We start from the raw sequence: 57,671 nt of genomic DNA on the forward strand, positions 1-57,671 counted from the left end.
GAGCGCGGCGCCAGCTTCGGCTACAACAACCTGGTCTCGGACATGCGATCGCTGAGCGTCATGCGCGATACCAATTGCCCGGTGGTGTTCGACGCGACCCACTCGGTGCAGCTGCCCGGCGGCATGGATGGCAAGAGCGGCGGCCAGCGCGAGTTCGTGCCGGTGCTGGCGCGCGCGGCGATGGCGGTCGGTATTGCCGGCATCTTCATGGAGACCCATCCGGTGCCGGACGAGGCGCTGTCCGACGGCCCCAACGCCTGGCCGCTGCCGAAGATGCGCGCGCTGCTGGAGACGCTCAAGCAGCTCGACGAGATCACCAAGCGCAACGGATTCCTGGAATCCGACGCCTGATCATGCCGGGCGCCGCCGCCTCCTGCGACCCCGGTCTGGCGCCGCCACCGCGCGGCGCCGCCCCAACTCGGCTATCGTCCCCGGCTGGCGCCCGACCGGCCGGCATCGTTCTGGCCACGGCCCCCCTTTGACCATTCCCACGACGACCATTCCCTCGACGACATGACCACGACCATCGCCAAAGTCCACGCCCGCGAGATCCTCGACAGCCGCGGCAATCCCACGCTCGAAGCCGAGGTCACCCTGGCCGACGGCAGCTTCGGCCGCGCGATGGTGCCGTCCGGCGCCTCCACCGGCACCAAGGAAGCGGTCGAGCTGCGCGACGGCGACAAGACCCGTTACCTGGGCAAGGGCGTGCGCAAGGCGGTCGAGAACGTCAACGGCGCGATCGCCACGGCGCTGGCAGGTTTCGACGGCGCCGACCAGGCCGGCCTCGACCGCCGCCTGATCGACCTCGACGGCACCGAGAACAAGGGCCGCCTGGGCGCCAACGCACTGCTGGGCGTGTCGCTCGCCAATGCCCACGCGATGGCTGCCTCGAAGAAGCTGCCGCTGTGGAAGTACCTGGCTGGTGGCCGCGAGGCCGTGCTGCCGGTGCCGATGATGAACATCATCAACGGCGGTGCGCACGCCGACAACAACGTCGACCTGCAGGAATTCATGATCCTGCCGGTGGGCGTGGACAACTTCGCCGAGGCGCTGCGCGCCGGCACCGAGGTGTTCCACGCGCTCAAGTCGGTGCTCAAGGGCCGCGGCCTGAGCACGGCGGTGGGCGACGAGGGCGGTTTCGCCCCCGACCTTCGCAGCAACGAGGAAGCCCTCGAGACCATCCTCGAGGCGATCGGCAAGGCCGGCTACAAGGCCGGCGAAGACATCCTGCTCGGCCTCGACGTCGCCTCCAGCGAGTTCTTCGAGAACGGCAAGTACAACCTCACCGGTGAAGGCAAGCGCCTGACCAGCGAGCAGTTCGTCGACTTCCTCGCCAACTGGGCCGCGCAGTACCCGATCATCACCATCGAAGACGGCATGGCCGAGAACGACTGGGCCGGCTGGAAGCTGCTGACCGAGCGCGTCGGCAACAAGGTGCAGCTGGTCGGCGACGACCTGTTCGTGACCAACCCGAAGATCTTCCAGGAAGGCATCGACAAGGGCGTGGCCAACGCCATCCTGATCAAGGTCAACCAGATCGGCACCCTCACCGAGACCCTGGAAGCGATCGCGATGGCCGACGCCAACCGCTACGCCTCGATCGTCTCGCACCGCTCGGGCGAAACCGAGGACACCACCATCGCCGACATCTCGGTCGCCACCACCGCGACCCAGATCAAGACCGGCTCGCTGTGCCGCAGCGACCGCGTCGCCAAGTACAACCAGCTGCTGCGCATCGAAGAGCAGCTGGGCGCGGCGGCGAAGTACGCCGGCCGCGACGCCTTCATCTCGATCAAGCGCTGAGCCAGGAGACCCGGGCGCATGCGCGGCTTGCGACTGCTGCTGCTGGCACTGGCCGGACTGCTGGTGTTCCTCCAGTACCGGCTGTGGGTGGGCGAGGGCGGCAGCCGCTCGGTCGCCCGCCTGCAGCAGCAGGTGCAGCAGCAGGCGCACGAGAACCAGGGCATGCAGCAGCGCAACGACGCGCTCGCCGCCGAAGTCGAGGACCTCAAGTCCGGCGAGGCGGCGGTGGAGGAGCGCGCGCGCAGCGAGCTGGGCATGATCAAGCCGGGCGAGACGTTCTATCGCGTGGTCGAGCCGGAAGGCACGGCGCCGGCGCCGGAAGCGGGCACCGAGCCGAAAAGCGAGTAGCCCGTGATCTGGGCCGTCATTCCCGCTGCCGGTCGTGGCTCGCGCTTCGGCGGCGAGACGCCGAAGCAGTACCTCGAGATCGCCGGTCGCCCGCTGATCGCACACGCACTCGATGCGCTGCTCTCGCACCCGCGCATTGCAGGCGCCGTGGTCGCGCTGTCGAACAATGACGCGCTCTGGCCCGGCTGGGCCAATCTGCACGGAAAGCCGGTGCTGCGTTGCGTCGGCGGCGGCGAGCGCGCCGATTCGGTGCTGGCGGCATTGCAGGCGCTTCCCGCCGATGTCGGCAGCGACGCGCTGGTGCTGGTGCACGACGCGGCGCGGCCGAACCTGCGCCGCGAGGACCTCGATCGCCTGATCGCCTCGGCCAGTGCCCATGCCGACGGCGCCATTCTCGGCGCGCCGGTGCGCGACACCCTCAAGCGCGCGGACGGCGCGGCTAACATCGCCGCCACCGAGCCACGCGAGCGCTTGTGGCGAGCGTTCACGCCGCAGGCATTCCGCCGCGGCGCGTTGACGGCCGCGCTGGAGCAGGCGAAAGCGGCCGGGATCGTGGTCACCGACGAGGCGATGGCGATGGAACGCGTTGGCGCCCATCCGGCGCTGGTCGAAGGCCGCGAGGACAACCTCAAGGTGACGACGCCGGCGGATCTGGCGTTGGCGCGGTATCTGATTTCCAACCGGGTTGAGGCAGAACAGATGAATATGCGCATCGGCCAGGGATTCGACGTACACGCCTTCGGCGACGGCGATCACGTCATGCTCGGCGGCGTGCGCGTTCCGCACGACCGCGGCATCGTGGCCCACTCCGACGGCGACGTCGTCATCCACGCGCTGTGCGACGCGATGCTCGGCGCGCTGGCGCTGGGCGACATCGGCCAGCACTTTCCGCCGAGCGACCCGCGGTGGAAGGGCGCCGACAGCCGCGCCTTCCTGCGCCACTGCCAATCGCTCATCGCCGAACGCGGCTGGCTGCTCGGCAACGCCGACATCACCGTGATCTGCGAACGCCCCAAGGTCGGCCCGCATGCTGCGGCGATGCGGCACCTCCTGGCGGGCGATCTCGGCCTGGCCGAGGACGCGGTCAGCATCAAGGCCACCACCACCGAGAAGCTCGGCTTCACCGGTCGTGGCGAGGGCATCGCGGCGATGGCCGTGTGCCTGCTGGTGCGCGCTTGAACGCGCAGGAGCCGAGGCTGCCGCGCGCGCACGGCGAGCCGGTGCTGAGCGCCAACATGCGCACCACGGCCGAGGATTTCCTGGTCGAGGAGCTGTCCGGCTTCGAACCCAGCGGCAGCGGCGAGCACCTGCTGCTGACCATCGAGAAGCGCGGCATGAACACCGCCTTCGCCGCACGGCGCATCGCCGAATGGGCTGGCGTGGGTGAGGTCGCGATCGGCTATGCCGGCCTCAAGGACCGCAATGCCGTGACCCGGCAGCGTTTCAGCGTGCACCTGCCCAAGCGCGTGGCGCCCGACCTGGCGACGCTGGCGACCGGTGAGGACGGCGGCGAGCGCCTGCGTGTGCTCGATCACGCCTGGCATTCGCGCAAGCTGCCGCGCGGCGCGCTGGCCGGCAACCGCTTCGTGCTGGTGCTGCGCGAAGTCGCCGGCGAGCGCGGCGCGATCGAATCGCGGCTGCAGGCCATCGCGGCGCACGGCGTGCCCAACTACTTTGGCGAGCAGCGCTTCGGCCGCGAAGGCGACAACGTCGCCAACGCGCTGGCGATGTTCGCCGGCCGGCGCGTGCGCCGCGAGCAGCGCACGCTGCTGATCTCGGCCGCGCGTTCGGAGTTGTTCAACCGCGCACTGGCGGCGCGCGTGGAGTCCGGCAGCTGGAACCAGGCCATGGACGGTGAGGTCTGGTTGCTCGACGGCAGCCGCAGCGTGTTCGGGCCGGAACCTTTCAGCGACGAACTTGCGCAACGTCTGGGCGCGTTCGACATCCATCCCAGCGGCGCGCTGTGGGGGAAGGGCGACCTGCGCAGCCAGGGTGCGGCGGCGGCCGTTGAACTTGCGGCGATGTCCGACGAAGACGCTGTCGCGTTGCGCGCAGGCCTGGAGGCCGAAGGCCTGAAACAGGAGCGGCGCGCGCTGCGCCTGAAGCCGGCCGACCTGACCTGGCAGTGGCTCGACGGCGATGTACTCCAGTTGGCTTTCAGCCTTCCACCCGGTACTTATGCCACTGTCGTTCTGGCCGAACTGGGTGACGTTCTCGCGCTCGGTCGTGGCGGCTGAACGGGTAACTTCGACCGTTCGTCGGAAAGCATCTGCTGGCACTGGTGCGCCTAAAGCGCCGGCGTATAAGCCGAAATCGTACAAGGTGTTTTTAGCCTTGTGCCGTCGTACCCGTCGGGTACGGCGATCACGTCATGGAGATGTCGTCATGAACGCATCGTTACGCATGGCTGTGTTGGTGTCGGTCCTCGGCCTGGCGGCCTGTGCCGGCATGCAGAGCAAGACTGCCTATGTGCCCGAGCCGAAAGCACCGTCGATCATGGACAACGACGAGGCTTACATTGCCTATGTCGAACGCGTCGCCCGCCGCCGCGGTATCGACGTGGTGTGGGTGAACTCGCCGCGCAAGACGGCCGAGCAGGTCGCGCAGGAAACCGGTCACCAGTAACACCACTGCCTGGCGTCCCGGTTGCCGGGCTCAGGACGAGCGAAGGCGACGGGGCGCGAGCAGTACCAGCACCGCTCCGGTGCCGCCCTGCAGGGGCGGTGCGGAGTGGAAAGCCAGGACGTCCGCGCGCTGGCGCAGCATGCGGTCGACCAGGTTCTTCAGCACGGGCGCGCCGCTGCTCGCTATCGAGGCGGCGCCGTGCAATGCCTTGCCGTGCAACCCCTTGCCGTGAATCACGCGCACGCAGCCCACGCCGTGCAGGCGGGCGTCGTGCAGGAATGCGCGCAGCAACTGCTCGGCCTCGCGCGCGTCGGCGCCGTGCAGGTCGAGTTCCTCCTGTGCCGAGATCTCGCCCCGCTTGAGCTTCTGCAGCAACCGCGGCGAGATTTCATCGCGGCGGTAGGAGAGGGCGTCGCCGGCATCGAGCGGGTGTTCATCCAGGGCATGGCGGAACTGTTCGCGGGCGTGGGCCTCGTCGCGCTCGGCCATACGGGCGCGCGGACGGGGCTTGGGCGCGGCCGGTGGCGGCGTGGTGTCGCGCAGCCGCCGCACCGGGCCAATCGCGGCGCGGAACAGTTCGGCGTCGTCGTCTTCGTCGCGCTTGTCGGACATGCCGCAAGTCTAGGCGAAGTGGATCGCGCGCCGGCGCCGGGCATGCCGGCCGATCCCCATCGGCTATCATGGGTACCGCACGGTCCGGCAGGCGCATTCACATCGCCCCGGGCCGCCTGCATCCGGCGGTCAATCCACCATCAAGGGAGTTCATGCGAGTTCTGGTCAGCAACGACGACGGCGTCGACGCCCCCGGTATCCGCGTCCTCGCCGAAGGCCTGCGTGCCGCCGGCCATGAGGTGCTGGTGGTCGCCCCCGACCGGGACCGCTCCGGCGCCAGCAATTCGCTCACCCTGGATGCGCCCGTGCGCGTCCAGCGGCTCGACGAATCGACCTGGCGCGTCTACGGCACCCCCACCGACTGCGTGCACGTGGCGATCACCGGCATGCTCGAGGTCGAGCCGGACATCGTCGTGTCGGGCATCAACAACACCGCCAACCTTGGCGACGACGTGATCTATTCGGGCACCGTCGCCGCGGCGATGGAAGGGCGCTTCCTCGGCCTGCCGGCCGTGGCGATGTCGCTGCAGACCGTCGACCACACCGGCCGCCATTACGAAACCGCCGCGCGCGCCGCGGTCGAGATCATTGCCCGCCTGCGTGTGGACCCGCTGCCGGCCGACACCATCCTCAATGTCAACGTGCCCGACCTGCCCTGGGACGAGGTCCGTGGCTTCGAAGTCACCCGCCTGGGCAATCGCCATCGTGCCGAGGCCTGCATCCCGCAGCACGATCCGCGCGGCCGCGAGTGGTGGTGGATCGGCGCTGCAGGCCAGGAACAGGACGCCGGCCCGGGCACCGATTTCCATGCGCTGCGCACCGGCAACATCTCGATCACCCCGATCCATGTCGACCTGACCCGCTACCAGGCGCTCGACCAGGTGGCCAGCTGGGTCGACGGGCTGGCGGTGTCGCTCGACCGCGGCACGGTCCGGCAGGGGCAGGGCGCATGACGTTGCGCATGCGCCTGCAGCCCGAAGCCATCGGCTCGGGAATGACCTCGCAGCGGGTCCGCGACCGGCTGGTCGAACGCCTGCGCGAGAACGACATCCGCGACGAGCGCGTGCTCAACGCCATTCGCACCGTGCCGCGCCATCTGTTCGTCGACGAGGCGCTGGCGACCCGCGCCTACGAGGACACCGCGCTGCCGATCGGCCACGGCCAGACCATCTCGCAACCCTGGGTGGTGGCGAAGATGACCGAGGCGGTGCTCGAGGCCGAACCGAAGAAGGTGCTGGAGATCGGCACCGGCTCGGGCTACCAGGCCGCCGTCCTGGCCGCGCTGGGCCTGGAGGTGCACACCGTGGAGCGCATCGGCGAGCTGCTGCGCACCGCGCGCAAGCGCTTCCGCCAGCTCGGCATGAACATCCGCAGCAAGCACGACGACGGCCGCATCGGCTGGGCCGAGAATGGCCCGTTCGACGCCATCATCGTCACCGCGGCCGCGCCTGCACTGGTCGAGTCGCTGACCGCGCAGCTGGCCGCGGGCGGGACGCTGATCGCACCGGTCGGCGGTGCATCGTCGCAATCGCTGCTCAAGCTGCACAAGGACGCCGAGGGCGTCATCACCCAGCACACGCTGGCTCCGGTCGTATTCGTGCCGCTGCTGTCAGGGATGATCGATTGAACACCGCACCGGCAACCACCCAGGTAACGCACCGGAAGGACTGGCGTTGAAGATCTTTGGACCGCTGTACGAGCGCACCATCACCTGGGCGCGCCATCGCCATGCGCCTGCCTACCTCTTCGGCCTGAGTTTCGTCGAAGCCATCATTTTCCCGGTGATGCCGGAAGTGATGCTCGCGCCGATGTGCGTGGCCAAGCCCCAGCGTGCGTTCTGGTTCGCCACGCTCAGCCTCGCCGGCTCGATGCTGGGCGCGCTGGTCGGTTACGCGCTGGGCCACTACGCCTTCGAGGCGATCAAGCCGCTGTTTGCCTCGCTGGGCATGCTCGATTCCATCGAGGCTGGCATCCGCATCGTCCAGGCGAAGATGGCGGAGTCGCCGTGGGCGGTCTTCACCTTCCTCGTCCTCGGCGGCTTCATGCCGATTCCGATGAAGATCTTCACCTGGGCGTCGGGCATCGTCGGCGTGCCCATGCTGCAATACATCCTGAGCATGGCGATCGGCCGCGGAAAGCGCGTGTTCCTGCTCGCCGCCGCGATCCGCATCGGCGGGCCGCGTGCGGAAACGGCGCTGCGCCGCTATATCGAACCGATCGGCTGGGCGGCGCTGCTGTTGCTGGCCGCGCTGGTGGCGTGGCTGGTATGGAAGGCCAAGTTCGCAGCATGAGCGCAAGCAGGACACCAGCACGCATGAGCGCAGTTGCACGCCCATTCCTCATCGCCGCATTGCTGGCCACTGCCGTGGGCGGTTGCGCGAGCACGAAGGTCACCCGCGCTCCGGGCGGCGGTTCCACCGCCACGACCGTGAAGCCCTCGGTTCCGAAATACGGCAAGACGGTGGTCGTGCAGCGCGGTGACACGATGTACCGCGTGGCCTCCAGCAACGGCATCCGCGCCGTCGACCTGGCGGCCTGGAACGGCATTCCCGCGCCCTACACGATCTATCCGGGGCAGCGCCTGCGCCTGTATCCGCAGGGTTCGGGCAGCAACAACCCGGTTGCCAGCTCCGGTGGCGCCGCCGCGCCGCGGCCGGCATCCACGGGCAAGCCGCCAGTCGCCACTCCTCGTCCGCCGGCCACCACGCCGCCTCCGCCGCAGGCGGCTCCGGTCGCCAGCGGATTCAACTGGCGCTGGCCTGCCGACGGTGAGCTGATCGGCCGCTACGTCGCCGGCGAACCCACCAAGCAGGGCATCGACATCGCCGGCAGCAGCGGTGCACCGGTGCGCGCGGCCGCCGATGGCGTGGTGGTGTATTCCGGTTCGGGCCTGGTCGGCTACGGCGAGCTGATCATCATCAAGCACAACGAACAGTGGCTGTCGGCCTATGGCCACAACCGCAATCGCCTGGTCAACGAAGGCCAGCTGGTCAAGGCCGGGCAGCAGATTGCCGAGATGGGCCGCAGCGGCGCACCGCGCGAGATGCTGCACTTCGAAGTCCGCTACAACGGCAAGCCGGTCGACCCGCTGCTGTACCTGCCGAAGAAGTAACCGCCGCCGTCAGGGATTGAGCACGAAGGCCGCAACCACGCGCCGGCCTTCACCGGCCAGCACGTTGAACGTGCGCGCGGCGGCGGCATTGGTCATGGTTTCCAGGCCGACGCCGCGGCCCAGGCAGGCGGCCATGACGGCAGGCGTCGGGAACACCTGGGTGGCGCCGCTGCCGAGCAGGATCACTTCCGGTTCCAGCGCCAGCGCCGGCTCCAGGTCCTGCGCGGTGATCGCCTTGACCGAAAGCACGGGCCAGTCCTCGACCAGGCGGTCGGGCGAAAGAATGAAACTCGAATACAGCCGGCGATCGTTGACCAGCGCCGAGGCGCCGTCGGCGGCACGCAGGTAGAACGCCTGGTCGGGATGTTCGAGGTTGAGCTGCATCGGCGAAGGACGCTCGCTTCGAGCCGGGGTCAGGCGCGCGGAAGCACGATCTGGCGACGGTCCTGGCTGGGCTTGTACAGGATCGCGGTGTGGCCGATGCGCTGCACCAGGGCGGCGCCGGTGCGCGCGGCGATGTCGTCGATCATGGCGTCGCGGGCGTCGCGATCTTCGGCGGCGACCTTGATCTTGATCAGCTCGTGATGCTCCAGGGCCAGGGCGACCTCGGCGATCAGCGACTCGGTCACGCCCTTGCCGCCAACCTGCAGCATGGCCTTCAGATCATGGGCCTGGCCGCGCAGGAAACGGGTCTGGGCGGCGGTCAGGACGGTCTGCATTGGGGCACGGGGAGCATGGGGGTAGGCTGCGCAGGGTATCATGACCGCCCCCACGGCCCCCACGGCCCCTCCACGCCGGCACCCCACGCCCGATGGCGACTCGCAGCAAATCCAGCCAGCGCTGGCTCAAGGAACATTTCTCCGACCCCTTCGTGAAGAAGGCCAAGGCGGAAGGACTGCGCTCGCGCGCGGCCTACAAGCTCGAGGAGCTGGTCGAGCGTGACCGCCTGCTGAAGCCCGGAATGGTCGTGGTCGACCTCGGCGCCGCCCCTGGCGGCTGGTCGCAGTGGCTGCGCGGGGAGCTCGACCGCCTGGATCCGGCCCGGCCGGGCCGGGTGATCGCCCTGGACATCCTCGAGATGCCCTCGCTGGCCGGGGTCGAGTTCCTTCATGGCGATTTCAGGGAGGATGAGGTCCTATCGCAGCTGGTCGCCTCCCTGGAGGGCCAGCGCGTGGACCTTGTCCTGTCGGATATGGCCCCCAATAAGAGCGGTGTGGATGCGGTCGACATGCCGCGGGCGATGTACCTGTCCGAACTGGCGATGGACTTCGCCGACCAGCACCTGCGTACCGGCGGCAACTTCCTGATCAAGCTGTTCCAGGGGGTGGGCTTCGACGAGTACGTGAAGGAGCTGCGGCGACGCTACGACAAGGTCGTCATCCGCAAGCCGGAGGCATCGCGCAAGCGCTCGCCCGAGGTGTACGCGCTGGCACAGGGCAAGCGCGCGGTTATGAAGTAATGTGCGACAACCCCGAGATGTACAGGCGCCCCGGCGCCGCCCCCGCTGTAACCACGCCATGAGGGCGACAGGTAGGAATTGATGAACGACTTGGCCAAGAATCTGCTGCTCTGGGTAATCGTCGCTGTCGTATTGATGGTGGTGTTCCAGGCGTTCGGACCGCGCGCGGCAGGCAGCGAGACGCTCGCCTACGACCAGTTCGTGCAGCAGGTTCAGCAGGACCGCGTGAAGGAGGTCAAGATCGGCGACGATCGGACCACCATCAATGGTGAGCGCAAGGATGGCAGCAAGTTCGTCACCTATAGCCCCGGCGACGAATACCTCATCAACGACCTGATCTCGCACAAGGTCGTCATCGACCAGGCGCCGCCGCAGAGCGGGCCGTCGCTGCTCTACATCATCATCAACGTGCTCCCATGGCTGCTGTTCATCGGCATCTGGGTGTATTTCATGCGGCAGATGCAGCAGGGCGGCAGCAAGGGCGCGATGAGCTTCGGCCGTTCGCGCGCCAAGTTGCAGGGCGAGGACCAGGTCAAGGTCACCCTGGCCGACGTCGCCGGTTGCGACGAGGCCAAGGAAGAAGTCGGCGAGCTGGTCGAGTTCCTGCGCGACCCGTCCAAGTTCCAGAAGCTCGGCGGCAAGATTCCGCGCGGCGTGCTGATGGTCGGCCCGCCCGGTACCGGCAAGACCCTGCTCGCCCGCGCCATCGCCGGCGAGGCCAAGGTGCCGTTCTTCAGCATTTCCGGTTCCGACTTCGTCGAGATGTTCGTCGGCGTCGGTGCCAGCCGCGTTCGCGACATGTTCGAGCAGGCCAAGAAGCACGCGCCGTGCATCATCTTCATCGACGAAATCGACGCGGTCGGTCGCCATCGCGGCGCCGGCCTCGGCGGCGGTCATGACGAGCGCGAGCAGACCCTCAACCAGTTGCTGGTCGAGATGGACGGCTTCGAAGGTGGCGAGGGCGTGATCGTGATCGCCGCGACCAACCGTCCCGACGTGCTCGACCCGGCGCTGCTGCGTCCGGGCCGTTTCGACCGCCAGGTCGTGGTCGGCCTGCCGGACGTGAAGGGCCGCGAGCAGATCCTGCGCGTGCACATGCGCAAGCTGCCGCTGCACGACGACGTCGAGCCGATGACGATCGCCCGTGGCACCCCGGGTTTCTCCGGCGCCGACCTTGCCAACCTCTGCAACGAGGCCGCCCTGTTCGCCGCGCGCGAGAACGCCAAGGACGTGCGCATGGAGCACTTCGACAAGGCGCGCGACAAGATCCTGATGGGCGCCGAGCGCCGCTCGATGGCGATGAGCGAGGACGAGAAGAAGCTGACCGCCTACCACGAGGCCGGCCACGCGATCGTCGGCCGCATGGTTCCCGAGCACGACCCGGTCTACAAGGTCACGATCATTCCGCGCGGTCGCGCGCTGGGCGTGACCATGTACCTGCCCGAGGGCGACAAGTACAGCTACAACCGCACCGCGATCGAATCGCAGTTGTGCTCGCTGTACGGCGGCCGCGTTGCCGAGGAGCTGATCTTCGGCGTCGACAAGGTCACCACCGGTGCCTCCAACGACATCGAGCGCGCGACCAAGATGGCGCGCAACATGGTCACCAAGTGGGGCCTGTCCGAACTGGGTCCGATCACCTTCGGCGAGGAAGAGGACGAGGTGTTCCTGGGCCGCTCGGTGACGCAGCACAAGAACGTCTCCAACGAGACCGCGCGCAAGATCGACGAGGTCGTGCGCGATATCCTCGACAGGGCCTACGGCCGCACCACCGAGATCCTCAAGGGCAATCTCGACAGGCTGCACGCGATGGCCGATGCGCTGCTGCTGTACGAGACCATCGACGCGCACCAGATCGACGACATCATGGCCGGCCGCGTGCCGGGCCCGCCGGCGGACTGGTCGAAGTCGGGCAAGACGTCGAAGGACGACGGCGAGCGCCCGGGCGCGATTGGCGGGCCTGCGGCGCAGACCTGATCGGATTGGGTAGCGAATGGAAGGGCCGGGGTGATTCCCGGCCCTTTTTGTTTGTGGGCGCTACGCTTCCTTCGACTTCGCGCCTGCGGCGCTACGCTTCCTTCGACTTCGCGCCTGCGGCGCTACGCTTCCTTCGACTTCGCGCCTGCGGCGCTACGCTCAGGACGAACGGTGAGGGGGGGCTCCGTTCGTCCTGAGCGTAGCGCAGCGAAGTCGAAGGAAGCGTAGCGCAGCGAAGTCGAAGGAAGCGTAGCCCCCTCCAACCCAGCAGGTTCCCCCCCGAGCCGCACCGGGCTACCCTGCGCACGCACACGCCCAGGACCCCCGCATGTTCGACACCACCCTCACCCTCGACTGCAACGGCCGCCCGCTGGTGCTCGATCGTCCGCGCGTGATGGGCATCGTCAACGTCACGCCCGACTCGTTCTCCGATGGCGGCTCGCATGACACCCTCGAAGCCGCGGTAGCGCACGGATTGAAGCTGGCGGGGGAGGGCGCCGACATCCTCGACATCGGTGGCGAATCCACGCGCCCCGGTGCCGATGAAGTCAGCCTCGAGGAAGAACTGCGCCGCACCATCCCGGTGATCGAGCGCCTGGCGCGCGAGACCACGCTGCCGATCAGCATCGACACCTCCAAACCCGAAGTCATGCGCGCTGCGGTGCAGGCCGGCGCGGGCATGATCAACGATGTCTACGCATTGCGTCGCGAAGGCGCGCTCGATGCCGCGGCGGAGCTGCGCGTACCGGTGGTGCTCATGCACATGCGGGGAGAGCCGCGCTCGATGCAACAGTCGCCGCAGTACGACGACGTCGTTGCCGAAGTTCATCGCTTCCTCGCCGAGCGCATCTTTGCCGCCGAGATGGCCGGCATCGCCAAGAAGAACATCGTCGTCGATCCGGGTTTCGGTTTCGGCAAGGACACGCAGCACAACCTGCTGCTGCTCGCGCAACTCGAACGCTTCGCCGAACTCGGTGTGCCGGTGCTGGCCGGGCTTTCGCGCAAGAAGACCATCGGCGAGATCACCGGCCGCAGCGAGCCGCGTGATCGCGTCCATGGCTCGGTGGCGGCCCACCTGATCGCCGCGCAGCGCGGCGCGAAGCTGGTGCGCGTGCACGACGTCGCAGCAACCGTGGATGCACTGAAGGTGTGGAGCGCGCTGGCTGCGCAGACGCTGCCGCGGGCGAAGTCGACGCCGTCCATGCCCAGGTGGCCCGACGACGAATAGTGCGCACACCGCACAAGTCAATCTTTTTCGCTGGTCAATTCTTCGCCACCCCTCTTGCATTCCTTATGCCGCAAGGCGTGCAGCGTGCTCTCCACACAACTGTCCGCAGGCTTGTCCACAGGCTTTGTGGATAGAAGCCCATGGTGGCCGTGAAGTGCCCGCAAGGTGACCATTCCGGGCACCAGGGCGTCGATGCGATCACGGCGACGGCGGTCGCCGCGGACATGCCGAATCCGTGCGCCAAGTCAACAAATTTCGCTGGTGATTTATTGGCCAGGATGGTGCAGGCCCCGTCACAGCAGCCTGTCCGTCATCTGCCCACATCGCTGTCCGCAGGTTTGTCCACAGGCATTGTGGACAGCGCGAACACGCTGGCCAAAAAATGGACAAACACCCGGGAAGCATTGCTGGCAAAGGCGTGGAACAGGTTATCAACAGCCTTGCCCCAGTGGTTCTCCACAAGAACTGTGGAGAGGCCAGCGCGTCGCGCCGCGATGGTGCGTCGCGACACGGTTGCACCGGCAACGGTTCCGCCCGACCGGTGCCTGTGCGAGGCTACGCGTCCGCATCGCCAACCGCCCGCCGTCCCATGCCCGCCGACTCGCGTCCCATCGCGATTGCCCTGATGGGCCCGACCGCTTCGGGCAAGACCGCGCTTGCGCTGGAGTGGGCCGAGCGGTTCGGTGGCGAGATCGTCAGCGTCGATTCGGCCCTGGTCTACCGCCGGCTCGACATCGGCGCGGCCAAGCCGACCGCCGGCGAACTGGCGCGCGTGCCGCATCACCTCATCGACCTGCGCGAACCCTGGCAGCCGTACTCGGCCGCCGAGTTCGCGGTGGATGCCCGGCGCGCGCTCGACGACATCGTCGCCCGTGGGCGCCTGCCGATCCTCGCCGGCGGCACCGGCCTGTACTTCCATGCGCTGCTGCAGGGTCTGTCGCCGATGCCAGAGGCCGACCCGGCCGTGCGTGCGCAGATCGAAGCCGAGGCCGGCGAGTTGGGCTGGGCCGCGATGCATGCGCAGCTCGCCCGCATCGACCCCGAGGCCGCGGCCCGGATTCACGGCACCGATGCCCAGCGCATCCAGCGGGCGCTCGAGGTCCACCGCCTGTCCGGCCGCAGCATCAGCGACTGGCGGCGCGATCGCGCGCAGGTGCCGCGCCTGTCGCTGCGGGTGCTCAAGCTGGTGCTGGCGCCGGACGACCGCGCGCTGCTGCACGCGCGGATCGAACGCCGCTTCGACCAGATGTTGGCAGACGGCTTCCTCGACGAAGTCCGGGCGCTGCGCGCACAACCCGAACTGCACGACCATCCCCGGCCGCTGGAGCTGCCAGCGCTGCGCGCCGTCGGCTACCGCCAGGCCTGGGAGCATCTGGACGGGGCCAGCACGGCGGCGCAGATGCGCGACCTGGGGGTCTACGCCACCCGCCAGCTGGCCAAGCGCCAGCTCACCTGGCTGCGTGGCGAGCTCGATGCGCAGTGGTTCGACCCGCAACTGCAACGGCCGCGACTGGAGCAGGCCCGGGCGATGTTCATGGACATCCCGGCGAGGCGTTGACCCAGTCGCAAAGGGCGGCATCCAGACGGGTGCGTCAGGGGGGTTTGCGCTACCATCGGTCCCGGTCGCCGCTGTGGGGACAGGTTCTGGCGACCTTGTCGGCCATGCCACCCTGTACCACGCCGCCCTTATAACTAGAACGAGTTGGGGAGCTACACCATGTCCAAGGGACAGTCTTTGCAGGATCCTTTCCTGAATGCGTTGCGCCGCGAACGCGTGCCGGTTTCGGTGTACCTGGTCAACGGCATCAAGCTGCAGGGCACGATCGAGTCGTTCGACCAGTTTGTGGTGCTGTTGCGCAATACCGTGAGCCAGATGGTCTACAAGCACGCGATCTCCACCGTCGTGCCGGCGCGCAATGTCCGCGTCGGGCCGGGCGGCGGTTACGTGCAGTCTCCCGAAGGCGATGGCGAAGGCCCGGTCGACGAGGCCGAATAAGCCGTCCAGCGCGCCAGCGGCCATGCTCAAGCCCCTCCCGCGACCGGGCAGGGGCTGCCGCCCTTGTTTGCGGGGCTGTTCATGCCCATCTTGTGATCCTGTCCCCCCGCTCAGGCATGACCCGGCTTGTTTGAAAGATCCCGAAAAGGCGAACACGCGCTATTGATCCAGCCCCATGCCGGCGGTCCGCCGGACGAGGGCCTGCTGGAAGAGTTCGCCGATCTGGCACGCTCGGCCGGAGCCACCGTGGCAGCGGTCCTGACCGCGCGCATCGACCGCCCGAACGCGGCCATGCTGATCGGCAGCGGCAAGCTCGAAGAGGTCAAGGCCGCGGCCGAGGCCACCGGTGCCGACCTGATCCTGATCAACCATCCGCTGTCGCCGGGCCAGGAGCGCAACCTCGAGCGCGAGCTCAAGCGTCGCGTCGTCGACCGCACCGGCCTGATCCTCGACATCTTCGCCCAGCGTGCGCACAGCCACGACGGCAAGCTGCAGGTCGAACTGGCGCAGCTCAAGCACATGGCCACGCGCCTGGTGCGCGGCTGGACCCACCTCGAGCGCCAGCGCGGCGGTTCGATCGGCCTGCGCGGCCCCGGTGAAACCCAGCTGGAAACCGACCGGCGCCTGCTGCAGAAGCGCCTGGAGCAACTGCAGAAGCGTCTGGAAAAAGTCGAGGTGCAGCGCACCCAGATGCGCCGCGCCCGCATGCGCAGCGAGATGCCGCGCGTCGCCCTGGTCGGCTACACCAACGCCGGCAAGTCCACGCTGTTCAATGCAATGACCGGCGCGGAGGCCTATGCCGCCGATCAGTTGTTCGCCACGCTCGACCCGACCGTGCGCCGCATCGAGCTGTCGGGCGGCAACGTGGTGCTGGCCGATACCGTCGGTTTCGTTCGCGACCTGCCGCACGAACTGGTGGCCGCGTTCCGCTCGACCCTGTCGGAAGCGCGCGAGGCCGATCTGCTGATCCACGTGGTCGATGCCGCCGATCCGCTGCGCGACGAGCGCATTGCCCAGGTCGACGCCGTGCTCAAGGACATCGGGGCCGGCGACCTGCCGCAGCTGCTGGTGTTCAACAAGATCGACAAGCTCGGTACCGGCGAAGAAGGCGCTGAAGCCGTTGAACCGCGACTGGACCGTCCGGCCGAAGGGCGCATGCGCGTATGGCTGTCTGCCCGCGACGGCCGTGGCCTCGACCTGCTGCGCCAGGGCCTGGCCGAAGCGCTGGAGTTGCGCCACGTCACCGGCGAACTGCGCCTGCCGCCACAAGCGGCGCGCCTGCGCGCGCGACTGCACGAACTGGGCGCGGTGCGCAGCGAGGACCACGACGAACACGGCTGGGTCATCAATGTCGACCTGGCCCTGGCCGACGCCCAGAGGCTGTTCGTGCAGGCCCACGGCGAGGTCCTGCGGCCGCTGTTGCCGCCCGAAGAAGACGAATATGCCGCCTGAGCGGGTAATCGCCTTGCTTGAGCCCCGTCGCACCCCCACCTAGAATCGACCGACGCCCGCATGTCTGAACGCGGCAGCGGATGCATCCCCTTCTTGGAGCAGGCATGGCCTGGAATACACCCGGTAGTGACAATTCCGGCGGTTCGAACGGTCGAACCCCGCGGCGCAGACCCAATGGCCGCGGCCTGGATGCCTTGCTCGACCCCCTGCGTGGCCTCTTCGGCGGTGGCGCCGGCGGCGGCGGCAACGTCCTGCGCTGGGCGGCGATCGTCATCGGCCTGTGGCTGGTGTTCAACTGCTTCGTGCTGGTGACCGAGCAGGAGCGCGGCGTGGTGCTGCGTTTCGGCCAGTTCTCGCGCGTGCTGCAGCCGGGCCCGCACTTCAAGGCGCCGTGGCCGATCGAGCGCGTGACCAAGGTCAACGCGACCCAGTCCAACGCGTACAGCGACACCGTGCCGGTGTTCACCCGCGACGCCAACATGGTCAACGTCGAGATCAACGTGCAGTACCGCATCGGCGATCCGCAGCTGTACCTGTTCGGTTCGCGCGATGCCGACCGCGTGCTCAAGGAAGCCGCGCAGAGTGCGGTGCGCGAGCAGGTCGGCCGCTCCGATCTCGATACCGTGCTCAATGCGCGCTCCGAGTTGACGGTGACCGTGCGCCATCGCCTGCAGGCCTCCCTGCAGGATTACCGCACCGGCCTGGTCGTCACCGAGTTGAACCTGCCCAACGCCCGTCCGCCGGACGAAGTGAAGGACGCGTTCGACGAAGTGCAGCGCGCCGCCGCCGACAAGACCACCGCGATCAACCAGGCCCAGGCCTACGCCAAGCAGGTCGTGCCGGAAGCGCGCGGTGAAGCTTCGCGCGTGCGCACTGCGGCCGAGGGCTACAAGACCTCGTCGGTCGCCCGCGCCGAAGGCGACGCCAACCGCTTCTCGCTGCTGGTCGACCAGTACAAGGCCGCGCCGGATGTGACCCGCAAGCGCCTGTGGCTGGACACGCTGCAGGAAGTGCTCAGTGACAACCGCAAGATCATCGGCGGCGATTCGCGCCAGCTGATCTATGTGCCGATGCCGGACAAGCGCGGTGGTGGTTCAACTGCGGCCGGTGCGCCGCTGCTGACGCCGGAACTGTTGCCGCCGACGATTACCAACGAGCCCGCCGACAGTGGTCGCAGCACGCGACCGAGCCGGCCGACCGGTCGTGATGAGGTGACCCGATGAGATTCTCCCTTTGGATCGCAGCCGTGGTGGCCGCGCTGTTCGCGCTGCTCGGCTCGGTGTTCGTGGTGACCGAAGGCCGTACCGCGATCGTGCTCAACCTCGGTCGCGTGGTGCGCACCGACATTGGTCCGGGCCTGCATTTCAAGTGGCCGCTGGTTGAAACCGCGCGCGTGTTCGACCGTCGCCTGCAAGTGCTCGACGCCGAGCCGGAGCGTTACCTGACGGCCGACAAGCAGAACGTCAGCGTCGATTTCTTCGCCCTGGGCCGCATCGAGAATTCGCGTGCGTTCTACCGCGCCACCGGCGGCGACGAGGTCACCGCGGTCGAGCGCCTGGCGCCGATCATCAAGGACTCGCTGCGCAACGAAATCAATGCGCGCACGCTGCAGCAGGTGGTTTCCGGTGACCGCACCTCGGTGATCGGCAAGCAGCTGGTCGCGATCAATACCGGCGCGGCGACGCTGGGCGTGAAGATCGTCGACATCCGCATCAAGCGCATCGAGCTGCCGCAGGACAGCAACGTGGTCGGTTCGGTCTACAACCAGATGCGCAGCCAGCGTCTGCAGGTGGCCAGCCAGCTGCGCGCCGAGGGCGTCGAGCAGGCGCAGGCGATCCGTGCCCAGGCCGATCGCGAGAAGCTGGTGATCGTGGCCGAGGCCGAGCGCGATGCGCAGAAGCTGCGCGGCGAGGGCGATGCCGAGGCCACGCGCCTGTATGCGCAGGCGGCCAACAAGGATCCGTCGTTCTATGCGTTCCAGCGCAGCCTGGAGGCGTACCGCAAGGCGTTCGCCGACGGCGAGGGCGTGATCGTGCTCGATCGCGACGATCCGTTCCTGCAATACCTCAAGTCGGACCACTGACCGGGCGCGCCTGAGCCATGGTGCTGGAGCTGTTGTCGGCGCTGTGCCTGGTGGCGGTGCTGGAGGGGTTGTTCCTCTTCATAGCACCGCGCGGCTGGAAGCGTGCCGCCGAGCAGCTGCACGCGCTGCCGGACCGGCACCTGCGGGTGGTCGGGGCGGTGGTGGTGGGGCTGGGGCTGCTGTCTTTGTGGCTGGTGCGGCTCTAAATCAAAAGCCAGGTCGTCGGATTGGCGCCATGCGCTCGGGCCGGGGTGGGGATTGGGGTGAAGGCGAGGTGACGGTCCACCCGTCTGAATCTGTCCAATCCCGCTTTCGGGGTGGCCCCGGTACCCCAAAACCCGGATAATGCACAAAAGCCGGACGGGGCCCTGCGCCCCTCCGGCTTTCTTGCTGTTTGCGGGTCCTCGCGGCAGCCCGGCATTGCGCCGGTCCTCAATGCAACGGAGTCAGGAGCTTGGCAATGGGTCAGTCAGTCGTCGTTCTCGGTGCCCAATGGGGCGATGAAGGCAAGGGCAAGATCGTCGATCTGCTCACCAAGGAGATCGGCGCCGTCGTGCGCTTCCAGGGCGGCCACAATGCCGGCCACACCCTCGTCATCGGCGGCAAGAAGACCGTCCTGCACCTGATTCCGTCCGGCATCCTGCGCCCCGACGCGCTGTGCCTGATCGGCAACGGCGTGGTGCTGTCCCCGGCCGCGCTGCAGAAGGAAATCGGCGAGCTCGAGGGCAACGGTGTCGAAGTGCGTTCGCGCCTGAAGATCAGCCCGGCCACGCCGCTGATCATGCCGTACCACATCGCCCTGGATCAGGCCCGCGAGAAGGCCGCCGGCGGCAAGGCCATCGGCACCACCGGTCGCGGCATCGGTCCGGCCTATGAGGACAAGGTGGCGCGTCGCGGCATCCGCATCGCCGACCTGCATTACCCGCAGCAGCTCGCCGAGAAGCTGCGCAGCACGATGGACTACCACAACTTCGTCCTGACCAAGTACCTGGGCGTGGACGCGGTCGACTTCCAGCAGACGCTCGACGAGGCACTGGCCTTCGGTGAGTACGTCGAGCCGATGAAGTCCGACGTCGCCGGCATCCTTCACGAGCTGCGCAAGCAGGGCAAGCGCGTGCTGTTCGAAGGCGCTCAGGGTTCGCTGCTCGACATCGACCACGGCACCTATCCGTACGTGACCTCGTCCAACACCACCGTCGGCGGCGCGTATGCCGGCACCGGTGTGGGCGCGGACGCGATCGACTACGTGCTCGGCATCGCCAAGGCCTACGCCACGCGCGTCGGTGGCGGTCCGTTCCCGACCGAACTCGACGACGACGTCGGCCAGGGCCTGCGTGATCGCGGCGCGGAATACGGCGCCACCACCGGCCGTCCGCGTCGCTCCGGCTGGATGGACATCGTCGCGCTGCGTCGCGCGGTGGCCGTCAACGGCATCACCGGCCTGTGCATCACCAAGCTCGACGTGCTCGACGGCATGGAGAAGCTGAAGATCTGCATCGCGTACGAGTACCGCGGCAAGCGCACCGAGTACGCACCGCTCGACGCGGCCGGCTGGGAAGAGTGCACGCCGGTGTACCTGGAGTTCCCGGGCTGGGAAGAGAACACCCACAACGTCACCGAGTGGGACAAGCTGCCGGCTGCCGCACGCGCCTACCTGCGCGCGCTGGAAGAGCTGGCCGGCTGCCCGCTGGCGATCGTCTCGACCGGTCCGGACCGCGACGCGAACATCGTGCTGCAGGATCCGTTTGCCTGATCGAGTTGCGTGATCAGAATTGCCCGAGCACAGGAAGAAGCCCCGCGCATGCGGGGCTTTTTTTGTTTCAAGGAACACGTCAGGCCAGCGTACGCAGCAGCGGCTCCCGATCCCATTGCCGGGTCCTGGCGGCGGCAATGAACGCTTCGCGATCGTTTGCCATCACCACTCCGGCATCCTCGTCGATGCCGCCCGCCTGCAAAAGGGCGGTTGCGCCCACGTCGAAGGCTATGGCCTTGAGATGGCCATAAGCATCGCGGACGAAGTCGACCGCGGCGGCTTCCTGCGCCAACAGTTCGCCACCTTCGTCCGACAACACGATCGCCACTGCGTCGAACACCAGCGACGGCGTGCCTGCCAACTGGCCATCGGCGGCGAGCGGCTTGCCATTGTCCAGGGTGACGCCGCCGACCCTGGGCGCGACGATCTTCACCCGGGCTCCGGCGTCTTCTGCGGCCTTGCGCAGGTTGCGCACCGTGTTGGCACTGGAGCCTTCGTTGACCAGGATGCCGATGACGCGGCCGACCAGCGTGTCCTTCATCTTGCCGATGATCTGCAGGGCAGGGGAAGGCTTCATGTCGATCGGCGCCACGGCGGCCACCGGCGCCGGAGGAAGTTGCGCCATGCCCAGCCCGGTGGCAACGCGCCTGGCCAGTTCCGGATCGACGTGACGCAGGTGACCCACCATCGCGGCACGCACGTGGACTGTCTCCACCTTCGACAGTTCGAATACCAGAGCCGAGGCGATGTGCGCCTGCTCCGGTGGCGTCTGGCTGCGGAAGAACAGGCGCGCCTGGCTGTAATGGTCTGCAAAGGTGTCGGCTCGGATCCTTCCCTTGTCCTCCGCCTCGGCGGGAGTTGCGTGGCTGCTGAAGCCTGCGGTCGTCTCCCTTGGCGTGTCGGGCTGCAGCGAGCTGGGCTCGTAACTTACGCGGCCATGCGGCACCGCCATCTGCATGTGTCCGTCGCGCTGCAGATTGGCGAAGGGGCATTTGGGCACGTTGATCGGGATCTGGTGGAAGTTTGGCCCGCCCAGGCGCAGCAACTGCGTGTCCAGATAGGAGAACAGGCGTCCCTGCAGCAGCGGATCGTTGCTGAAGTCGATACCCGGCACGATGTTGGCCGGGCAGTAGGCGACCTGTTCGGTCTCGGCAAAGAAATTGTCTGGCCAGCGATCCAGCACCATGCGTCCGATGATCTGCAGTGGCACAAGTTCTTCGGGGATCAGCTTGGTGGCATCGAGATGATCGAATGGGAAGCGGTCGGCCTGCTCCTGGGTGAACAATTGCACGCCGAAATCCCACTCCGGGAAATTTCCCGACTGGATCGATTCGAACAGGTCGCGGCGGTGGAAATCCGGGTCGGCGCCGGCCAGCTTCACCGCTTCGTCCCATACAGTGGATTGCAGTCCCAGCCGGGGGCGCCAATGGAACTTCACGAAGGTGCTCTCGCCCTTGCGATTGATCAGACGGAAGCTGTGGATGCCAAAGCCTTCGATCATCCGCAAGGAGCGCGGGATGGTCCGGTCCGACATGGCCCACATGATCATGTGCATCGCTTCGGGTGTGAGCGATATGAAATCCCAGAATGTGTCGTGCGCCGACGCCGCCTGGGGAAAACCGCGATCAGGCTCCATCTTCACCGAGTGGATCAGGTCCGGAAACTTGATCGCGTCCTGGATGAAGAACACCGGAATGTTGTTGCCGACCAGATCCCAGTTTCCCTCCTGGGTATAGAACTTGACGGCGAAGCCACGGACATCGCGTGGCGTGTCCACCGAACCGGCGCCGCCGGCCACCGTGGAAAACCGGGTGAACACAGGCGTGCGCACGCCCACCTCGGTCAGCAGCCGGGCCGTGGTGTAGCGCTGCAGGGACCTGCTCAGTTCGAAGTAACCGTGGGCACCGGAACCGCGCGCATGCACGATGCGCTCGGGGATGCGCTCGTGATCGAAGTGGGTGATCTTCTCCCGCAGGACGAAGTCCTCCAGCAGGCTCGGGCCACGATGCCCGGCGCGCAGGGAGTTCTGGTTGTCGGAGACGGGGATGCCCTGGTTGGTGGTCAGCGCCGGATGCGTGCCGCCGCTGCGCTGGTGCAGCTCGTCGCCATTGCCGCGTCTGTCGGCAGCGGATCTGGCGTCGCTCCTGACTGCACCGGGACGTTTGCGAGGGGTGGTCTTCTTCTTCGTCGCCATTGCTCCACTCCAGTCGACTCCGGGCTTGTCGTGATGTTGGCGACGGCGGAGTGAATGGTGTGTCTATCGCCTTAACGCGCGCGCCTTAACGCGCGCATCGCCTGGTGCGAACCTGACTGAAGTCAGGCTGCCCAGGTGCGATCTTGCCCCTGCAGGCGGCCCAGGAGCAGTTCTCCATGTCCACCCGTCTTGTCCGGAAGGTTCCGCACGCTCGCGTTGGTTGCGCCGGCTGGTCCATTCCTGTCGCGAAGCGCGACGCGTTCGGCCAAGGCGACAGCGTTCTCTCGCGCTATGCGACGGTGTTCGACGCCGTCGAAATAAACTCCTCTTTCTACCGGCCCCATCAACGCAGGACGTACGAGCGTTGGGCAGCGAGCGTCCCGGCGTCGTTCCGGTTCTCGGCCAAAGTGCCAAAGAACATTTCCCACGTTGCACGGCTGCGTGGCACCGCGGGATTGCTGGATCGCTTCATCGCGGAAGTGACCGGACTCGGAGATCGTCTGTCGGTCTTGCTGCTGCAATTGCCGCCAAGCCTCGACTTTCATGCGCGCGATGCGGGTGCCTTCTTGCGCACGCTCAGGGAGCGGTGGACGGGTGGGTGCGTCTGCGAGCCGCGCCATTCCAGCTGGTTCACGGCGCAGGCGCGCGATAGCCTGGCCGAGTTCGACGTGGGCATGGTTGCGGCCGACCCGCCACCGTGCGATGAGGCGCGCGTACCGGCAGAGGGACCGTTCCGATACTGGCGTTTGCACGGGTCGCCGAAGATGTACTACAGCGCCTATTCCCAGGACGAGCTTTCGCGTCTCGCTGGACAGGTGTCGCGCGTGTCGATGGCAGAGTCGCCGTGGGTGATTTTCGACAATACCGCCGCCGGGCACGCCATTCCGGATGCGCTGGCGCTGCTGGAACTGCTGGCAGCACAGACGGAGTGAGTGATGGTGTTCGCGGAACTGCCGCCTGGGCGCGTCACGCACCCGCAGGTGCCATCGACTCCCTGAGATCAAGCATCGGGCCTTGCGGAACGTTGGTGACGCCCGTGGAGGGTCGGTCGAGATCGATGACCAGCGTAACGGCGAGCGTCAGCAGCACGAACATCAGCGTCGTGGCCCTGCGCTGGGAGCCGCGTTCGTAGCCGACCATTCCCGCGGCCAGCAGGGCGAAGAGCGCCAGGAAGCGCAGGATCCTGGGAGGGATGTGCGCCTGCCGCGTCGCGAAGCGTTCGGCTGCCAGGTCGATCGATTCGTTGGTCGTGCTGATCAGCAGGGCCGCGCGCGGGGTGTCACGGAACGGCGCAACCACTGCCATGAGCGAGTTCCACAACTGCGTCTGCTGCGTCTCGGTCGCCTTGTACAGCCGCACCTCCTCGTCGGCCGTGCGGGCGTGTCCGAACGCGATGCGGGTGTCCACGTAGCGCCGCAGCAGGGATTCCATCTGTTTCCGTTCGCCCCCGTCCAGCAGCTGCATGCGCAGCCACGTGGTTCCCAGGGCATTGGCTTCGCTGACCACCAGCTCGCGCCGGCTCTCGTAGCGCGCCAGCGCGATGGAGAAGGTGAAACCGATCAGCAGCGCCAGCAGGCCCAGGACCGAGGTCATGGCGAAGGCATCGCCGTCGCTGCCGCCTTCGCGCGCTGCGCGTCGGTCACGCAGATACTTTCCGACCTCTCGCGCGAGCACCATCCCCGCAAAGAACGCCAGCGAGATGACCCACAACGGAAGGCGGGTAAATGTCAGAAATTCCATGAGCCTGCCTTGGTCACTTCGGAAAGAGCAGAGTGAAGGCGAACCGCAGGCCCCATTCGGCACCACTGTCGGGGGCCTCGATGTAATAGCGCACGCCGCCCTGATAACTGACCAGTTGCTCGCCGATCTTGCTGACCTTGCTGTAACCGATGTTGATCGGCACGGTCCACTGCTCGCCTTTCCAGTCGTACGTCGATTCCAGGTTGACGGTGACGGTGCGGCCCTGGCCCAGGCCCCTGGACACGAACGGCTGCAGGAACGTGCTGCTGATGTCGGCGCGATCTTCATCGCCGGCGAACGACCAGACATGGTTCACCAGTGCGCCGAAGGTCCAGCCGGCATGGGTCTGCTTGAGCACGACGGCGGTCGGCCCTGCGCCCCACTTTTCCGTGCCGAGCAGGTCGTCGCTTGCGGTGGGCAGGTTCAGTACCGGTCCGACGCCCCAGATCCAGCCCGAACGGGTCGGTGCCTTGGGCGAGAAGAAGAAGGACTGCAGTACGTCGCCCGTGCCGAACTGGCTGCCGGAGCCAGGGAAGATGTCGTCCTGGTAGACGATCGGAATGATCGTGCGCGAGATCAGGTTCCAGTCCTCGCTGATCGAGACCGGAATCACCGGCTGTACGTTCAGGAAGGTCTTGCTGCCGTCATCGGAAGGCCCGATGCCGTCGTCGTAGTTGAGTTGCAGTGGCACGCTGATCAGGCTGGCTACCGGATTGGAAAGCTGTTTCGCCAGTTCGTCTGCGTCCTGCGCGTGGGCGGGGCAGACGATCGATGATGCGCAGAGTGTGAAAGCAACTGCCGCTCGGAGCGCCATCATCACGGAGTCCTTGGCCATCCGGTCGTGCCGGTGCACGGATCGTACTAGCGGCGACGCGCGATGACTCTCACAGAAGAATCACGTCGCCAGAACCGTGCCCTGTATTCAACGTGCGCCTTCACATTTCTGATCAGGGATGAGAGCGGATGTTCGAGGCGAATGCGTGATCGCATTCACGCTGTTTGCACGCAGCGCGATCAACCTTAAGGAACTGTTCATCGCTGTTGCGGATGCGCGAACGCTCCGCGACAGAGGCAATGTCAGTGAGTTGTCGCGCGTTTGTGTGGGGGCTGCATGCAGTTCGGGCATCGCCGCGGACGTCGGCGGTGTCACGCAAGTCGAACATTCAGGACGAACGATCGGCGACAGAGGGCTCGCATGGTGGGATTGCGGCGAAGCGCATCGCAACACAATCGCGAGCCAGTCTGGCGCGTTGCGATCCATGGCTTGCGCTCGCTGCTGATGAGCATGGTGTTGTGTGCGGCGAGCCTGCCGGCGTTCGCAGTGGACCTGCAGGTCTCCGACCTGTCCGACACCGGATCTGATCCCACACCCGCCGGCGGTGTGGTGACCTACAGCATCACCGTCGAGAATGCCGATGTGGATGTCGCGGACGGCGCCTACGTCCTGCTCGATCTGCCGCCGGGCACCACCGCGACCAGCCTGCCGCCGTTCTGCACGGTCAACGCCGTCGTGCCCACGCGTATCGAGTGCAACCTGGGAAGCCTGGAAGGCGTGTTGGCCGGTGGCGATCCTGTCACCTTCCAGATCCAGGTGGACACAGGCGCGCTGCCGCCTGGACTGATCACCATCAATGCCGCCGTCGGGCAGCAACCCCTGCCAGATCCGAACATTCCCCTGGCTGACCTGCCGGACACCGATCCGTTCTTCGCAGGCGATGACAACCTCGACAACAACCGCGCCTCGCAAAGCACCACCCTGATCGATTCGGCCGATCTGTCTATGGCCAAGTCGGCCTCGCCCAATCCGGCCGTGGCCGGCGGCTTCGTCACCTTCACCATCGCCGTCACCAACAACGGCCCAAGCGCGGCGACCAACTTCAGCGTTACCGACTCGCTGCCAACCGGCCTGAACTATGTCAACGGGAGCGCGAGCGGCACGGGCTGGGTGTTCACCAGTGCACCCAACGGAACCTTCCCCGGCACGCTGCCGGCCGGCCAGACCGCCACCTACACGTTCCAGGCGCAGGTCACCTCGACCAGCGGCAGCGTGGTCAACAGCGCCAACGTCACGGCGGTCGGCACGCCCGATCCGGATCCGACGAACAACGTCGATGACGTTTCCGTCGGCATCGGCGAAGGCGCCGACATGCGCATCAACAAGAGCGTCAGCCCGGCGCCGGCGACCGCGGGCCAGACCGTCACGTTCACCATAGTCGTGGAGAACGAAGGCCCGGGCGCCGCCGAGAACGTCAGCTTCACCGATCCGATGCCGCCGGGCTTCAACATCACCGGCGGCAACGAACCCGCCGGATGGACGTGTACCACCGGACCCCTCGGCGGCCAGCGGACCTGCAATCACAACGGCCCCTATCCCGCCGGCTCGAGCGACACGTTCACCATCACCGCAACGGTGCCGTCGAGCGGCCCGGGCAGCAGTGGCGACCAGACCAACGTCGCCACGGTCACTTCGAGCACGGCCGACCCGGCCCCGAACGACAACAGCAGCAGTGTCACCTTCACGGTGCTGACTCCGGGCGCCGACCTGGCGCTGACCAAGAACAAGCAGCCTGAACTGGTGAATGTCTGGGACGGCACCGAGCCCGATCTAGACAGCCAGATGACGACCACCATCAACGTCACCAACCAGGGGCCGGACACGGTTACCGGGCAGCTGGTGGTGGTTGACACGCTCGCGCCGGGCGAACAGTTCCTGGGTGGCGGGCCCACGCCGCCATGGACCTGCACGGCGGCGCCGGCCATATATGTAGGCCCGGGTGTGCCTCAGGTCGTGACCTGCACGCTGGATTCGTCGGCATTGCCATTGCCGGCCGGGCAGGGTGCGCCGCCGCTGACCATCACCACGCGCGCCCGCGAAGCCGGCACGCTGACCAACAACGCCTGCACCGGCGGTTCGGGCGGATCGCTGGAGCCGATCACCTCCGGCGGCGCCAACGTGGATGGCAACCCGGGCAACGACTGCTCCGGCGACGGCAGCGGCAGCACCGTGCAGGCGGCCGACCTGAGCATCACCAAGCAGACCAATGGACCGGGCACCGGAGACAACACGCTGCCGGTCACCTACACGAGCTTCACGTACACGATCGTCGTCAGCAATGCCGGCCCGAACGGTACGCCGGCCATCGTCGTCAACGATCCGATCCCCGGATTCATCGCCGGTCGCAGCAGCGCCTCGGTGGTCGGCCCGCCGGCCTGGACCTGCAGCGTTGATGGCGGCGGCAGCGTGGTGTGCCGCTCGGGCTCGACGATCCTGGCCGCGGGTGCCAGCGCGACAATCACCGTCACCGTGAACGGGCCGCTCGACGACAGCGCATTGCGGCCGGCCGGAACGTGCGGCTCGGTCGCGATGCCGGCCGGATCGTGGTGCAACACCGCCGGCGTCGCCGTCGATCCGGCGATTCCCGGCGCGATCGGCGAAGTTGACGACAGCAACAACAGCGCGTCGGACTTTGTCCGCATCCCGCGCGTGGCAAATGTGCAGACCACGGCCAAGACGATCACCACCGGCGCGACGGGCCAGGTGGGCGTGCCCAGCGATTCGCGCATCGACTACCGCAACGAGGGCCCTTCGACCGCGCCGGCGGTGGTGTTCCGCGATGTCATCGGTCTGCCGCCGAACGATTCGGGCTTCGTGGTCGTCTCGGCGACGCGTGATGGTGCCGGTACGACCGCGTGCACCGCCGTCGGCGGCCCCAACGTGACAACCGTGCCCTCGCCGGAGGGGCCACGCTTCCACACCCAGGGCGGGCCGGCGGGCGAGGTCACCATCACCTGCACGCCGCTCGACATGGCCAGCGGCCAGACCAACAGCCTGAGCGTGCAGATCATTCCGATCTTCAACCTGACCGGCAACCCGGCGCGCGCATTCCCCGACACGGCCACGTTCTTCTTCGACCGCAACGCAGACGGCGCCGCGGACCCGAGCGGCGGCACCGATGCCTCCGGTGACTTCGAGTTCAACACCGTTGCCACCAATGCGGACGATGTGAAGGCGGCGGCGTTGACGTTCGCGGCAGGTGAAGTCGACCTGATCACCAACAAGGTGGATATCGGTTTCACCGGCGGCGTCGACCCGATGGGCTACGACCCGACCGACACCAGCCAGAACTTCGTCACCTACCGCATCACCGTCGTCAACAACGGTGGCCCCTCGGTGGCGACCGGGGTGAACATCACCGACGTGATCTCGCCGCAGGCGGGGGCTACGGTGCGTTACGACGGCGCATCGGCGACCGCAGGTGGCCCCTACGACGCATCGGCGTGCACGATTGTTTCCGGAACCAATCCGGTAACGGGACCGGCGACGCTGACCCTGAACTGCGTGATGCCGGGCGCCGGCTTCCCGACCAACCAGGCCGGCGTCATAGGCGTGAACGCCGAGAGCGCCCTGTACATCCACGTTCAGTATCTGTCTCCGCCCGCGGCGACCGGCGACACGCTGGTCGACAGCGCCACCTCCGCAGCCAACGAAGGCGACACGCAGCCAGGCAACAACAGCGAGAACGAGAACACCAGCATCCGCACCCGCACCGACCTGGCGGTGTCGAAGACCACCGTCACGCAGACGCCGGCCGCCAGCCCGGCCGTGGCGCTGCCGCCGACGGTCGATCCGGTCACGGTGCGCGAACCGTTCTTCTATGTGATCGAAGCGGTAAACAACGGTCCGGGTTCCAGCCTCACCCTCGATCGCAGTGGCACCAATCCGCTGAACGGGCCGGGCACGCGCATTGTCGACACGTTGCCGGCGGGCGTGATCGTCACCGGCCCGATCACGTGGCAGAAGGTCGGCCCCGATCCGCCGGGCGGCGACGAGGTTCCCAACGGCACCGGCACCTGCACGCTCAACGGCAGCGCGATCGATTGCTCGGTGGGCGACCTGACGTTCGTCCCCGGAACCGGCGGCCGCGTCCGCATCCTGGTGCCGGCACGCTGGGATGCGGTGCCTCCAGGCGGTACCAGCAGCAACACCGCTACGGTTTCGACCCAGCAGGTCGACAACATCAACGGCAACGACACCGTGACGGTGCCGCTGGGCGTGATCGCCTCGTCAATCACCGGCACCGTGTTCGAGGACCGCGACCGCACCGGAACCAACGGCGGCGTGCCGCAGGACGCGGGCACCGAGCCGCGCATTCCAGGCGTGGCCCTGGCGCTGGCCGGCACCGACGTCTATGGCAATGCGATCAGCCTGACCGCGACGACCGATGGCAGCGGCAACTTCACGTTCGGCGAACTTTCGCCTTCCGATGCCAGCGGTTACGCAATCACGCAGACGCAGCCTGCCGGATTCGTGAACGGGCCAGTCGATCCGCCGGCCACGGGCGCCAACGCGCCTTCGCTGGGCGGCACCTATGCACGCGGCACGCCCAACTCGAGTTTCGCGACCATTCCCGTGGGTCGCCAGGATGCGGGCGTCCGCTACAACTTCCCGGAACTGATCAACGCCAGCCTGTCGGGCTTCGTCTATTCGGATGTCAACTTCAACAACACCCGCGACGCGGGAACCGACCTGCCGATCGTCGGCGCGACGGTCGAACTGCTCAATGCCGCCACCAGCGCGGTGCTGCAGACCGCCACCACCGATGGCAACGGCGCATACAGCTTCGTCAATCTCGACCCGCTGATCGTCTACACGCTGCGCGAGCCGCTGCCGGCAGGCAACTTCAACAACGCGCCGTTGTCGGTGAACCCGGGCCTGGTCAGCGGCGCGCCGTGTGCAACCGGTTGCGTACGCGGCACTGCGGTTGGCGGCGACCCGCTCACCACGGACCGCATCTCTACCATCGACCTGGCAGTCGGGAACGGGCAGGGCACCGTTTTCAACTTTGGCGAGAACCCGCAGGACGTCGCGCTCAGCGGCCGTGTCTGGCTCGACCTCGACAACGATGGCGTCATCGATACCGGCGAGAGCGGCATCACCAACATCGGCATCCGCCTGGCCGGCATCAACTCCAGCGGCCTGCCTGTGCTGCGCGAGACCACGACCGATGCCGACGGCAACTACGCCTTCGCCGGGTTCGAGCCGGGTACCTACACGCTGACCGAACTGACCCAGCCAGCGGGCACGTTCAATGGCCTCACCGTGCCGGGCACGCTCGGCGGCACCGCCACCGACCTGGCGACGACGCCGTCGGCGATCAGCGGCGTCGTGACCACGGCTGGCGTGGCCGGCACCGGCTACAACTTCGGCGAGATCCAGCCGGCCTCGATCGCGGGCCGGGTGTTCTACGACTTCAACAATGATGGCGTGTTCGACAGCGGCGAAGCGGGCGTGGCCACGGTCGCGATCACGCTCGCTGGTACTGCCGACACCGGCGCGGCCGTCAACACCAGCGTCAACAGCGACGCCAATGGCGCGTTCACGTTCCCGGACCTGCGCCCGGGCACGTACACGTTGACCGAGCCGACGCAACCGCCGGGCACCAACAACGGCATCACCACCGCAGGCACCATCAACGGAACGCCCAGCGGCACGGCGACGCCGGTCGCGACCGTGCCGTCGGCGATCTCGAACATTGCGTTGCCTGCAGGCGGCGCCTCGGTCGAGAACCTGTTCGGCGAGATCGCCGATGGGTCGATCTCGGGCCGCGTCTGGCTCGACGACAACAACAACGGCGTGATCGACGCCGGCGAGAACGGCCTGCCCAACGAGCAGATCCAGCTTGGCGGCATCGTCAGCGGCGGCGGCGCGATCACGCGCAGCGTCATCACGCTTGCCGACGGCACCTGGTCGTTCACCAGCCTGCCGCCGGGCACGTACATCGTCACCCAGCCGAACCAGCCTCCTGGCACGCTCAGCGGCACCACCGTCGCCGGCACCGGCGGCGGCACGGCCACCGGTGCGGCGACGACGCCGTCGACGGTCATCGGCATATCGCTGGCGATCAGCCAGGCAGCCACGGGTTACAACTTCGGCGAGATCCCGCCGGGCCAGGTGATCGGCCGCGTCTACACCGACGTGAACCGCGACGGGACCCAGGATGGCGGTGAGGTCGGAATCACCAATGTGTCGATGGTCCTGAGCGGCACCGACGACCTTGGGCAGTCCGTCAGCATCACCCAGAACACCAACCAGTTCGGCATCTTCCAGTTCGAGAACCTGCGGCCCGGCCTGTACCGCGTCACCGAACCCAACCAGCCGCCGAACACCACCGATGGCGTCACTCGCCACGGCGACATCAACGGCACCCGCGTCGGTGAATCGACGGCGACGGGCGAGCTGCCTTCGGAGATCCGCGCCATCGCGCTGACGCCTGGCCGTTCGCATCTGAACAACTTCTTCGGCGAATTCCCGACCGGCTCGGTATCGGGACGCGTCTGGCTGGACCTGGACAACGACGGCGTCATCGATGCCGAAGAAACCGGTATCGCCGGAGTCGAGATCCTGCTCGCGGGCATCACGCCGACCGGGCAGCGTTTCGACCTGACCCAGACCACCGACGCGGAGGGCCGCTACATCTTCAACGGGCTGCCGCCGTCGCAGGTCATTACCTTGACCGAGCCCAACCAGCCGGCGGGCACCGTGAATGGCATCACCGTGCCGGGCAGCTCGGGCGGTGTCGCCACCGCACCCAACACCGTGCCGTCGAAGATCGACCAGATCGGACTCAACCTCAACGAAGCAGCCACCGATTACAACTTCGGCGAAGCGCCAGGCGCATCGATCGCCGGCAAGGTCTACATCGACGAGAACCTCAACGGTGCGTTTGATGCCGGCGAGCCGGGCATCCCGAACGTGATCGTCACGCTCACCGGCAACGACGACCTCGGCCAGACCGTCAACGCGCCACTGCCGGCGCTGGCGATGGCGCTGGTGGTCAACGGTTCCATCGCGACCGACGGCAATGGCGATTACATCTTCGACACGCTGCGTCCGGGCACCTACACCGTGACCGAGCCCGACCAGCCGCCGCTGACCACCGACGGCGTGACCACGCCGGGCACGGTCAATGGCGTGCCGGATGGAACGGCGACACCGCGCGGCACGCTGCCATCGGCGATCAGCTCGATCGTGCTGACGCCGGGCGCGGCCGCGGTCGGCGCCAACTTCGGCGAGATCGCCGACTCGCCTGACCTCAAGGTCAGCAAGACCGCGGCGCCGGCGCAGTTCACCGTCAACAACATCGGCACCTACAGCATCCGCGTGCGCAACACCGGGCCCAAGCCGACCGCCGGCAACTATGTGGTCGAAGATCGCCTGCCGCCGGGCCTGACCCTGGCCGCGACGCCGACCGGCAATGGCTGGGCCTGCACCGGCACGGTCGGCGAGACGCAACTGAGCTGCACCAGCAGCACCGTGATCGCGCGCGACCAGGTCAACCCGGATGCGATCGTCGTGCAGGCGAGGGTTGCCGAGGCGGCACTGGCCAGTTCGCCGGTGATCAACGCCGTGCTTGTCGAAGGCGGCGGCGAAGACCAGGCGCACGTGCCGTCGGCCGCCGAGCGTGCCGCGTTCAATGGTGACGTGGCGGGATTGCCGGACTGCGACCCGGCGATCACGCAGAACGCCTGCCGCGTTGCCACGCCCATCCAGCTGGCATCTGCGGTCTCCGGCACGGTGTGGTTCGACGGCGGCAGCGACGACACGCACCTGGACGGCGGTGACCGCCGCCTCGACGGCTGGCGCGTCGAGCTGGTCGATCCGGCCACCAACACGGTCATCGCCGATGCGACCACCGCGGCCGACGGCACGTACCGAATCCGCGACCTGATCCCGGGCGTGCGCCACTACGTTCGCTTCCGCCATCCGACCTCCGGCGTGTTGTGGGGCTTCCCGGTCACCGGCGAAACCGCCGGCGGGCCACCGGCGCCGTGCGGCCCGGATGCTGCCATCGCCGGCGGCACGGCAAGTACCTGCCGCGTGACCGACCAGAACATCAGCCAGCTCGAAGTGGTCCTGCAGTCGGGCGCGGAACTGCCGCAGCAGAGCCTGCCGGTCGATCCGGGCGGCGTGGTCTACGACGTGGTCAGTCGCGATCCGGTGCCGGGTTCCGTCGTCACGCTGGCACCGACGGGCGTGTGCGCCGGTTTCGATCCGGCGACCTCGATCCTCAACGGTGGCGCGGGCGGTTACAGCATCGATGGCAACAACATCTCGATGCCGGTTGATGCCAACGGCTTCTACCAGTTCCTGTTCGCGCCGTCGGCGCCTGCGCGTTGCGACTACACCTTGCGGGTGACCCCGCCGGGCGGCTTCACCTTCCCGTCGGCGGTGATCCCGGCGCAGCCCAATGCACTGAGCCCGCCGGGCGCGGTCGGCACCACGTTCGAAGTGCAGCCGCAGGCGACCGCGCCGAGCGCGCCGATCGGCGCGGGCACCACGTACTACCTGTCCCTCAATGCAGGCTCGGCCACCGCCAGCATCGTCCACAACCACATCCCGCTCGATCCGTCGTCCGCCCCGGGCCTGGTGATCAGCAAGACCGGCGACCGCCAGATCGTCGAGGTCGGCGACACGCTGATGTACACGATCACCATCCGCCAGACTGCTGGCTCGCCGATGGAGACGGTAAACGTCGTCGACAACCTGCCGCCGGGCTTCACCTACATAGACGGCACCGCGCGTGCCGACGGCCACGGCATCGCCGATCCGGCGGGCAAGCCCGGCCCGAGACTGGTCTTCACCACCGGGCCGATCTCGGTGGGCCAGCAGATCATCCTGACGTACCGCGTCCGCATCGGCGTCGGCTCGATGCAGGGCGACGGCATCAACCGCGCGCAGGCCTACGGCTGCTCGATCACCGGTGGCTGCGTGGATCCAGATACGCTGCAGCCGCTGCCGGGCGTGGTGCCGTCGAACCAGGCGCAGTATCGCGTGCGCGTCACCGGCGGCGTGTTCACCGACGAAGGCTGCGTGCTCGGCAAGATCTACGTCGACACCAACAACAACCAGATGCAGGACCACGAAGAGCTCGGCATCCCGGGCGTGCGGATGTACTTCGAGGACGGCACCTGGATGGTCAGCGACTCGGAGGGCAAGTACAGCTACTGCGGCCTGCCGCCCAAGAGCCATACGCTGAAGGTTGACGAGAGCACGTTGCCGGTCGGATCGCGCCTGGTTGCCAGCAGCAACCGCAACCTCGGCGATGCCGACAGCCTGTTCATCGATCTCAAGAATGGCGAACTGCACCGCGCCGACTTCATCGAAGGCAGCGGTTCCAACGCCGTGCTCGAGCAGGTCAAGGCTCGTCGCACCCAGGGCGAAGTGGCCGCACCGCAGAGCGAAGTCGGCCAGGCCTCGCTGCAGTTCGAAACACAGCCGCTGCGTGCGCCAGTGCAGGCGACCAGTTCGGCCAACCAGCAGCCTTCGATCGTCGCACCGCGTGGGGCGAGGGAAGGGCAGGGCGCTGGCGTGGTGGCACCGGCCGCTACGGCACCGATCCCGTCGACGACACCGGCCGCGAACACACCGGCCGTCGACTCGGCCCTGCCCACCGGAGGTATGCCGACACCGGCGTCGCCGCAGCCACAATCGACGACGCCGCCGGAACCGTTGTCCAGCAACCCGCAGCTGACGCCGGTCGAAGCCGCTGCCAACAGCGAAGTGCCGCGCTTCGTGCCGGCGCTGGGTGACCCGGCACCGCTGTATCCGCAATCGCCGCAGACCACGGACTCGTTGCCGCAGGCGGTGCCGGTGCAGTCGGGCCAGGTGGACTACAGCGTCAACTCGTCCGTCGCCACGGTGGCGGTCGATGTCGACCGCGACGGTGTGCCAGCCGACGGCCAGTCGCCGGTGCACGTGGTCGTGCAACTGCTCGGCGAGGACGGCAAGCCGCTGGCCGGGCAGGCCTTCGCCACCATCGAATACAGCGGCGGCCGGGTGAAGCTGCCAGGCGCGCGCACCGACGAACTGGGGCCGGCGCACCTGGATGCCGACCGCTACACGCCGGGCATCCAGCTGCCAGTCGACAACGGCCGCGCCGAGTTCGACCTGCTCGCCCCGGACGTGCCGCAGGACGTGATCCTGCGCATCACCTCCGGCGGCCAGACCGCCGAGAACACCCTGGCGTTCCTGCCGGAGATGCGCGAACTGCTCGCCACCGGCCTGATCGAGGGCGTCATCAACTTCCGCGACAGGAGCCCGATCGATCCGGTGCGCCGTGACGACGGCTTCGATCGGGACATCCGCCGCTGGGAGAAGGAGTTCAACAACGGCAAGGCCAACGCCGCCGCGCGCACCGCGTTCTTCGTCAAGGGCCGGATCAAGGGCGAGTACCTGCTGACCGCCGCCTACGACTCCGACAAGGACGTGCGCGGCCGCCTGCTGCGCGACATCCAGCCCGAGGAGTTCTATCCGGTCTACGGCGATTCCTCGCTGCGTGGCTTCGACGCGCAGTCGGCCGAGCGCCTGTACGTGCGCATCGACAAGAACCGAAGCTACCTGATGTATGGCGACTTCCAGAGCGGCGAGACGCTGGCCGTGCAGACCGGCGTGGGCAACCGCGGCCAGATCCGCATGCGCAGCCTGGGCACCTACAACCGCACCGCCACCGGCCTGGGCTGGCACTTCGAGAGCAAGAAGGTCAGCGGCAACGTGTTCGCGTTCGAGGATTCGCTGCGGCAGGTGATCGACGAGTTCCCGAGCCAGGGCAGCGGCCCGTACGGCCTGAGCAACAACGCCGTGCTCGAAGGCAGCGAGCGCGTCGAGGTGATCGTTCGCGATCGCAACCAGCCCTCGCGGATCATTTCCGTGCGGCCGCTGGGGCGGCTGGTCGACTACAGCTTCGAGCCGTTCTCCGGGCGCATCCTGCTCAATACCTTCCTGCCGGGCTTCGACACCGAACTCAACCCGGTCTCGCTGCGGGTGACCTACGAGCTTGACCAGGGCACCGAGAAGTTCTGGGTCTACGGCACCGACGTGCAGTGGCGCATCACCAACAAGTTCGAGATCGGCGGATCGTACGTGCAGGACGAGAACCCGTTCGCCGAGTTCAAGATGGCCAGCGCCAACCGGGCTACCGCTTCGGCAAGAACACCTGGATGGTGCTGGAGGCCGCGCGCACGCAGAGCGAGGTCAACACCAACCCGATCAACCAGTACGCGACGCCGGCACTCAGCGGCCTGAGCGGCGAGGTCGAGGGCGATGCTTACCGCTTCGAGTTCGGCCACGACGGCAAGAACCTCGACGTCAGCGTGTTCGGCGCGCGCACCGATCCGGAATTCAACAACGCTGCCTCGCCGCTGTACGGCGGTCGCGGCGAGTACAGCGTGGAAGTCGAATACGCGGTCGGTCAGCGCTTCGAACTGTATGTCGAGGCCCTGCGCAGCGAGGACCGCAACCCGCAGGGCGGCGAGCGCGACGCCGCCGGCGCCGGCATCCGCATCGACGCGACCAAGCGGCTGACCCTCGACTTCGGCGTGCGTACCATCGACGAGACCATCGGCATCACCTCGCCGTGGTCGATCTCGCCGCCGTTCGGTTCCAGTGGCGGACTCAGCGGCGGCTTCGCCTCCGGTGCCGGCGGCGGCGCGCTCGGCTATGGCCAGCAGCCGCTGGATCCGGCCACCGGCCTGCCGGTGATCCGCAGCAACGGCAGCGTGCCGACGTCCGACCTGCCGGTCGGCACCGAGCTGTCGTCCGATACGGTGCATGCCGGCGTCGGCTACGTGATCAACGACAAGTTCGTGGTCGGTGGCGAGTACGAGCAGGACGTCAACGGCGAGGATCGCAACCGCGTCGCCCTCGGCGTCGACTACCGCCTGCGCGAGCGCAATCGCCTGTACGGCCGCTACGAGCGCCAGACTGGCCTGACCAGCGCCTATGGCATCACCACCAACGACCGCGAAAGCGACGCGCTGGTGTTCGGCATCGACAGCACCTACATCAAGGACACGCAGGTGTTCAGCGAATACCGCATGCGCGATGCGATCAGCGGCCGCGACATCCAGATGGCCTCGGGCATCCGCAACTCCTGGGACATCAAGGAAGGCCTGCGCCTGACCACCGACGCCGAGCACGTGCGCATCTACGATGGCGACACCGGCGATGCCACCGCGCTGGCATTCGGGCTGGACTACAGCGCCAACCCGCTGTGGCGCGGCGCGGCGCGGATCGAGTACCGCATCTCGGGCGATGTCGACTCCACGGCCAACGTCGACGAGGAGTTCGACACCACGCTGCTGCAGCTGTTGTACGCACGCAAGATCAGCCGCGACTGGACGCTGCTGGCGCGCAACTACCTGCTGGCCACCAACTACCAGGCCCGCGGCGACGTCATGCAGGACCGCTTCCAGCTCGGCGTGGCCTACCGCGACACCGACCGCAACCGCATCAATGCCCTGGCGCGTTACGAGTACAAGCTCGAGGAAGACGACAGCGGCATCGTCAACGGCAGCCTGACCGGCGGCGACATCGGCCAGGACGTGCGCACGCGCGCCCACATCTTCTCCACCCATGCCGACTGGCACCCGCTGCGGCCGTGGTGGCTGACCGGACGCGTCGCGGCCAAGTGGCAGGAGGACCGGTTCTCCTTCAATGACGGCAAGCGCGTGGACAGCCGCTTCCGCGGGGTGCTGGTCTCAGGCCGCGTGATCTACGACATCACCGAGAACTGGGACATCGGCGTGCTGGCGTCCAGCTTCTTCGGCGACAACGACGCCAACCAGTACGCGTACGGCGTCGAGGTCGGCCGGTTGCTCAAGCAGAACCTGTGGCTGTCGGCGGGCTACAACTTCGTCGGCTTCGTCGGCGATCCGGACCTGACCGGCTACGAGTACACCGACGAGGGCGCGTTCGTCCGCCTGCGCTTCAAGTTCGACGAAGACCTGTTCCTGAGAGACGACGACCGCTACCGCAAGCCGGAGCAGTGAGGACGGACATGACCATCGCATCGACGCCACTGTTGATCGGCCTGCTGCTGGCAATCGCGCCGGCGCCCCTGCTTGCGCAGGCTACGGACGCGCAGGCCGGCGACACGCAGCTGACCCCGGCCCCGAAACGGATCACCGACGAATCGATCTACCGCGACGAATCAACCTACCAGGCCACGCAGGACCGCATCCAGGCGCTCAACGACGGCGGCCGGCCGGTACGGGACTACCACCTGTCGAAGGCGCAGTGCTGGCTCGACGTGTCCTTCCACGAGTACAGCCGCAACGACCGCAGCGATTTCCCGCAGGGTGCGCTGAACGAGTCTGCGAAGTTGATCACCGCGATGGAGCAGGGCGTGACGCCGCTGCCGAACGAAACGCCAGCGGTGAACAACGCCGCCCGCCTGCGCGAGGATCTGTGGAAACGCTTCGGCGCGATCTACGGCACGCCCGGCTACGAATGCGCGCAGCAGGCGATGGCCTGCGGCGAGGTCGAGCTGGTCCACGCCGGCAACGAGTTCAACCAGCAAGGCTGGCGCCACGCCAAGCCCTATGTGCAGATGGCGGAGGACTACGTCAACGACGCCGAGGCGCTGGCGCGCAACTGCACGCCGGTGCCGCAGAACATGGAGCTGACCGCGAACCTGCTGTTCGACTTCGATCGCGATTCGATGAAGCAGGTTCGGCCCGATTCGATGCGCGCCGTCACCGAGGCGCTGGCGCGCGTCAAGGACGAGAGCCTGAAGGTCACCTCGGTGCGCCTGATTGGCCACGCCGACCGCATCCAGGGTCCGAACCGGCAGTACAACGAAGATCTGTCGAAACGCCGCGCGATGGCCGTGCGCGAGTACCTGGTCGGGCAGGGCATCCCGGCGGACGCCATCAGCTACGAATGGCGCGGTGACCGCGAGCCGGTGCAGACCTGCGAAGGCGTTCCGGCGAAGTCGCTGCACGAATGCCTGTTGCCCAATCGTCGTGTCGAGGTGAAGTTCGACGTGCAGCGCTGAGGCTGCACGCGTGCGCAACCGGCGTCACTCGTGCTTGTGCGGCCGGTGAGCCGGCGCCGCGCCCTCCTGCAACGGCACACCTTCCCAGTGCGCCGGCGCAACCATCTTCGGCAGCTCCGGATCGGCCTCGTAGTTCGGCGACATGATCTGCACGCCAGCCGCATTGAACTCGTCCTGGATGTGGGAGTGCAGCTCGGTCAGCACGAACGGCCGCAGGAACGGCTCCAGGATCCGCGCGCGCAGCTTGTACTCGACATAGAAGTCCGACAGCGCCGTCTGCAGCACGTAAGGCGCCGGGGTCTGCTGGATCTTCGCGGTCCTGGCAGCGGCGTCGAGCAGCAACCGGTGCACCTGCCGCCACGGCGAGTCGTAGCCGATTGTCACGCCGGTCTCCAGCCACAGGCCGGGGCCGTCGGGATTGCGTGAGTAGTTGTGCAGCTGGCCGCCGAGCACGACGTTGTTGGGGATGCTGATCTCCACGCCCATCAGGTTACGCAGCCGCGTGGTGAACAGGCCGATCTGCAGGACCTGGCCGTCAACATCGCCGATCCGCACCAGGTCGCCGATCGCCATCGTGCGCGCATACAGCAGGGTGAAGCCGCCCGCAGCCTGGCCGACGATGCTCGACGCGCCGAGCGAGATCATCAGGCCGACCAGCACGCTCAGGCCCTTGAATGCATCGGTCTGCGCACCGGGCAGGTAGGGGTAGGCCATGGCCACCGCGAACAGCCATATCACCGCCACCAGCAGCTTGCGCGTGGGTTCGGCGAGCTGGTCGTCGATGCCGAACAACTGGAAGCGACCGCTCTGCACGGCGCGGAACGTCATGCCCAGGGTCTGCGTCAGCACGCGGGCCAGGAACAGGATCACGAACGCCGCGACCAGGCCAGGCACCGCCGCTGCAATGGCCTGGCCCCACGACGAGAACAGGTCGACGATCCAGCCGGTCATGCGCTGCGACCACGGCTGGGTGAAGCCGAACTGGCCCAGCACATAGCGCAGCCACTCCTCCAGCACCAGCAGCGCGACCAGCCACAACACCAGGCGCTTGAGCCAGTTGACGAAGGTGCGCATGCTGGTGACGACGTGGCGCGTGGATTCCTGGCGCAGCGTTTGCACCCGGCCTTCGATCCAGCGCTGGAAGCGCGATTCGACCTGCCGGCGCAACCACAGCAGCACCAGCATCACCAGCGCGGCGATGACCGTTGCCATCAGGCACTTGAGGATGGCGTTGATCAGTTGGCGCGGCGCGTGGTCGCGCTCGGCGGCCGCCACGGCCTGGCCCAGGTTGCGCGCGATCCGGGCGCGCGCCTGGTCCATCGTCTCGTGGTTGAGCGCGTCCAGATCGTCGGGCGTGACCATCCCCACCAGTTGCCCGCCCAGCATCAGCATCGAACCCTGCGGGATGTTCTGGAACTCGACCTTCGGCGTCCCCGGCAACTGCACCACGCGCTCGATGTTGGCTTCGGCGGTGCGCGCGCGCAGCTCGGGCGAACGGCCGAGGAAGGTGCTGCGCAGGGTCAGGATGTCGCGGTTGAAGAACTTGACCGTGGCTTCGGCCGCCGGCGGCGGGGCGGCATCCGCATCGGCGGGGGCGGTGACGTCGTCCAGCGTCGGCAGCGCGGCAGTTGCCGACGACGCCAGCGAAACCCCCGCCAGCAGCACCATGGCGAGCACCACCGCGCGCAGGTGCCGGACTGGACCGGGCCGCGAAGCAAGACCGTTTGCTGTGCTCATGTATGTCCTGGCGTTGGCATCCCCGGGGGCGCACGGCCGAGCCGCCCGCGACCCCGTACCCGCGGCGGCACGCCATGTTTACCGCACAACGACGTCAAGGGCGCGTGGCGGCGGCCAGGCGGGCTGCCCGGCAGGCTGCCCGGCTGGCGCTGCCCGGCTGGCGCTGCCGCAATGTGAACCAGGGTCCTTCGGGCATGACTTCCGATGCTGGTCAGCCGGGCCGATTTGCGCTCAGCTCCCAAGTGGGCAGGACCGGCACAGCCAGTCTGGGGCAAGTTGCCGCATGGGACGCAGCAACCGCCGCCGCCAACCCAGTACAGGCCCGCGAGGGCCGTTCATACCGCTATTCATTTGGGGAAGTTGATGCGTCGTTTTCTGGTTTCCGCGATCGCGCTGGCACTGGCCGGCACCTGTGTCACCGCCATGGCTGCTGCACCGATGTCCACGTCCACTGTCCAGTCGTCCACCACCACGCAATTGCCGCGCAACGTCCGGCCGACGCACTACGACGTGGCGATCACGCCGCATGCGCAGTCGCTGACGTTCGACGGCCAGGTGACGATCACCCTGGACGTGCTCGAGCCGACCGCGAGCATCACCCTGCAGGCGATCGATATTACCTTCGCCTCGGTCAAGCTGACGCCGGCCAGCGGCAAGGGCAAGTCCGCCACGCCGAAGGTCGCCGTCGATGCCGACGCACAGACCGCCACCTTCACCTTCGACAAGCCGCTCGCCGTGGGGAGCTATCGCCTGGCGATGGACTACGCCGGCAAGATCGGCACCCAGGCCAACGGCCTGTTCGCGATCGACTACGACACCAGGGCCGGCAAGAAGCGCGCGCTGTTCACCCAGTTCGAGAATTCCGATGCGCGACGCATGATCCCCTCGTGGGACGAGCCGTCGCACAAGGCCACCTTCACTCTCGAAGCAACCGTGCCGAGCGGCGAGATGGCGGTCAGCAACATGCCGGCCACCGCGACCACCGATGCAGGCAACGGCATGACCCGCGTGCGCTTCGAGCAGTCGCCGAAGATGTCGACCTACCTGCTGTTCTTCAGCGTCGGCGAGTTCGACCGCGCCACCGCCAAAATGGGCGACACCGAGGTCGGCGTGGTCACCCAGAAGGGCGTGGTCGACCAGGCGCGCTTCGCGCTGGCTTCCTCGGTCGATGTGCTGCGCGAGTACAACGATTACTTCGGCACGCCTTACCCGCTGCCCAAGCTCGACAACGTCGCCTCGCCGGGCGCCAGCCAGTTCTTCAGCGCCATGGAAAACTGGGGCGCGATCTTCACCTTCGAACACACCCTGCTGCTCGACCCGGGCTTCTCGACACAGTCCGACAAGCAGCGCGTGTTCTCCGTCGCCGCGCACGAGATCGCCCACCAGTGGTTCGGCGACCTGGTGACTATGAGCTGGTGGGACGACCTGTGGCTCAACGAAGGCTTCGCCACCTGGATGGCCTCGCGCACCACGCAGAAGCTGCATCCGGAATGGAACACGCGCCTGTACTCCGTGTCGGGCCGCGAAGGCGCGATGAGCCGCGATGCGGTGGCCACCACCCATCCGGTGGTGCAGCACGTGGAAACCGTCGAGCAGGCCAGCCAGGCCTTCGACGCGATCACCTACCAGAAGGGCGGCGCGGTGATCCGCATGCTCGAAGGCTACGTCGGCGAAGACGCGTGGCGCGAGGGCGTGCGCAACTACATGAAGGCGCATGCCTATGGCAACACGGTGTCGGACGATCTGTGGAAGCAGGTGCAGTCCGCCGCCGGCAAGCCGATCCTCGATATCGCCCACGATTTCACCCTGCAGCCGGGCATCCCGATGATCACCGTCGAGTCGGCGACCTGCAGCAACGGCAAGACCACGCTCAAGCTGAGCCAGGGCGAGTTCACCAAGGACCGTCCCGGCAAGCAGCCGTTGTCGTGGCGCGTGCCGGTGATCGCGCAGTCCGTGGGCGGTGAGCCGGTGCGCACGATAGTCGAGGGCGGTTCCGGTTCGCTCGACGTGCCCGGTTGTGGCCCGGTCGTGGTCAATGCCGGCCAGAGCGGCTACTACCGCACGTTGTACTCGGCGCAGCAGTTCGCATCGATCCGCGATGGTTTCGCCAAGCTCGAGCCGATCGACCAGCTCGGCCTGATGAGCGACACCTGGGCGCTTGGCATGGGCGGTCTGCAGTCGCCGGCCAACTACCTGGATCTGGTCAAGGCCACGCCGGCCGGCGCCGACCCGCAGATCTGGGAGGATATCGCCGGCAAGCTCGACGGCCTCAACGACTACTACCAGGGTGACGTCGCGCGCCAGACCCGCTTCCGCCGCTTCGCCATCGCCCAGCTGGCGCCGGTGTTCGCGCGCGTTGGCTGGAACGAGAAGCAGGGCGAGTCCGATCCGGTCAAGATCCTGCGCACGCACCTGATCGAGACGCTCAGCGCGCTGGGCGACGACAAGGTGGTGGCCGAGGCGCGCCGTCGCTACGCCGCGCAGGACAAGGATCCGGCGGCCATGCCGGCGGCGCTGCGCAAGACCATCCTCGGCGTTGTCGCGTATCACGCCGATGCCGCAACGTGGGACAAGCTGCACGCCGAAGCGAAGGCTGAAACCACGCCGCTGATGAAGGACGAGCTGTACCAGATGCTGTCCTCGACGCAGGACCAGGCGCTGGCGCAGCGCGCGCTCGATCTGGCCCTGACCGACGAACCGGGTGCGACCAACAGCGCCGGCATGATCCGCGCCGTCGCCTCGCAGCACGCGGACCTGGCGTTCGATTTCGCGATCGCGCACCTGGCCGATATCGACAAGCGCGTCGACTCGTCCTCGCGCAGCCGCTACTACCCGGGCCTGGCCAACCAGTCGCTGGATCCGGCGATGATCGGCAAGGTCCAGGCGTACGCCGAACAGCACCTGGCCGCCGGTTCCCGCCGCGACGCCGACACCGCGGTCGCCAACGTGACGTACCGTTTGAAGGTGCGCAACGAGCGCCTGCCGGACGTGGATGCCTGGTTGAAGAAGCACGGCAGCTGACGCCCGCATCGAGCCCCTCTCCCGCGCGCGGGAGAGGGGTTGGGGTGAGGGTGTGCTGAAGGTATGCGTCCTCGTTGTGATTGCATCGCGCCCACTCCGACGTGGCGGCGTCCGCCGGGCCGGGGATTGCTCCGCCCCTTAGTCGGACATCCTTGTCCGATGCGGGGCGCGGGACATCCATGTCCCGCTGCGGATCAATCCCCGGCCCGTCGAACGACGCTTCAGTAATTCATTGCCCGGTCTTCGTCCGGAAAGCCGTCGTTCCCGCCTTCGCGGGAATGACGGGCGCGCGTCTTTTCTTTTTGAACCACTGGATCCTTTCGCGGGCGTTCGGGACCGAGCTCACCGAGCGGACGCGCGAATGAGTAGGGCACGGACACCGCCTTGTATCCAACCAGCCCGAGTCCGACCCTTGCAGCCACATCACGCGGACAGCGCAAGACCGCCAACACGCGAAGTCAATGAAACGGCTGCAACTTCGGCAAGGAGGGGGTGGGGTGTATTCCGTGAACGATTAACGGAGCGAAGCGGAGGTTCACGGAATGCACCCCACCTCCTCCCCCACTGACCACGCGTACAAAAGAACAACGGGCCCAAGCGGCCCGTTATCCCTCACCCCAACCCCTCTCCCGCAAGCGGGAGGGGCTCAAGACGCAGCCTCAAGGATCGAAGAGAGCTCGCGCGCAAGCTGTGCATGATCGATCGGCTTGCGCAGGACCGTGCGCAGCATGTTGGACGGCAGCGCCTGATCGCCGACGCGGTCGGCCAGGCCCGTGTAGAGCAGCACCGGCAACTGCGGCGCGACCGACTGCAGCGACTGCGCCAACTGGATGCCGGTGATCGACGGCATCGAGTGATCGGTGATCAGCAACTGGTAGTGCGCCGGCGACTGCCGCACACGCTCCAGCACCTGCGCCGGAGCGGCAATGAAATCGGCTTCCACACCCCAGCCCGACAACAGCTCGCACATGAACTCCCCGACACTGCGCTCATCGTCCACCACCAGAACGCGCCCTTTCAGACGCGGATGCGCCGACGGCGTGCTCGCACGTTGCTGGCTCACGACCTCGTCCGCCTCCACCTCGCACACCGGCAACAGCACCCGGAACGTGGTGCCGCGCCCCGGCTCGGACTCGACCAGCAGATGGCCGCCGTGCTCATGCACGATGCCGTGCACGGTGGCCAGGCCCATGCCCGCACCCTTGCCCGGCGGCTTGGTGGAGAAGAACGGATCGAATATGCGCTCCAGCACGGCCGGCTCGATGCCCGGGCCCGTGTCGGCGATGGCGATTTCGACGTAGTTGCCGCATACCGGCTGCTGGCAGGCGCTGCATAGCCGCCCGTCCTCTTTCGCTTCGTGCAGCACTATCTGCAAGCGGCCCGCGCCCTGCATCGCATCGCAGGCATTCAGGCACAGGTTGAGCATGACCTGGCCAAACTGCACCGGATCGAAGCTCACGGCGCCGACGCCAACCACCACATCGACGTCCACGTCGACATCGCACGGAATGCTCGGGCGCAGCACGGCCAGGTTCTGTTCGATGCACTGGGCAGGATCGAGCACGCGCGGCTCGCCCTTCTGGCCGCGGCTGAACATCAGCATCTGCTGGATCAGATCGCGTGCGCGCTCGCACGATTGCAGCGCGTGTTCCAGATAGCCGCCCAGGCGAGCGTCGCCACCGCCGACGCTGCGCTCGGAAGCCAGGGCCACATAACCCATGATGCTGGCGAGCAGGTTGTTGAAGTCGTGGGCGATGCCGCCAGTGAGGTGCCCCAGCGCCTCCATCTTCTTGGCCTGCAGCAGCTGCGCCTCGAGCCGGCAGCGGCTCTGTTCGGCATCGATGCGCTCGGTGATGTCGCGCAGGTAGCCGATGAAGATCCGCCCCGACGGGCTCTCGTCCACGCCGATGGCCAGTTCTGCCGGGAACTCGCTGCCGTCGGCGCGCAGCGCAGTGACTTCCAGTCGCCGTTGCAGGTACGGCCCGGGACCACCGGACAGGAAGCGCTGCATTCCCTGGCGGTGACGCTCGCGGTAGCGCTCGGGGATGATCAGCTCGGCCAGCGACTGACCGAGCGCCTCGCGCTCGCGGTAACCGAAGCAGGTCTCCGCGGCCGGATTGAACTTGATGATGGTGCCGTGCTCGTCCATGGCGATGATGCAGTCCAGCGCCGCGTTGACGGTGGCGCGCAGGTGCTCGGCATTGCGCTGCGCGGCCTCTTCGGCGAGCTTGCGTTCGGTGATGTCGCGCATGAAGGCCAGGATGCGCGGCTTTCCGCCGATGTTGGCCGACTTCAGGAACACCTCGTCCCAGTGCAGGCTGCCGTCCTTGTTGCGACGGCGCCATTCGAAGCGTGCAGAGCCGTGTTCGCGTGCGATCTCAAGATGCGCGGCGGCGTCGGCTCCGGTGTAGGGCGGCTCGCCGGAGCCGAGCTTGTCGACGGCAATGTGCAGCAGTTCCTCATGGCTGTAGCCGGAGGTCGAACAGGCCTTCGGATTGACGTCGACGATGCGGTCGGCGGCCTGGTCGTAAACGATGATCGCGTCCTCGCTGGCCTCGAAGATTTGCCGGTAGCTGACCTGCGAGGCCAGCAGCGCGGCATCGGCGCGCTGGCGCTCGATCTCCGCGGATGCACGCACGGCGAAGATCTTCATCACCGACTCGATGAACTCGGCCTGCTCCAGCGGGCGGCGCGAGACGATCGAAATCAGCCCCAGTGGCCGGCCCTGGGTGTCGGTGAGCGGATAGCCGGCATAGCCCTCGGCACCCAGTTCGATGAAGTCGTCATCGAGCGGGAACAGGTTGCCCAGTCCCGCCGGGTAGATGCGGAAGCCATGGCCGACGACCGTGTCGCAGGCGGTATTGGCCAGGGCGTAGTCGAAGTTCTCGCGCGGCGCGCCGTCGGCGACGAAGGACAGCACCCGCATCATGCCCGGGTCCTCCTCGCGCATCTCGGCGATGAAGGCCACGTCGACGTCGACGATCGCACCCAGGTACCGCGACAGCTCCACGAACAGATCGCGCCCGCGCGCGCTCGACACCGCCAGCGCGGAGCTGCTCAGTGCCGTTTCGATCTGCTTGCGCCGGGTGATGTCGGTGGCGATGCCGCAGACGGCGTACGGCATGCCATCCACATCCAGCAGCGGGAACTTGGCCGCAAGGTACGTGCGCTGTTCGCCAGCGAAGACACCGCTCTCCTCGAACTCCATCGCGCGCGCCTCCATCAGCACGCGCATGTCGTTGCGGCGCAGGCCCGCGGCCTGTTCGGCGGGGAAGAGGTCGCGGTCGCTGCGGCCGATGATCGCCGTCGCGTCCTGGCCGGTCAGGCGTTCGAACTCGCGATTGACGAACAGGTAGCGGCCGCCGCGGTCCTTGGCGAACACCGCCGCCGAGGTGTTGTCGAGCACCTGCTGCAGGCGCAGTTCGCTGTCGCGCAGTGCGCGCTCGCGTTCGGCGGCGAGATCGAGCGCGGCATTCCGGGAGGGAAGGTCGCCGGGCGTCATGACAGTGCTCCGCAGCAGGCGTGGATCGAGTATAGGAGTGCGCGACGTCGCCGCGGCCCACTGTTACGCGGCAGAAACAATTCCGCCCGCGACGGTTACGTGGAGGGCGCGAACATGTAGCCGACGCCGCGAACCGTGCGGATCGCGCGCGGGTTGTCGGGGTCGACCTCCACCTTGCGCCGCAGCCTGGCGATGCGGATGTCGATGGAGCGGTCGAACGGCTCCCATTCACGATTGTGGGTGAGGGTCAGGATCTGGTCGCGCGAGAGCGCCTTGCCAGGGTGCTCGTAGAGCACGCGCAACAGGTCGAACTCCATGTGCGTGACCATCACTTCCAGTCCGTCGGCGTCGAACACCTGGTGCGCATCGAGGTCGAGCGTGCAGCGGCCGAAGGGGACGCGACGGCCGGGACTGCTCGCCACGGGCGCTTCCGGCCGGGCCTGGATGCGCCGCAGCACGTTCTTGATGCGCGCCAGCAGCTCGCGCGGGTCGAATGGCTTGGCGACGTAGTCGTCGGCGCCGATCTCCAGCCCGACAATGCGGTCGATCACGTCGCCCGAGCCGGTGACCATGATGATGCCCACGTCGTAACGCTCGCGCAGGAACCGCGCCAGGCTCAGGCCGTCCTCGCCGGGCAGGCGGATGTCGAGCAGGACGATGTCCGGGGCCTCGCGTTCGAGTTCTGCGCGCATGGCGGTGCCGTCGCCGGCCTGCAGCGCACGGAAGTCATGCGTGCTCAAGGCCTCCACGAGCATCTCGCGGGTCGCCTGATCGTCGTCGACCACCAGCACACAGGGCGTATGCGCCATCACCGGCTCCTGCTTCCACAGTTACTGCACTGCAAGTATCGGCCGTCGTTACCCGCTGTTACAAACCCGCCGCGGGAGGACATCGGATCGATACGCGCGCTTTCTAGATTGGTCCCCATGCCGCCGGATTGGCCGACGGCACTTCCGAGAGGAACAGGGAGACCGCCATGAGCCGTTGCCCGCTTGCCCTGGATAGCAATCGCCTGCGCCGCCAGGTCCGCGCTGTCTACGAGCGCGTCGCCCGCGACCCGGCCAGCGGTTTCCATTTCCATACCGGCGCCGCCTATGCGGTGCAGCGGCTGGGTTACGACGAGGCGGCGCTGGCGGCACTGCCGACGGTGTGCACCGAGCGCTTTGCCGGTGTCGGCAATCCGTTCCGGATTGGCACGATCCCTGCCGGCGCCGTGGTGCTCGACCACGCCTGTGGCGCCGGCATGGACCTGCTGCTGGCCGCACGCGCGGTCGGTCCGCGGGGCCGGGCGATCGGCATCGACCTGACGGCGGCCATGCGCGCCTGCGCGATCGCGGCGGCGGCGGAAGCGGGGCTGCTGGATCGGGTGGAACTGCATGAGGGCACCTTCGAGGACCTGCCGGTTGCCGACGCCAGTGTCGACATCCTGATCTCAAACGGAGTTCTCAACCTCGCACCGGACAAACCGCGGGTGATGTCGGAGGTGATGCGCGTGTTGCGTCCCGGCGGCGCCCTCTACCTGGGCGACGTGGCGGTCGACCGCGAGCTGGCCGCAGGCGCCCGCGCCAACGCCGACCTGTGGGCCGCCTGCATCGGTGGCGCCTCGACCGAAACGACGCTGCTGCAGTTCATCACCGACAGCGGCCTGGAGCGTGCGCGCGTGTGCGAGCGCTTCGAGGCCTTCGCCGGCACCGGCATCGACCGCAAGTTCCACGGTCGCCTGCATGCCTATGGCGTCAACGTCCACGCGGTCAAGCCGCACGCGCTCGGCACGAAGAAATCACCGGCCTGAAGCCGGCAACCCAGGCGCCCGTGACAGGCGCCACCCACCGGAGAACCACCATGCTCAGGAAATACGTCATCGAAAGAAACATCAGCGGCATCGGCAAAGAGCCCTACGAAGCCCTGTGCGACGTCGCCCAGCGCTCCAACGAGGTGCTCGACCAGCTCGGCACCGGCGTGCAGTGGCTGCACTCGTATGTGGCCAACGACAAGACCTACTGCATCTACCTGGCCAGTGACGAGTCGTTGATCCGCGAACACGCGCAGCGTGCCGGGTTCCCCGCTGATGCAGTCGTCGAAGTGCAGTCGGTACTCGATCCGACCATGGCGCCTGCATGACCCGGCTGCCGATTCATGCCGGTGCGCAGTCGACATCGACGCCACCGGCATGAAGACGCAGCAGCACCTTTTCATCGCAATCGCAACGCATGGCCATAGCGGCCCCCGGCCCAGGGAAGCGGGCAGGGCATCGCCGTCCGGTCAAGAACAAAGGAATTGCCACCATGAACGTGATGACCCTGATCTCCGCACTGGCGATGGTCGCAGCCACCCATTCGATCGCGACGCGCGTGGTTTACGCGCAGCCCGTGGAGGATGGGACAGCCCAGACGACGTCCAGTTCACTGCCGATCCATGACCTGCCGGGCGTGCGCGTTGTCGCCACGCTGGAACCGGAACCGGAACCGGAACCGGAACCGGAACCGGAAACGGCTGCGGCGTCGGATGAAACCCTGGCGTCGGCTGATGAGCCGCGCGTGTTCGACCTGCCCACGGTGTACGTCTACGCCGATCACGTCTACGCAGATCACGCCCAGGACAAGCCGTACCGCACGGTGCGTTCGCGCACCGCGCTGGGCGTGCCGGGTGCACGCACCCGCCGCGGCGTGTCGCCGCAGCGCACGCTGGCCGGCGAACCGGTCGCGATGCGCGCCAGTAACGATCGCGGCGATCGCTGGCAGGCGATCGCCTGTGTCGCCCGCATGCGCCTGTCGCGCGTGTGGCCGGTGTCGCGTTGCGACATCGCCGACAACGCCCGCGCCATGGCCCGCGTCGGCTCCATGCTGGCCACCCTGTCAGCCCCCGTCCGACGACGTTGACCGGCCAACAAAAAAGGCCCCGCAATGCGGGGCCTTTTTCATGCAGCAACGAAGCCTTACGCCTCGACCACATCATCCTTGTACGCATCCACCGGAATGCACGCACACATGACGTTCTTGTCGCCGTAAACGTTGTCCACGCGCGCAACCGGCGGCCAGTACTTCTGCAGGCGCAGCGACGGCAGCGGGAACGCCGCCAGCTCGCGCGGGTACGCATGGGTCCACTCGCTGGCCGTGACCGCGGTGGCGGTGTGCGGCGCGTGCTTGAGCGGGTTGTCCTCGCGGTCCAGCTTGCCGTCCTCGATCGCGCGGATCTCGTCGCGGATCTGGATCATCGCGTCGATGAAGCGGTCCAGTTCGTGCTGCGATTCCGACTCGGTCGGCTCGACCATCAGCGTACCGGCGACCGGGAAGCTCAGGGTGGGGGCGTGGAAGCCGAAGTCGATCAGGCGCTTGGCCACGTCCTCGGCCGACACGCCGGTGGCGTCCTTGAGCGGGCGCAGGTCGAGGATGCACTCGTGCGCGACCAGGCCGTTGCGGCCGGTGTAGAGCGTCTCGTAGTGCGGGGCCAGGCGGGTGGCGATGTAGTTGGCGTTGAGCAATGCCACTTGCGTCGCCTTGCGCAGGCCTTCGGCGCCCATCATCGTCACGTACATCCAGCTGATCGGAAGGATCGAGGCCGAGCCGAAGCTCGCCGCCGACACCATGCCGACGTCACCTTCGCCACCGAACGTGCGCGGCAGGAACGGAGCGAGATGCGACTTCACCGCGCACGGGCCAACGCCCGGGCCGCCGCCGCCGTGCGGGATGCAGAAGGTCTTGTGCAGGTTCAGGTGCGACACGTCCGAGCCCCACTTGCCTGGCTTGGCGACGCCGACCAGGGCGTTCATGTTGGCGCCGTCGGTGTAGACCTGGCCACCGTGCGTGTGCACGATCTCGCAGATCTTGACGATGTCTTCCTCGAACACGCCATGCGTGGACGGGTAGGTGATCATCAGCGCGGCCAGGCGCTCGCTGTACTTCTCGGCGGCGCGCTGGATGTCGTCGACGTCGACGTTGCCGTTGGCATCGCACTTGGTCACCACCACCTGCATGCCGCACATCTGCGCCGAGGCCGGGTTGGTGCCGTGCGCCGATTCCGGGATCAGGCAGATGTCGCGATGATCCTCGCCGCGCGAGCGGTGATAGGCGCGGATCGCCAGCAGACCGGCGTACTCGCCCTGCGCGCCCGAATTGGGCTGCAGGCTGACGGCGTCGTAGCCGGTGCACTCGACCAGCATCGCTTCCAGTCCGTCGATCAGCGCCTTGTAGCCCTGCACCTGCGTAGTCGGGGCCAGCGGGTGCAGGTTGCCGAACTCCGGCCACGTCACCGGGATCATCTCCGCAGTGGCGTTGAGCTTCATCGTGCAGCTGCCCAGCGGGATCATGGTGCGATCCATCGCCAGGTCCTTGTCGGCCAGGGCGCGCATGTAGCGCAGCAGCTCGTGCTCGCTGTGGTGCGTGTTGAACACCGGGTGGGTCAGGAACTCGCTGCTGCGCTTCAGGCCGGCCGGCAGGGCGTCGGCGGTGGCGCTGTCGACTGCGTCGATGGCGCTGATGCTGGCGCCGAACAGCGCGGCCAGCGCGACGACGTCGGCGCGGGTGGTGGTCTCGTCGAGGCTGATGCCGACGCTCTGGCCGTCGATGCGGCGCAGGTTGATGCGCGCGGCTTCGGCCTTGGCATGCAACGCGGCGGCGTCGACGCCGACCACGTGCAGGGTGTCGAAGAAGTCCGGGCCCACCGTGAGGCCGGCCTGGCGCAGCGCGCCGGCCAGGATCGCGGCGAGGCGATGGGTGCGGCGGGCGATGCGGGTCAGGCCCTCGGGGCCGTGGTAGACCGCGTACATGCTCGCCATCACCGCCAGCAGCACCTGCGCGGTGCAGATGTTGGACGTGGCCTTCTCGCGGCGGATGTGCTGCTCGCGCGTCTGCAGCGTGAGGCGATAGGCGGCCTTGCCCTCGGCGTCGATCGACACACCGATCAAACGACCCGGCATGGAGCGCTTGTAGGCGTCGCGGCAGGCCATGAAGGCCGCATGCGGGCCACCGAAGCCGAACGGCACGCCGAAGCGCTGGGTATTGCCGACGACGATGTCGGCGCCCCATTCGCCGGGGGCGGCGATCAGCGTCAGCGCGAGCAGGTCGGTGGCGACGGCGACCAGGCCGCCGCGCGCGTGCACGGCATCGGCCAGCGCCTTGTAGTCATTGACCTGGCCAAAGGTGTTCGGGTACTGCAGCAGCACGCCGAAGCTGTCGATGCTGATGGCTTCGGCGTCGTCGGCGACGACCAGTTCGATGTCGAGCGGCTCGGCGCGGGTGCGCAGCACTTCCAGCGTCTGCGGATGCACGCCGCTGGAAACGAAGAACACATCGGACTTCGACTTGGACGAACGCCTGGCCAGGGTCATGGCTTCGGCGGCGGCGGTGCCTTCATCGAGCAGGGACGCGTTGGCGATCTCCATGCCGGTGAGGTCGGCGCACATGGTCTGGAAGTTGATCAGCGCTTCCATGCGGCCCTGCGAGATCTCCGCCTGGTACGGCGTGTAGGCCGTGTACCACGCCGGGTTCTCGAGGATGTTGCGCAGGATGACGTTGGGCGTGTGCGTGCCGTAGTAGCCCTGGCCGATGAAGCTGCGGAAGACCTGGTTCTGGTCGGCGATCGCGCGGATCTTGGCGATGGCCTCGACCTCGGTGATCGGCGCCGGCAGGGCCAGCGGCGATGGCGACTTGTTCATCGTGTTTCGAAGCTGCGCCGGCACGATCGCGTCGGTCATCGCATCGAGCGAGTCGAAGCCGACCACGCCAAGCATCTGAGCGATTTCTGCGTCGTTGGGGCCGATGTGGCGCTCGAGGAACGCGTCGTGGTGCTCGAGATCAAACAAGCTCACGGCGGAGGAAGCAGGGGTCTTCTGGCTCATGCAGGGCATCCGGTTTGGCTCGATGGGAGCCGGGCGTGCGCGCGCAGCGCACTTGGAGTGCCCCTCTGTCCTTTTGCCTGAGAGTTTGGAAGCGCGGGGTCGGGGGAGGTGAACCCCGCTTGGCTTCTTGCCCCTTCGGCGCCGGGTGACCCGCAAGGGGTTTCCGGTCTCTCCAGAGTTTGAGCCGACGGCGGTAATGGGGCCTGAGCGATTCCGGGCGTTTGCGCCTTCGGCAGCGGATCCGGCCGTTCAGGCTGGTCCGCTTCTCCCACCGTCTGCTTGTGCCGGCAATTATAGGGCATGGCCCGGGGCTGGCGGGTTACCTGTCCGACCCCGGCCGCAGCGCCCCGAACGCGGGGTCCGGCGCCATCGCGCGAGAACTCAGACAAATCTCATATCCCCTGCGAATCAGGGACCTAGGATGCACCCCGCGTTGCAGCCCCCGCTCAACGGGCACTTCGCATTCCTGGATCCCGATCGTGAACAAACGCTACCGCCCCGCCTTCCATGCCGCGAACGGCTTCCGTGGCGGCGCATCGGGCCGGACCGGCCTGGCCGCCCTGGTCGCCTCCCTGCTGGGTGTGGCCGGGGCCGTGTCAGCAGGTCCAGCGACACCGGATTTCCGCGTCGTCCCCGCAGGCAGCGATGACGAAGCCAAGGCGACCAGCGTGCTGCACACCGCCGTGAGCGGCCTGGGCGCGCCGCCTCGCACGATCGAAGACATCGATCGCTGGTCCGAACAGCTCACCCGCGCACTGCGCGAGGGCGGATTCCCCATCGCGCAGGTGCTGATGACCGACGACAACTGGCGTCGTGCCAGTGCCGGCGCCGCGCCGGTGTTCACCGCTTACCCCGGGCGCATTCGCAACATCGTCGTCAACAACACCTCGCGCATGCACGAGGACCGCCTGCGACGCGTCGTAGCCGACGCCCTTTGCGGCGATCAGGCAACCGACGCCAAGGTCTGCCTGCTGCAGACCATCCGTCTCGAGCGCTCCACACAGCTCCTGCAGGACCTGCCCGGCGTTGCGATCGAGCAGGCGCCGCAATTCTCGCCGGGCGCCGGCGTGGGCGAGGTCGATGTCGTGTTCAGCGTCGCGCAGCGCGGCAAGCCCGCGCAGGCCGACTTCATCGTCGACAACAAGGGCATGCAATCCACCGGCGCGTATCGGCTGGGCGTGACCGGTTCCGGCAACAACCACTTCGGCCTTGGCGAAAGCTACGCCGCCACCCTGATGGTGACGCGCGAAGGCATGTGGACCGGCTCGCTGGATGGCGCCATCCCCGTGACGGCCAACGGCTTGCGCGCCGTTGGCGGCCTGGTGCGGCAGGAGTACACGATCAACGCCGGCACGCCCGTGGAGGGTATCGCCAGTACGGCGCAGCTGGGACTGTCGTACCCCGTCACGCGTGGGCTGGACCGCAACGTGTGGCTCGGCGCATCGCTCCTGCACAGCCGGACCCAGACCACCTTCAAGGATTTCGACTTCGCCACCCACGGCACCATCGATTCCGCGCGGTTCTCGCTGCAGGCCGACAACGGTGACCGCGCCCAGCAGCTGCGCACCAACCTGTGGAGCGTGCAGGGCGCCCTCACCGCCGGCCATCAGCGCAACGACGACCCGGCCGACGCCGTGGTGCAGCGTGCCGGTGGCTACGCGAAAGCGAACGTGACCGCATTCGGCCGCTGGCTCATTGGCAGTGGTGGCGACCTGTTCATCACCGGGCGCACCAACGTGCAATGGGCCAGCCGCAACCTGGACCCGAGCGAGAAGCTGCTGGCAGGCGGGCCCGACGCGGTGCGCGCCTACCGCACCGACGAGGCCTCGTTCGACGACGCGTTCATCGCCAACGTCGGCGTGTACCGGCGTTTCCCGTTGGCGACCGGCCACCAGTTGCAGGCCGGCGCGTTCGTCGATGTCGCGCGTGGACGCGTCAACCACGACCCGTGGCCGCTCTGGGAGCGCAGCTACATCGGCGTGGACAACGTGACCAACTGGCGCACGCTCGCCGGCCCGGGCCTGAGCCTGGACTGGCTGACGCCGAAGGGCATCACCGTGTCGGTGTCGGTGGCGAAACCGTTCGGTTCGGCCAGCCCGTCGTGGATCGACGAGGACGCAAGAGCCCTGCAGTACTGGCTGTCGGTAAGCCTTGGCACGCGTTGAAGCGGCCCATCGCAGGCCTCGCCTGACGCGCAAACCGGGGCCAATGCCGCACAAACACGGTCAGCGCACCATCTAAGAATTGTCTGAGTTCCCGTCGGGAAACGCGCCAGAACCACGTCGCGCAAATCGCCAAAAACAACTAAGACAAATCTGATATCCCCTCGGAAACGCCTGCCTAGCATGCGCACCTGTGCTGCTGCCCACGGGGCCGCTTTCCGCTAGTTGCCGAAGCGAGGCCACACAACCTCATCCCGTTGCCTGGTCACCCCGTGACCGGACACGCCACCCTTATCTGCCGAGTCATCGCAAATGAACAAGAACCGCTACCGCCTCATCTTCGACACACGCCTGGGCATGCTGATCCCGGTGCCGGAGTACGTAACCAGCCAGGGCAAGCACAGTGGCGAGGGCTCCGGCAACGGTGCACCGGTCGTCGCGTCGATGACCGCACTCGCACTGGCGACCCTGCTCGCTTCGGGCGCGCTGCACGCGCAGCAGCTGCCGACCGGCGGTAATGTCGTTGCCGGCCAGGCCAGCATCGGCCAGCCCAATGCGAACATGCTCACCATCGACCAGGCGAGCCAGCGCGCCGTCATCGACTGGAACACCTTCAACATCGGCCAGGACAAGACGGTCCAGTTCAACCAGCCCAACGCGCAGGCGCAGGCGCTGAACCGCGTCACGGGCGGGGTGCCGACCAACATCCAGGGCCAGCTGCTGGCCAACGGCCAGGTGCTGATCCAGAACGCCAACGGCGTGCTGTTCGCCAAGGGCTCCACGGTCAACGTCGGCTCGCTGCTGGCGACGACCAAGGCCATTGATGCCAACCAGTTCATGGCCGGCGGCGCGATCGACCTGAAGGCCACCGGCAAGAACGCCGGCGTGGTCAACGAAGGTGCGATTGACGCGGCCGGGTTTGTAACCCTGGTCGGTGACCAGGTGCGCAACGGCGGCGACATCCGCAGCAGCCAGGTCGTGCTCGCCGCAGGCGACAGCGCGACCGTCGCGCTGTCCAACGGCCAGGGCATCTCGCTGAAGCTGACCGATGCCACCGCCAACGCGCTGGTGGAGAACACCGGCAACATCGACGCCCGCGGCGGCAGCGTGCTGCTGACCGGCCGCGGCAAGGACACGCTGCTCAAGTCGGTGGTGAACCTTTCGGGCGTGACGCGCGCCGGTACGGTCGTGGCCGATGCGGGTAACACGGGTGATGTCGCCGTGCGCGGCACCATCGATGCAACGGGCGCCAATGGCGGCACGGTGGTGCTGTCGGGCGACCGCGTCGGTCTGTTCGGCAATGCCAGCATCGATGCCAGCGGCGAGCTGGCCGGCGGCAAGGTGATCGTGGGTGGTGACAGCCTGCACAAGCTCGGAGGCACCGGCGCTGCCGGTCTGACCGACGGCGTCAACTTCGCCAGCTACACCCAGGTCGACAAGGGCGCTTCGATCAAGGCTGGTTCGACGCGCGGCAACGGCGGCTTCGTAGAGACGTCGGGCAAGAACCTGAGCGTGCAAGGCAACGTCACTGCCGCCGCACCGAACGGCCAGTCCGGCCTGTGGCTGATCGACCCGACCAACGTGACCATCAGCACGGCAGCAACGGCCAACGAAACCGAAGATCCCGTCGGTGTGTTCACGCCGGCGACGAATGCAGCAACGGTCAACAACGGCGCGATCAACGCCGCCATCAATGCCGGCACCAACGTCACCATCACCACCACAAGCACGGGCACGGCCACCGGCAACATCGTGCAGAATTCGGATGCTGCGATCAGCAAGCTGGCCGGCGGTGATGCCAAGCTGACGCTGGAGGCGGATGGAAGCATCCAGCTCAATGGCAGCATCACCTCGACCGTCGGCGCGCTCGACCTGGATCTGCAGGCGGACAAGAGCGGGCTGCATGCGGGTTCGGTGCATACCGCTAGCGCCAGCGTGATTGACCTCAATGGCGGCCTGTTGACGGCCTCGGCGAACACCACGCTCGGCAACGGATTGAGTGGTAGCAACGGCAACGCGATCCAGCTCAACGGCAATCAGGCCAATATTGGCGGCGGCTCGCTCAATGGCGCCTCAAATACCGGTGCCGGTGTCGTCATCTCCAACGTAGGCACCTTCACGCAGACCGGCGGCGCGCTCACGGTGAACGGCACGTCAAACACAGGCGATGGCGTGCAGATGTACGGCAACGTCACGC

At 67.4% G+C, this 57,671-nt stretch carries 42 protein-coding genes, 1 pseudogene and 2 riboswitches (2 of these 45 running past the window's edge); of the genes and pseudogenes, 32 read left to right on the top strand and 11 right to left on the bottom strand.

The genetic code is table 11. The features are described 5' to 3' along the window. From kdsA to AC1DER_RS15435, 7 genes and pseudogenes are all read left to right on the top strand, one after another. Positions 1-351 carry the 3' end of a 3-deoxy-8-phosphooctulonate synthase gene (gene kdsA / locus AC1DER_RS15405; protein WP_477246350.1) on the top strand. Its footprint begins 483 nt before the window's first position, so the window shows 351 of its 834 coding nt (coding positions 484-834); its start codon lies beyond the left edge, outside the window; its stop codon occupies positions 349-351. 162 nt (positions 352-513) lie between these two features. Next, positions 514-1,803, top strand: coding sequence for a phosphopyruvate hydratase (gene eno / locus AC1DER_RS15410; RefSeq protein ID WP_477246348.1), 1,290 nt, complete (start codon positions 514-516; stop codon positions 1,801-1,803). A gap of 18 nt (positions 1,804-1,821) precedes the next feature. After that, positions 1,822-2,151 (top strand): cell division protein FtsB, encoded by a 330-nt coding sequence (gene ftsB, locus AC1DER_RS15415; RefSeq protein WP_477246346.1) that lies wholly within the window; start codon positions 1,822-1,824, stop codon positions 2,149-2,151. Positions 2,152-2,154: 3 nt separating this feature from the next. Beyond that, positions 2,155-2,835: pseudogene (ispD, locus tag AC1DER_RS15420) on the top strand (2-C-methyl-D-erythritol 4-phosphate cytidylyltransferase); the annotation flags it as partial. A 15-nt stretch (positions 2,836-2,850) separates the two neighbouring features. Continuing rightward, complete coding sequence (ispF, locus tag AC1DER_RS15425) at positions 2,851-3,330, top strand: 2-C-methyl-D-erythritol 2,4-cyclodiphosphate synthase (RefSeq protein ID WP_477246441.1); 480 nt, start codon at positions 2,851-2,853, stop codon at positions 3,328-3,330. Continuing rightward, positions 3,327-4,388: a tRNA pseudouridine(13) synthase TruD gene (gene truD / locus AC1DER_RS15430; protein WP_477246344.1), complete on the top strand. Its 1,062-nt coding sequence runs from the start codon at positions 3,327-3,329 to the stop codon at positions 4,386-4,388. Before ispF ends, truD begins: the two co-directional genes overlap by 4 nt. Before the next feature lie 148 nt (positions 4,389-4,536). After that, positions 4,537-4,776, top strand: a complete 240-nt coding sequence (locus tag AC1DER_RS15435; protein ID WP_477246342.1) for a hypothetical protein — start codon at positions 4,537-4,539, stop codon at positions 4,774-4,776. Between the two features lie 30 nt (positions 4,777-4,806). Here AC1DER_RS15435 and AC1DER_RS15440 read toward each other — a convergent pair whose 3' ends face one another. Continuing rightward, positions 4,807-5,388, bottom strand: coding sequence for a Smr/MutS family protein (locus AC1DER_RS15440; RefSeq protein ID WP_477246340.1), 582 nt, complete (start codon positions 5,386-5,388; stop codon positions 4,807-4,809). Positions 5,389-5,540: 152 nt separating this feature from the next. Between AC1DER_RS15440 and surE the strand changes: the two genes are divergently transcribed. The 4 genes from surE to AC1DER_RS15460 are packed head-to-tail and all read left to right on the top strand — an operon-like array spanning position 5,541 to position 8,500. Beyond that, positions 5,541-6,341: a 5'/3'-nucleotidase SurE gene (gene surE / locus AC1DER_RS15445; protein ID WP_441817439.1), complete on the top strand. Its 801-nt coding sequence runs from the start codon at positions 5,541-5,543 to the stop codon at positions 6,339-6,341. Next, positions 6,338-7,015, top strand: coding sequence for a protein-L-isoaspartate(D-aspartate) O-methyltransferase (locus AC1DER_RS15450; protein ID WP_477246338.1), 678 nt, complete (start codon positions 6,338-6,340; stop codon positions 7,013-7,015). The genes surE and AC1DER_RS15450 overlap by 4 nt, the downstream gene beginning before the upstream one ends. 46 nt (positions 7,016-7,061) lie before the next feature. Beyond that, positions 7,062-7,679: a YqaA family protein gene (locus tag AC1DER_RS15455; RefSeq protein ID WP_441817437.1), complete on the top strand. Its 618-nt coding sequence runs from the start codon at positions 7,062-7,064 to the stop codon at positions 7,677-7,679. Positions 7,680-7,702: 23 nt separating this feature from the next. Then, on the top strand, positions 7,703-8,500 hold the full coding sequence (locus AC1DER_RS15460; protein ID WP_441817436.1) for a peptidoglycan DD-metalloendopeptidase family protein: 798 nt from the start codon (positions 7,703-7,705) through the stop codon (positions 8,498-8,500). Between the two features lie 9 nt (positions 8,501-8,509). Here AC1DER_RS15460 and AC1DER_RS15465 read toward each other — a convergent pair whose 3' ends face one another. Together AC1DER_RS15465 and yhbY are read right to left on the bottom strand one after the other, a co-directional pair. Then, positions 8,510-8,884, bottom strand: a complete 375-nt coding sequence (locus AC1DER_RS15465) for an Mth938-like domain-containing protein (protein ID WP_477246336.1) — start codon at positions 8,882-8,884, stop codon at positions 8,510-8,512. A 29-nt stretch (positions 8,885-8,913) separates the two neighbouring features. Beyond that, positions 8,914-9,219 carry a ribosome assembly RNA-binding protein YhbY gene (gene yhbY / locus AC1DER_RS15470; RefSeq protein ID WP_441817434.1) on the bottom strand — a complete coding sequence of 102 codons (306 nt, stop codon included), beginning with the start codon at positions 9,217-9,219 and terminating at the stop codon, positions 8,914-8,916. A 92-nt stretch (positions 9,220-9,311) separates the two neighbouring features. On the opposite strand from yhbY, the gene rlmE reads away from it, so the two are divergent. The 3 genes from rlmE (at position 9,312) to folP (ending at position 13,164) form a co-directional block, all read left to right on the top strand. Next, entirely contained in the window at positions 9,312-9,959 is a 648-nt protein-coding gene (gene rlmE / locus AC1DER_RS15475) for a 23S rRNA (uridine(2552)-2'-O)-methyltransferase RlmE (RefSeq protein WP_441817433.1), read from the top strand. Positions 9,960-10,040: 81 nt separating this feature from the next. Further along, entirely contained in the window at positions 10,041-11,936 is a 1,896-nt protein-coding gene (ftsH, locus tag AC1DER_RS15480; protein WP_441817432.1) for an ATP-dependent zinc metalloprotease FtsH, read from the top strand. Between the two features lie 328 nt (positions 11,937-12,264). Next, positions 12,265-13,164, top strand: a complete 900-nt coding sequence (gene folP / locus AC1DER_RS15485; protein ID WP_441817431.1) for a dihydropteroate synthase — start codon at positions 12,265-12,267, stop codon at positions 13,162-13,164. Positions 13,165-13,474: 310 nt separating this feature from the next. Here the strand turns inward: folP and AC1DER_RS15490 are convergent, their stop codons facing one another. Continuing rightward, positions 13,475-13,675, bottom strand: coding sequence for a hypothetical protein (locus tag AC1DER_RS15490; protein WP_477246330.1), 201 nt, complete (start codon positions 13,673-13,675; stop codon positions 13,475-13,477). Between the two features lie 78 nt (positions 13,676-13,753). Here AC1DER_RS15490 and miaA point away from each other — a divergent pair, with 78 nt between their 5' ends. The 7 genes from miaA (at position 13,754) to AC1DER_RS15525 (ending at position 20,448) form a co-directional block, all read left to right on the top strand. Then, positions 13,754-14,722 (top strand): tRNA (adenosine(37)-N6)-dimethylallyltransferase MiaA, encoded by a 969-nt coding sequence (gene miaA, locus AC1DER_RS15495; RefSeq protein WP_477358127.1) that lies wholly within the window; start codon positions 13,754-13,756, stop codon positions 14,720-14,722. A gap of 159 nt (positions 14,723-14,881) precedes the next feature. Then, positions 14,882-15,160, top strand: a complete 279-nt coding sequence (gene hfq, locus AC1DER_RS15500; RefSeq protein WP_441817428.1) for an RNA chaperone Hfq — start codon at positions 14,882-14,884, stop codon at positions 15,158-15,160. A 126-nt stretch (positions 15,161-15,286) separates the two neighbouring features. Continuing rightward, positions 15,287-16,612, top strand: coding sequence for a ribosome rescue GTPase HflX (gene hflX / locus AC1DER_RS15505; RefSeq protein WP_477246325.1), 1,326 nt, complete (start codon positions 15,287-15,289; stop codon positions 16,610-16,612). A gap of 104 nt (positions 16,613-16,716) precedes the next feature. Continuing rightward, on the top strand, positions 16,717-17,835 hold the full coding sequence (gene hflK, locus AC1DER_RS15510) for an FtsH protease activity modulator HflK (protein ID WP_477246323.1): 1,119 nt from the start codon (positions 16,717-16,719) through the stop codon (positions 17,833-17,835). Further along, the gene (gene hflC, locus AC1DER_RS15515) at positions 17,832-18,695 is read left to right on the top strand and encodes a protease modulator HflC (protein WP_477246321.1); all 864 of its coding nucleotides are present in this window, start codon (positions 17,832-17,834) and stop codon (positions 18,693-18,695) included. Before hflK ends, hflC begins: the two co-directional genes overlap by 4 nt. Positions 18,696-18,712: 17 nt before the next feature. Continuing rightward, positions 18,713-18,901: a DUF2065 domain-containing protein gene (locus tag AC1DER_RS15520; protein ID WP_477246319.1), complete on the top strand. Its 189-nt coding sequence runs from the start codon at positions 18,713-18,715 to the stop codon at positions 18,899-18,901. Positions 18,902-19,155: 254 nt separating this feature from the next. After that, positions 19,156-20,448, top strand: a complete 1,293-nt coding sequence (locus AC1DER_RS15525) for an adenylosuccinate synthase (protein ID WP_477246317.1) — start codon at positions 19,156-19,158, stop codon at positions 20,446-20,448. 79 nt (positions 20,449-20,527) lie between these two features. On the opposite strand, the gene AC1DER_RS15530 is transcribed toward AC1DER_RS15525, so the two are convergent. Next, positions 20,528-22,642 carry a catalase gene (locus tag AC1DER_RS15530; protein WP_477246315.1) on the bottom strand — a complete coding sequence of 705 codons (2,115 nt, stop codon included), beginning with the start codon at positions 22,640-22,642 and terminating at the stop codon, positions 20,528-20,530. A gap of 176 nt (positions 22,643-22,818) precedes the next feature. Here AC1DER_RS15530 and AC1DER_RS15535 point away from each other — a divergent pair, with 176 nt between their 5' ends. Beyond that, positions 22,819-23,574: a DUF72 domain-containing protein gene (locus tag AC1DER_RS15535; protein ID WP_477246313.1), complete on the top strand. Its 756-nt coding sequence runs from the start codon at positions 22,819-22,821 to the stop codon at positions 23,572-23,574. Between the two features lie 34 nt (positions 23,575-23,608). Here the strand turns inward: AC1DER_RS15535 and AC1DER_RS15540 are convergent, their stop codons facing one another. After that, positions 23,609-24,382 carry a bestrophin-like domain gene (locus tag AC1DER_RS15540; RefSeq protein WP_477246311.1) on the bottom strand — a complete coding sequence of 258 codons (774 nt, stop codon included), beginning with the start codon at positions 24,380-24,382 and terminating at the stop codon, positions 23,609-23,611. A 13-nt stretch (positions 24,383-24,395) separates the two neighbouring features. After that, positions 24,396-25,073, bottom strand: a complete 678-nt coding sequence (locus AC1DER_RS15545; RefSeq protein ID WP_477246309.1) for a transporter family protein — start codon at positions 25,071-25,073, stop codon at positions 24,396-24,398. A 289-nt stretch (positions 25,074-25,362) separates the two neighbouring features. On the opposite strand from AC1DER_RS15545, the gene AC1DER_RS15550 reads away from it, so the two are divergent. The 4 genes from AC1DER_RS15550 to AC1DER_RS15565 are packed head-to-tail and all read left to right on the top strand — an operon-like array spanning position 25,363 to position 39,216. Further along, the gene (locus AC1DER_RS15550; RefSeq protein WP_477246307.1) at positions 25,363-25,662 is read left to right on the top strand and encodes a hypothetical protein; all 300 of its coding nucleotides are present in this window, start codon (positions 25,363-25,365) and stop codon (positions 25,660-25,662) included. After that, positions 25,662-36,464 (top strand): SdrD B-like domain-containing protein, encoded by a 10,803-nt coding sequence (locus tag AC1DER_RS15555; protein ID WP_477246305.1) that lies wholly within the window; start codon positions 25,662-25,664, stop codon positions 36,462-36,464. The genes AC1DER_RS15550 and AC1DER_RS15555 overlap by 1 nt, the downstream gene beginning before the upstream one ends. After that, the gene (locus AC1DER_RS15560; protein ID WP_477246303.1) at positions 36,380-38,209 is read left to right on the top strand and encodes a hypothetical protein; all 1,830 of its coding nucleotides are present in this window, start codon (positions 36,380-36,382) and stop codon (positions 38,207-38,209) included. Before AC1DER_RS15555 ends, AC1DER_RS15560 begins: the two co-directional genes overlap by 85 nt. Positions 38,210-38,217: 8 nt before the next feature. Next, on the top strand, positions 38,218-39,216 hold the full coding sequence (locus tag AC1DER_RS15565; protein ID WP_477246301.1) for an OmpA family protein: 999 nt from the start codon (positions 38,218-38,220) through the stop codon (positions 39,214-39,216). 24 nt (positions 39,217-39,240) lie between these two features. Here AC1DER_RS15565 and AC1DER_RS15570 read toward each other — a convergent pair whose 3' ends face one another. Further along, positions 39,241-40,953, bottom strand: a complete 1,713-nt coding sequence (locus AC1DER_RS15570) for a mechanosensitive ion channel family protein (RefSeq protein ID WP_477246299.1) — start codon at positions 40,951-40,953, stop codon at positions 39,241-39,243. 363 nt (positions 40,954-41,316) lie between these two features. Between AC1DER_RS15570 and AC1DER_RS15575 the strand changes: the two genes are divergently transcribed. After that, positions 41,317-43,974: a M1 family metallopeptidase gene (locus AC1DER_RS15575; RefSeq protein ID WP_477246297.1), complete on the top strand. Its 2,658-nt coding sequence runs from the start codon at positions 41,317-41,319 to the stop codon at positions 43,972-43,974. Positions 43,975-44,620: 646 nt separating this feature from the next. Here the strand turns inward: AC1DER_RS15575 and AC1DER_RS15580 are convergent. Beyond that, a complete protein-coding gene (locus AC1DER_RS15580) occupies positions 44,621-47,476 on the bottom strand; it encodes a hybrid sensor histidine kinase/response regulator (RefSeq protein ID WP_477246295.1) in 2,856 nt (951 codons plus the stop codon). A 95-nt stretch (positions 47,477-47,571) separates the two neighbouring features. Continuing rightward, complete coding sequence (locus tag AC1DER_RS15585; protein ID WP_477246293.1) at positions 47,572-48,285, bottom strand: response regulator; 714 nt, start codon at positions 48,283-48,285, stop codon at positions 47,572-47,574. A gap of 167 nt (positions 48,286-48,452) precedes the next feature. Here AC1DER_RS15585 and AC1DER_RS15590 point away from each other — a divergent pair, with 167 nt between their 5' ends. The 3 genes from AC1DER_RS15590 to AC1DER_RS15600 all read left to right on the top strand — a co-directional run bounded on the left by AC1DER_RS15590 (position 48,453) and on the right by AC1DER_RS15600 (position 50,355). Then, on the top strand, positions 48,453-49,268 hold the full coding sequence (locus AC1DER_RS15590; RefSeq protein ID WP_477246291.1) for a methyltransferase domain-containing protein: 816 nt from the start codon (positions 48,453-48,455) through the stop codon (positions 49,266-49,268). Positions 49,269-49,318: 50 nt separating this feature from the next. After that, the gene (locus tag AC1DER_RS15595) at positions 49,319-49,597 is read left to right on the top strand and encodes a DUF4242 domain-containing protein (RefSeq protein WP_477246289.1); all 279 of its coding nucleotides are present in this window, start codon (positions 49,319-49,321) and stop codon (positions 49,595-49,597) included. A 164-nt stretch (positions 49,598-49,761) separates the two neighbouring features. Continuing rightward, positions 49,762-50,355 (top strand): hypothetical protein, encoded by a 594-nt coding sequence (locus tag AC1DER_RS15600; RefSeq protein ID WP_477246287.1) that lies wholly within the window; start codon positions 49,762-49,764, stop codon positions 50,353-50,355. A 56-nt stretch (positions 50,356-50,411) separates the two neighbouring features. Here the strand turns inward: AC1DER_RS15600 and gcvP are convergent, their stop codons facing one another. After that, a complete protein-coding gene (gcvP, locus tag AC1DER_RS15605; RefSeq protein ID WP_477358130.1) occupies positions 50,412-53,321 on the bottom strand; it encodes an aminomethyl-transferring glycine dehydrogenase in 2,910 nt (969 codons plus the stop codon). 54 nt (positions 53,322-53,375) lie between these two features. After that, positions 53,376-53,490, bottom strand: a riboswitch (glycine riboswitch). 3 nt (positions 53,491-53,493) lie between these two features. Continuing rightward, a riboswitch (glycine riboswitch) is annotated at positions 53,494-53,593 on the bottom strand. A 198-nt stretch (positions 53,594-53,791) separates the two neighbouring features. Here gcvP and AC1DER_RS15610 point away from each other — a divergent pair. Both AC1DER_RS15610 and AC1DER_RS15615 read left to right on the top strand, forming a co-directional pair. Then, on the top strand, positions 53,792-55,477 hold the full coding sequence (locus AC1DER_RS15610) for a ShlB/FhaC/HecB family hemolysin secretion/activation protein (protein WP_477246283.1): 1,686 nt from the start codon (positions 53,792-53,794) through the stop codon (positions 55,475-55,477). A 309-nt stretch (positions 55,478-55,786) separates the two neighbouring features. Further along, a protein-coding gene (locus tag AC1DER_RS15615; RefSeq protein WP_477246281.1) for a two-partner secretion domain-containing protein crosses the window boundary here: on the top strand, positions 55,787-57,671 show its 5' end (the start). Its footprint extends 4,043 nt past the window's final position; 1,885 of the gene's 5,928 nt are visible here — the first part of the coding sequence; its start codon is at positions 55,787-55,789; the stop codon falls past the right edge of the window.

This window comes from Lysobacter sp. 05T417, from assembly GCF_056396405.1.

Coding starts and splice junctions, on each gene's coding strand:
- eno (WP_477246348.1), top strand. CDS start 514: ATGACCACGACCATCGCCAAAGTCCACGCCCGCGAGATCCTCGACAGC.
- ftsB (WP_477246346.1), top strand. CDS start 1,822: ATGCGCGGCTTGCGACTGCTGCTGCTGGCACTGGCCGGACTGCTGGTG.
- ispF (WP_477246441.1), top strand. CDS start 2,851: ATGAATATGCGCATCGGCCAGGGATTCGACGTACACGCCTTCGGCGAC.
- AC1DER_RS15435 (WP_477246342.1), top strand. CDS start 4,537: ATGAACGCATCGTTACGCATGGCTGTGTTGGTGTCGGTCCTCGGCCTG.
- AC1DER_RS15440 (WP_477246340.1), bottom strand. CDS start 5,388: ATGTCCGACAAGCGCGACGAAGACGACGACGCCGAACTGTTCCGCGCC.
- surE (WP_441817439.1), top strand. CDS start 5,541: ATGCGAGTTCTGGTCAGCAACGACGACGGCGTCGACGCCCCCGGTATC.
- AC1DER_RS15450 (WP_477246338.1), top strand. CDS start 6,338: ATGACGTTGCGCATGCGCCTGCAGCCCGAAGCCATCGGCTCGGGAATG.
- AC1DER_RS15460 (WP_441817436.1), top strand. CDS start 7,703: ATGAGCGCAGTTGCACGCCCATTCCTCATCGCCGCATTGCTGGCCACT.
- AC1DER_RS15465 (WP_477246336.1), bottom strand. CDS start 8,884: ATGCAGCTCAACCTCGAACATCCCGACCAGGCGTTCTACCTGCGTGCC.
- yhbY (WP_441817434.1), bottom strand. CDS start 9,219: ATGCAGACCGTCCTGACCGCCGCCCAGACCCGTTTCCTGCGCGGCCAG.
- rlmE (WP_441817433.1), top strand. CDS start 9,312: ATGGCGACTCGCAGCAAATCCAGCCAGCGCTGGCTCAAGGAACATTTC.
- ftsH (WP_441817432.1), top strand. CDS start 10,041: ATGAACGACTTGGCCAAGAATCTGCTGCTCTGGGTAATCGTCGCTGTC.
- folP (WP_441817431.1), top strand. CDS start 12,265: ATGTTCGACACCACCCTCACCCTCGACTGCAACGGCCGCCCGCTGGTG.
- miaA (WP_477358127.1), top strand. CDS start 13,754: ATGCCCGCCGACTCGCGTCCCATCGCGATTGCCCTGATGGGCCCGACC.
- hfq (WP_441817428.1), top strand. CDS start 14,882: ATGTCCAAGGGACAGTCTTTGCAGGATCCTTTCCTGAATGCGTTGCGC.
- hflK (WP_477246323.1), top strand. CDS start 16,717: ATGGCCTGGAATACACCCGGTAGTGACAATTCCGGCGGTTCGAACGGT.
- hflC (WP_477246321.1), top strand. CDS start 17,832: ATGAGATTCTCCCTTTGGATCGCAGCCGTGGTGGCCGCGCTGTTCGCG.
- AC1DER_RS15520 (WP_477246319.1), top strand. CDS start 18,713: ATGGTGCTGGAGCTGTTGTCGGCGCTGTGCCTGGTGGCGGTGCTGGAG.
- AC1DER_RS15525 (WP_477246317.1), top strand. CDS start 19,156: ATGGGTCAGTCAGTCGTCGTTCTCGGTGCCCAATGGGGCGATGAAGGC.
- AC1DER_RS15530 (WP_477246315.1), bottom strand. CDS start 22,642: ATGGCGACGAAGAAGAAGACCACCCCTCGCAAACGTCCCGGTGCAGTC.
- AC1DER_RS15535 (WP_477246313.1), top strand. CDS start 22,819: ATGTCCACCCGTCTTGTCCGGAAGGTTCCGCACGCTCGCGTTGGTTGC.
- AC1DER_RS15540 (WP_477246311.1), bottom strand. CDS start 24,382: ATGGAATTTCTGACATTTACCCGCCTTCCGTTGTGGGTCATCTCGCTG.
- AC1DER_RS15555 (WP_477246305.1), top strand. CDS start 25,662: ATGAGCATGGTGTTGTGTGCGGCGAGCCTGCCGGCGTTCGCAGTGGAC.
- AC1DER_RS15560 (WP_477246303.1), top strand. CDS start 36,380: ATGGTGCTGGAGGCCGCGCGCACGCAGAGCGAGGTCAACACCAACCCG.
- AC1DER_RS15565 (WP_477246301.1), top strand. CDS start 38,218: ATGACCATCGCATCGACGCCACTGTTGATCGGCCTGCTGCTGGCAATC.
- AC1DER_RS15570 (WP_477246299.1), bottom strand. CDS start 40,953: ATGAGCACAGCAAACGGTCTTGCTTCGCGGCCCGGTCCAGTCCGGCAC.
- AC1DER_RS15575 (WP_477246297.1), top strand. CDS start 41,317: ATGCGTCGTTTTCTGGTTTCCGCGATCGCGCTGGCACTGGCCGGCACC.
- AC1DER_RS15580 (WP_477246295.1), bottom strand. CDS start 47,476: ATGACGCCCGGCGACCTTCCCTCCCGGAATGCCGCGCTCGATCTCGCC.
- AC1DER_RS15585 (WP_477246293.1), bottom strand. CDS start 48,285: ATGGCGCATACGCCCTGTGTGCTGGTGGTCGACGACGATCAGGCGACC.
- AC1DER_RS15590 (WP_477246291.1), top strand. CDS start 48,453: ATGAGCCGTTGCCCGCTTGCCCTGGATAGCAATCGCCTGCGCCGCCAG.
- AC1DER_RS15595 (WP_477246289.1), top strand. CDS start 49,319: ATGCTCAGGAAATACGTCATCGAAAGAAACATCAGCGGCATCGGCAAA.
- AC1DER_RS15600 (WP_477246287.1), top strand. CDS start 49,762: ATGAACGTGATGACCCTGATCTCCGCACTGGCGATGGTCGCAGCCACC.
- gcvP (WP_477358130.1), bottom strand. CDS start 53,321: ATGCCCTGCATGAGCCAGAAGACCCCTGCTTCCTCCGCCGTGAGCTTG.